General features: G+C 52.4%; 54 protein-coding genes, 3 tRNA genes, 2 pseudogenes and 1 other annotated feature (1 of these 60 running past the window's edge). Of the genes and pseudogenes, 37 read left to right on the plus strand and 22 right to left on the minus strand.

Annotated features, from left to right (window positions below; translation table 11 throughout):
- Both OGX99_RS02800 and OGX99_RS02805 read right to left on the minus strand, forming a co-directional pair.
- Positions 1-215 carry the start of a threonine/serine exporter gene (locus tag OGX99_RS02800; RefSeq protein WP_151216661.1) on the minus strand. 259 nt of this gene lie to the left of the window's left edge, so the window shows 215 of its 474 coding nt (coding positions 1-215); it begins with the start codon at positions 213-215; the stop codon falls past the left edge of the window.
- Positions 206-982, minus strand: coding sequence for a threonine/serine exporter family protein (locus OGX99_RS02805; protein ID WP_187253686.1), 777 nt, complete (start codon positions 980-982; stop codon positions 206-208). Before OGX99_RS02805 ends, OGX99_RS02800 begins: the two co-directional genes overlap by 10 nt.
- Before the next feature lie 464 nt (positions 983-1,446).
- Here OGX99_RS02805 and OGX99_RS02810 point away from each other — a divergent pair, with 464 nt between their 5' ends.
- A complete protein-coding gene (locus OGX99_RS02810; RefSeq protein ID WP_187253687.1) occupies positions 1,447-2,172 on the plus strand; it encodes a response regulator transcription factor in 726 nt (241 codons plus the stop codon).
- A pseudogene (bglJ, locus tag OGX99_RS02815) lies at positions 2,133-2,810 on the plus strand (DNA-binding transcriptional activator BglJ). Before OGX99_RS02810 ends, bglJ begins: the two are co-directional and overlap by 40 nt.
- 44 nt (positions 2,811-2,854) lie before the next feature.
- On the opposite strand, the gene OGX99_RS02820 reads toward bglJ, so the two are convergent.
- A complete protein-coding gene (locus OGX99_RS02820) occupies positions 2,855-3,313 on the minus strand; it encodes a YbaK/EbsC family protein (RefSeq protein ID WP_151216664.1) in 459 nt (152 codons plus the stop codon).
- Between the two features lie 365 nt (positions 3,314-3,678).
- On the opposite strand from OGX99_RS02820, the gene OGX99_RS02825 reads away from it, so the two are divergent.
- Complete coding sequence (locus OGX99_RS02825) at positions 3,679-5,022, plus strand: PTS sugar transporter subunit IIC (protein WP_151216665.1); 1,344 nt, start codon at positions 3,679-3,681, stop codon at positions 5,020-5,022.
- 29 nt (positions 5,023-5,051) lie between these two features.
- Here OGX99_RS02825 and fhuF read toward each other — a convergent pair whose 3' ends face one another.
- On the minus strand, positions 5,052-5,840 hold the full coding sequence (fhuF, locus tag OGX99_RS02830; protein ID WP_151224521.1) for a siderophore-iron reductase FhuF: 789 nt from the start codon (positions 5,838-5,840) through the stop codon (positions 5,052-5,054).
- 108 nt (positions 5,841-5,948) lie between these two features.
- Positions 5,949-7,025 carry a GGDEF domain-containing protein gene (locus OGX99_RS02835; RefSeq protein WP_151216667.1) on the minus strand — a complete coding sequence of 359 codons (1,077 nt, stop codon included), beginning with the start codon at positions 7,023-7,025 and terminating at the stop codon, positions 5,949-5,951.
- 216 nt (positions 7,026-7,241) lie between these two features.
- Between OGX99_RS02835 and OGX99_RS02840 the strand changes: the two genes are divergently transcribed.
- Positions 7,242-7,517 (plus strand): DUF1435 domain-containing protein, encoded by a 276-nt coding sequence (locus tag OGX99_RS02840; protein WP_286542622.1) that lies wholly within the window; start codon positions 7,242-7,244, stop codon positions 7,515-7,517.
- A 39-nt stretch (positions 7,518-7,556) separates the two neighbouring features.
- On the opposite strand, the gene OGX99_RS02845 is transcribed toward OGX99_RS02840, so the two are convergent.
- The 4 genes from OGX99_RS02845 to rsmC form a co-directional block, all read right to left on the minus strand.
- A tRNA-Leu gene (locus OGX99_RS02845) sits at positions 7,557-7,642 on the minus strand.
- A gap of 31 nt (positions 7,643-7,673) precedes the next feature.
- Positions 7,674-7,759: transfer RNA gene (locus OGX99_RS02850), tRNA-Leu, on the minus strand.
- Positions 7,760-7,787: 28 nt separating this feature from the next.
- Positions 7,788-7,874, minus strand: a tRNA-Leu gene (locus tag OGX99_RS02855).
- 139 nt (positions 7,875-8,013) lie between these two features.
- Entirely contained in the window at positions 8,014-9,045 is a 1,032-nt protein-coding gene (gene rsmC, locus OGX99_RS02860; protein ID WP_187259134.1) for a 16S rRNA (guanine(1207)-N(2))-methyltransferase RsmC, read from the minus strand.
- A gap of 102 nt (positions 9,046-9,147) precedes the next feature.
- On the opposite strand from rsmC, the gene holD reads away from it, so the two are divergent.
- The 8 genes from holD (at position 9,148) to OGX99_RS02900 (ending at position 15,547) form a co-directional block, all read left to right on the plus strand.
- Positions 9,148-9,561, plus strand: a complete 414-nt coding sequence (gene holD, locus OGX99_RS02865; RefSeq protein WP_005123886.1) for a DNA polymerase III subunit psi — start codon at positions 9,148-9,150, stop codon at positions 9,559-9,561.
- A complete protein-coding gene (gene rimI, locus OGX99_RS02870) occupies positions 9,530-9,976 on the plus strand; it encodes a ribosomal protein S18-alanine N-acetyltransferase (RefSeq protein ID WP_151216670.1) in 447 nt (148 codons plus the stop codon). Before holD ends, rimI begins: the two co-directional genes overlap by 32 nt.
- A 14-nt stretch (positions 9,977-9,990) precedes the next feature.
- Positions 9,991-10,671 carry a pyrimidine 5'-nucleotidase gene (gene yjjG, locus OGX99_RS02875; protein ID WP_061067189.1) on the plus strand — a complete coding sequence of 227 codons (681 nt, stop codon included), beginning with the start codon at positions 9,991-9,993 and terminating at the stop codon, positions 10,669-10,671.
- A gap of 92 nt (positions 10,672-10,763) precedes the next feature.
- Positions 10,764-12,353: a peptide chain release factor 3 gene (prfC, locus tag OGX99_RS02880; RefSeq protein WP_187253692.1), complete on the plus strand. Its 1,590-nt coding sequence runs from the start codon at positions 10,764-10,766 to the stop codon at positions 12,351-12,353.
- Between the two features lie 307 nt (positions 12,354-12,660).
- A complete protein-coding gene (gene osmY, locus OGX99_RS02885) occupies positions 12,661-13,278 on the plus strand; it encodes a molecular chaperone OsmY (RefSeq protein WP_151216671.1) in 618 nt (205 codons plus the stop codon).
- Positions 13,279-13,405: 127 nt separating this feature from the next.
- Positions 13,406-13,567, plus strand: a complete 162-nt coding sequence (locus tag OGX99_RS02890; protein ID WP_003019081.1) for a DUF1328 domain-containing protein — start codon at positions 13,406-13,408, stop codon at positions 13,565-13,567.
- Between the two features lie 133 nt (positions 13,568-13,700).
- On the plus strand, positions 13,701-14,774 hold the full coding sequence (locus OGX99_RS02895) for a patatin-like phospholipase family protein (RefSeq protein WP_286542625.1): 1,074 nt from the start codon (positions 13,701-13,703) through the stop codon (positions 14,772-14,774).
- Positions 14,771-15,547, plus strand: coding sequence for a metal-dependent hydrolase (locus OGX99_RS02900; protein WP_151216673.1), 777 nt, complete (start codon positions 14,771-14,773; stop codon positions 15,545-15,547). The genes OGX99_RS02895 and OGX99_RS02900 overlap by 4 nt, the downstream gene beginning before the upstream one ends.
- Positions 15,548-15,584: 37 nt before the next feature.
- Here the strand turns inward: OGX99_RS02900 and OGX99_RS02905 are convergent, their stop codons facing one another.
- Positions 15,585-16,448: a YjjW family glycine radical enzyme activase gene (locus OGX99_RS02905; protein ID WP_151224524.1), complete on the minus strand. Its 864-nt coding sequence runs from the start codon at positions 16,446-16,448 to the stop codon at positions 15,585-15,587.
- Positions 16,420-17,970 (minus strand): YjjI family glycine radical enzyme, encoded by a 1,551-nt coding sequence (locus OGX99_RS02910; RefSeq protein ID WP_286542627.1) that lies wholly within the window; start codon positions 17,968-17,970, stop codon positions 16,420-16,422. The genes OGX99_RS02905 and OGX99_RS02910 overlap by 29 nt, the downstream gene beginning before the upstream one ends.
- Before the next feature lie 261 nt (positions 17,971-18,231).
- Between OGX99_RS02910 and deoC the strand changes: the two genes are divergently transcribed.
- From deoC to deoD, 4 genes are all read left to right on the plus strand, one after another.
- Entirely contained in the window at positions 18,232-19,011 is a 780-nt protein-coding gene (gene deoC / locus OGX99_RS02915) for a deoxyribose-phosphate aldolase (protein WP_137376109.1), read from the plus strand.
- Positions 19,012-19,118: 107 nt separating this feature from the next.
- On the plus strand, positions 19,119-20,441 hold the full coding sequence (gene deoA / locus OGX99_RS02920) for a thymidine phosphorylase (RefSeq protein ID WP_187253697.1): 1,323 nt from the start codon (positions 19,119-19,121) through the stop codon (positions 20,439-20,441).
- 51 nt (positions 20,442-20,492) lie between these two features.
- On the plus strand, positions 20,493-21,716 hold the full coding sequence (gene deoB, locus OGX99_RS02925; protein WP_003019037.1) for a phosphopentomutase: 1,224 nt from the start codon (positions 20,493-20,495) through the stop codon (positions 21,714-21,716).
- A gap of 153 nt (positions 21,717-21,869) precedes the next feature.
- Positions 21,870-22,589: a purine-nucleoside phosphorylase gene (gene deoD, locus OGX99_RS02930; protein WP_000224864.1), complete on the plus strand. Its 720-nt coding sequence runs from the start codon at positions 21,870-21,872 to the stop codon at positions 22,587-22,589.
- 98 nt (positions 22,590-22,687) lie between these two features.
- Here the strand turns inward: deoD and lplA are convergent, their stop codons facing one another.
- Positions 22,688-23,704, minus strand: a complete 1,017-nt coding sequence (gene lplA, locus OGX99_RS02935) for a lipoate--protein ligase (RefSeq protein WP_210904415.1) — start codon at positions 23,702-23,704, stop codon at positions 22,688-22,690.
- Between the two features lie 18 nt (positions 23,705-23,722).
- Positions 23,723-24,355 (minus strand): YtjB family periplasmic protein, encoded by a 633-nt coding sequence (locus tag OGX99_RS02940; RefSeq protein WP_151216676.1) that lies wholly within the window; start codon positions 24,353-24,355, stop codon positions 23,723-23,725.
- Between the two features lie 115 nt (positions 24,356-24,470).
- Between OGX99_RS02940 and serB the strand changes: the two genes are divergently transcribed.
- From serB to nadR, 3 genes are all read left to right on the plus strand, one after another.
- Entirely contained in the window at positions 24,471-25,439 is a 969-nt protein-coding gene (serB, locus tag OGX99_RS02945) for a phosphoserine phosphatase (protein ID WP_003019027.1), read from the plus strand.
- Between the two features lie 11 nt (positions 25,440-25,450).
- Positions 25,451-26,833: a DNA repair protein RadA gene (gene radA, locus OGX99_RS02950; protein ID WP_001728171.1), complete on the plus strand. Its 1,383-nt coding sequence runs from the start codon at positions 25,451-25,453 to the stop codon at positions 26,831-26,833.
- Positions 26,834-26,898: 65 nt separating this feature from the next.
- The gene (gene nadR / locus OGX99_RS02955; protein WP_126319332.1) at positions 26,899-28,128 is read left to right on the plus strand and encodes a multifunctional transcriptional regulator/nicotinamide-nucleotide adenylyltransferase/ribosylnicotinamide kinase NadR; all 1,230 of its coding nucleotides are present in this window, start codon (positions 26,899-26,901) and stop codon (positions 28,126-28,128) included.
- 99 nt (positions 28,129-28,227) lie between these two features.
- On the opposite strand, the gene ettA is transcribed toward nadR, so the two are convergent.
- Positions 28,228-29,895, minus strand: coding sequence for an energy-dependent translational throttle protein EttA (gene ettA, locus OGX99_RS02960; protein ID WP_003019019.1), 1,668 nt, complete (start codon positions 29,893-29,895; stop codon positions 28,228-28,230).
- Positions 29,896-30,226: 331 nt separating this feature from the next.
- Between ettA and sltY the strand changes: the two genes are divergently transcribed.
- The gene (sltY, locus tag OGX99_RS02965; RefSeq protein ID WP_286542631.1) at positions 30,227-32,164 is read left to right on the plus strand and encodes a murein transglycosylase; all 1,938 of its coding nucleotides are present in this window, start codon (positions 30,227-30,229) and stop codon (positions 32,162-32,164) included.
- Positions 32,165-32,253: 89 nt separating this feature from the next.
- Complete coding sequence (gene trpR, locus OGX99_RS02970) at positions 32,254-32,580, plus strand: trp operon repressor (RefSeq protein WP_005123945.1); 327 nt, start codon at positions 32,254-32,256, stop codon at positions 32,578-32,580.
- 55 nt (positions 32,581-32,635) lie between these two features.
- Here trpR and yjjX read toward each other — a convergent pair whose 3' ends face one another.
- Positions 32,636-33,151: an inosine/xanthosine triphosphatase gene (yjjX, locus tag OGX99_RS02975; RefSeq protein ID WP_038637026.1), complete on the minus strand. Its 516-nt coding sequence runs from the start codon at positions 33,149-33,151 to the stop codon at positions 32,636-32,638.
- 174 nt (positions 33,152-33,325) lie between these two features.
- On the opposite strand from yjjX, the gene gpmB reads away from it, so the two are divergent.
- Positions 33,326-33,973: a 2,3-diphosphoglycerate-dependent phosphoglycerate mutase GpmB gene (gene gpmB, locus OGX99_RS02980; protein ID WP_151216678.1), complete on the plus strand. Its 648-nt coding sequence runs from the start codon at positions 33,326-33,328 to the stop codon at positions 33,971-33,973.
- On the opposite strand, the gene robA is transcribed toward gpmB, so the two are convergent.
- On the minus strand, positions 33,970-34,839 hold the full coding sequence (robA, locus tag OGX99_RS02985; RefSeq protein ID WP_151216679.1) for an MDR efflux pump AcrAB transcriptional activator RobA: 870 nt from the start codon (positions 34,837-34,839) through the stop codon (positions 33,970-33,972). The genes gpmB and robA overlap by 4 nt on opposite strands.
- 211 nt (positions 34,840-35,050) lie before the next feature.
- Between robA and creA the strand changes: the two genes are divergently transcribed.
- The 4 genes from creA to creD are packed head-to-tail and all read left to right on the plus strand — an operon-like array spanning position 35,051 to position 39,072.
- Entirely contained in the window at positions 35,051-35,524 is a 474-nt protein-coding gene (creA, locus tag OGX99_RS02990; RefSeq protein WP_151216680.1) for a protein CreA, read from the plus strand.
- 12 nt (positions 35,525-35,536) lie between these two features.
- Complete coding sequence (gene creB / locus OGX99_RS02995) at positions 35,537-36,226, plus strand: two-component system response regulator CreB (RefSeq protein ID WP_151216681.1); 690 nt, start codon at positions 35,537-35,539, stop codon at positions 36,224-36,226.
- Positions 36,226-37,650 (plus strand): two-component system sensor histidine kinase CreC, encoded by a 1,425-nt coding sequence (creC, locus tag OGX99_RS03000; RefSeq protein ID WP_286542633.1) that lies wholly within the window; start codon positions 36,226-36,228, stop codon positions 37,648-37,650. The genes creB and creC overlap by 1 nt, the downstream gene beginning before the upstream one ends.
- 57 nt (positions 37,651-37,707) lie before the next feature.
- On the plus strand, positions 37,708-39,072 hold the full coding sequence (creD, locus tag OGX99_RS03005) for a cell envelope integrity protein CreD (RefSeq protein WP_286542635.1): 1,365 nt from the start codon (positions 37,708-37,710) through the stop codon (positions 39,070-39,072).
- 67 nt (positions 39,073-39,139) lie between these two features.
- Here the strand turns inward: creD and arcA are convergent, their stop codons facing one another.
- Positions 39,140-39,856, minus strand: coding sequence for a two-component system response regulator ArcA (arcA, locus tag OGX99_RS03010; protein WP_001194359.1), 717 nt, complete (start codon positions 39,854-39,856; stop codon positions 39,140-39,142).
- A 95-nt stretch (positions 39,857-39,951) separates the two neighbouring features.
- Here arcA and yjjY point away from each other — a divergent pair, with 95 nt between their 5' ends.
- The 6 genes from yjjY to thrC all read left to right on the plus strand — a co-directional run bounded on the left by yjjY (position 39,952) and on the right by thrC (position 46,217).
- Positions 39,952-40,092, plus strand: coding sequence for a YjjY family protein (gene yjjY, locus OGX99_RS03015; protein WP_042998021.1), 141 nt, complete (start codon positions 39,952-39,954; stop codon positions 40,090-40,092).
- A 398-nt stretch (positions 40,093-40,490) separates the two neighbouring features.
- A complete protein-coding gene (locus OGX99_RS03020) occupies positions 40,491-41,177 on the plus strand; it encodes a tRNA/rRNA methyltransferase (protein WP_151224530.1) in 687 nt (228 codons plus the stop codon).
- Positions 41,178-41,383: 206 nt separating this feature from the next.
- Positions 41,384-41,510 (plus strand) — a sequence feature (Thr leader region).
- Positions 41,389-41,454, plus strand: a complete 66-nt coding sequence (gene thrL, locus OGX99_RS03025; protein ID WP_032337689.1) for a thr operon leader peptide — start codon at positions 41,389-41,391, stop codon at positions 41,452-41,454. Its footprint overlaps the feature before it by 66 nt.
- 23 nt (positions 41,511-41,533) lie before the next feature.
- The gene (gene thrA / locus OGX99_RS03030) at positions 41,534-43,996 is read left to right on the plus strand and encodes a bifunctional aspartate kinase/homoserine dehydrogenase I (RefSeq protein ID WP_187253701.1); all 2,463 of its coding nucleotides are present in this window, start codon (positions 41,534-41,536) and stop codon (positions 43,994-43,996) included.
- A 1-nt stretch (position 43,997) separates the two neighbouring features.
- A complete protein-coding gene (gene thrB / locus OGX99_RS03035; RefSeq protein ID WP_286542639.1) occupies positions 43,998-44,927 on the plus strand; it encodes a homoserine kinase in 930 nt (309 codons plus the stop codon).
- Between the two features lie 3 nt (positions 44,928-44,930).
- Entirely contained in the window at positions 44,931-46,217 is a 1,287-nt protein-coding gene (thrC, locus tag OGX99_RS03040) for a threonine synthase (protein ID WP_187259124.1), read from the plus strand.
- A gap of 43 nt (positions 46,218-46,260) precedes the next feature.
- On the opposite strand, the gene yaaA is transcribed toward thrC, so the two are convergent.
- Together yaaA and OGX99_RS03050 are read right to left on the minus strand one after the other, a co-directional pair.
- On the minus strand, positions 46,261-47,034 hold the full coding sequence (gene yaaA, locus OGX99_RS03045) for a peroxide stress protein YaaA (RefSeq protein ID WP_286542641.1): 774 nt from the start codon (positions 47,032-47,034) through the stop codon (positions 46,261-46,263).
- Positions 47,035-47,111: 77 nt separating this feature from the next.
- Positions 47,112-48,542, minus strand: coding sequence for an alanine/glycine:cation symporter family protein (locus tag OGX99_RS03050; protein WP_286542644.1), 1,431 nt, complete (start codon positions 48,540-48,542; stop codon positions 47,112-47,114).
- Between the two features lie 274 nt (positions 48,543-48,816).
- Here OGX99_RS03050 and tal point away from each other — a divergent pair, with 274 nt between their 5' ends.
- The 3 genes from tal (at position 48,817) to OGX99_RS03065 (ending at position 51,900) form a co-directional block, all read left to right on the plus strand.
- Entirely contained in the window at positions 48,817-49,770 is a 954-nt protein-coding gene (gene tal / locus OGX99_RS03055) for a transaldolase (RefSeq protein WP_151216687.1), read from the plus strand.
- Between the two features lie 110 nt (positions 49,771-49,880).
- Complete coding sequence (gene mog / locus OGX99_RS03060; RefSeq protein ID WP_151216688.1) at positions 49,881-50,468, plus strand: molybdopterin adenylyltransferase; 588 nt, start codon at positions 49,881-49,883, stop codon at positions 50,466-50,468.
- Positions 50,469-50,592: 124 nt separating this feature from the next.
- Positions 50,593-51,900, plus strand: a complete 1,308-nt coding sequence (locus OGX99_RS03065; RefSeq protein ID WP_151216689.1) for an MFS transporter — start codon at positions 50,593-50,595, stop codon at positions 51,898-51,900.
- Positions 51,901-51,934: 34 nt separating this feature from the next.
- On the opposite strand, the gene satP is transcribed toward OGX99_RS03065, so the two are convergent.
- The 3 genes and pseudogenes from satP to OGX99_RS03080 all read right to left on the minus strand — a co-directional run bounded on the left by satP (position 51,935) and on the right by OGX99_RS03080 (position 53,313).
- Positions 51,935-52,501: an acetate uptake transporter gene (satP, locus tag OGX99_RS03070; RefSeq protein WP_151216690.1), complete on the minus strand. Its 567-nt coding sequence runs from the start codon at positions 52,499-52,501 to the stop codon at positions 51,935-51,937.
- Positions 52,502-52,649: 148 nt separating this feature from the next.
- Positions 52,650-52,836 (minus strand): annotated as a pseudogene (locus OGX99_RS03075) (hypothetical protein); the annotation flags it as partial.
- 72 nt (positions 52,837-52,908) lie between these two features.
- The gene (locus tag OGX99_RS03080; protein ID WP_286542645.1) at positions 52,909-53,313 is read right to left on the minus strand and encodes a DUF2541 family protein; all 405 of its coding nucleotides are present in this window, start codon (positions 53,311-53,313) and stop codon (positions 52,909-52,911) included.
- A 383-nt stretch (positions 53,314-53,696) separates the two neighbouring features.
- Between OGX99_RS03080 and dnaK the strand changes: the two genes are divergently transcribed.
- A complete protein-coding gene (gene dnaK / locus OGX99_RS03085) occupies positions 53,697-55,619 on the plus strand; it encodes a molecular chaperone DnaK (RefSeq protein ID WP_151216692.1) in 1,923 nt (640 codons plus the stop codon).
- An 87-nt stretch (positions 55,620-55,706) separates the two neighbouring features.
- Positions 55,707-56,840, plus strand: coding sequence for a molecular chaperone DnaJ (dnaJ, locus tag OGX99_RS03090; RefSeq protein WP_008786151.1), 1,134 nt, complete (start codon positions 55,707-55,709; stop codon positions 56,838-56,840).
- The last annotated feature ends 95 nt before the right edge of the window (positions 56,841-56,935 follow it).

Below are 56,935 nucleotides of genomic sequence, written 5' to 3' on the forward strand. Positions count from 1 at the left end.
CAGCCGACCAGTAGCGAGGCCATAAAGGTCGACCATTCAATATTAAGTCCTGCGCTCATCATCACCATGCGTGAACCATGTCCGAGTGCGCCGAGTAACGCGCACCAGGGTAGCGCCCGATGCGGTACGTTAAAGACCATAGCAAAGCCAAGCGCCGGGATCGCCGCCAGGATCATGTCTTGCATCAGCGCCAAAATGAAATCGATCACGCCCATCCGCGTAGCCCCCATAAGGTCATCGACATGACCACGCCAATGCAGGTTGCCAGTGTCAGTAGGCTGGCAATAGCCCAGCGGGCGAGTCCAGTATTAATGTGTCCTTTAAACATATCCGCGACGGAGTTGATCAACGGAAACCCCGGAACCAGCAGCAGCACGCTGGCGGCCATGGCGATGTTTGGGGTGTGGTTAAACGTCGGCAACGTCAGTAGCAGACCTGAAATCGTTGTCGCCACAAAAGCCGTGATGCAGAAGTTAATTTGTGGGTGTAAATGCCGGGACGCCAGAATCTGGCGGATATACATCGCCACCATACTGGCGAAAAAGGTGATCACCGCGCCATCCCATCCGCCGTTATTGAGTTTACAAAAGCAGGCGCAGGATAAACCGACCATCAAGGCGACCAACCATCTTGGATAGCGCAGCGGCTTAATTTGGCTAAAGCGCTTCTCTACGCCTTTAACATCCAGCAGTTTGTGTTCCGCCAAAATTACGATGTGCTGCACTTCCGTGACGACGTGCATGTTAATCCCGCGATCCTGATTTTTTCGCGTTGATGTCAGACACTGCCCGTCTTGAATGGTAGTCAGGACGATAGCGTTAGAAGAGATGGCGCTTTCTACACTGTCCATGCCAAGTGCCAGTCCAAGGCGGGTGGATAGCTCGTCAACCAGCGCGCTTTCTGCCCCATGCTGAAGTAAAAAAAGACCGCATTGAATACACAACCGTGTAACTGTTCGCTGTGACGACTGCTCTGTTTGCATGGCTCGCTCTGGCTGAAAAGGATCTCATGGAGTGATGAATGTTTACTTTTATCATGAAGCATGAGCTTGTTGGCTCTGCTAAGATCAATTTTTGTGTTGAAAAAAGACGCAGGCCGCGTGCCTGAGCCATTTGAACATCTCATCAGCTTATCAATAAAGAAGTCTCTCACCGAAATGTAACGTTATTCATCCAGATAGCAAATACATAAGCCAAGCTAACGATCTATTGTAGTACTTTTAATTGTACAGATAATATTTTTATAGGTAATTGTGTAATAATGGTTCGATAGATTGACGCTATTTGGATTATAGCGCCAAAGTGTCTGTTTAATTAAATCATAAAGCCAAGGATAAACAATTCACCCCGTTTATTGTTCGGAGTATTTTCCTGTGGATTAATTTTATTAATTCATCAAGGAATTTTGAATAAGTGCGATTACGGACTGGTGAGTGGTGGAGGGGATATGTTGCCAGGACGCTGCAAAAACGCAATTATTATTAGTCAATTACCTATTATACAAACTGGGTTAAAAGGTGTAATGCAGGCACAGTTTGCCGATTACGAGCTGACCTACTGCCGCTCCGTCGAAGAACTGACTTTGCTGCAGCTGCGTTGTGCCAATCTGGTTATTGCTGATTTAACCGGAGACTGTAATCATCCTCGTTCAGTCTGCGAACAATATTATTCTTTATTATCCCAATACCGTGATATCCACTGGGTATTTCTTGTATCTCGTCATTTTTATCCTCTGGCCATTGAACTGCTAATGTGCCCTGTTAGTTCGCTGTTATCTGACGCCGAACCGATTGAAAGTTTAGTAAATGTCATCCACGCGGGGAATACCCGTGCGGAGAGAATCAGCAAGGCGTTGCTCTCTCCGCCAGCTATACCGCAATTAATGGATAACAACGTGCGGTCAATTGTTCTCACCCTTTCTGAAAGGAAAGTGTTGCGGCTCTTAGGGAAAGGATGGGGAATTAACCAGATTGCGACGTTGCTAAAGAAAAGCAATAAAACAATCAGCGCTCAAAAGAACAGTGCTATGCGTCGTTTGTCGATTCATAGTAACGCAGAAATGTACGCCTGGATAAACAGTTCTCAAGGATCGCGAGAACTGAATTTACCTTCAGTCTATGGAGAAACCACGGAATGGAAAGCAGAAACATCAAAAGAAACGTCGCGCTGGTAGAGAAGTGCGCAATGAGCAGTGTCGGTATTAAGAGTTTGTTTAATACCATGTCGGATGACTAATACAAACTTCATATCTTTTCGAGCCAACCTGCATTTAGTCAGGCAATGTTAAAAACGTCGTTTTCGGCGGTTATTTTTTCCCTCTCTGCAATCAGAACTGACCGCAGGGCCGGTTTAGCTTATATGATGGAACTGGCGGAAAAATTTCCGCGTATTCGCCGGGTGGTAATTGTTGATGATGACGTAGAGGCGCGATTAATCGGCTCTTTGTCGCCCTTGCCGTTAGATGGGGTTGTGAGCAAATCGTCTTCGTTAACGGTGCTGCAGGATGCGCTATTCACGGCATTGAATGCTCCCTGTCGGGGATCCGAAGGTGCAAAAAACCATTGGTATATCAATCAAAGCCGTATGCTCAGTCCAACAGAACGAGAAATACTGCGCTTTATGTCGAATGGTTATTCAATGCCGCAGATTGCCGTTCAGTTGGAACGAAATATTAAAACCATCCGGGCACATAAATTTAATGTGATGTCCAAACTGGGTGTGAGCTCAGATGCCGGACTGCTCGATGCTGCAGATATTCTGTTGTATCTGCGCGCAGGTGAGTCTGCACCATTTCTACAGACGGCTTCTTAACTCGTTACGTGCTGGGGTGAACAACCGGCACGGGCCGTATAACTTTACTGACAGACATCCACCCAGGTGGCTGAAGTTAGTTGAGCCATTCTTTCAGGCGTGATGCGAACCGCGCTGTGGATGGCCCCTGCAGCGGGCAGCACTTCTGCATAGTGTTTCAGGGAGACATCGCAGTATACCGAAATCGGCGTTTCCAGCCCGAAAGGACATACGCCGCCAACGGGATGACCTGTCGCATTCACTACTTCATCGCTACTCAGCATACGGGCTTTGGCGCCAAAGGTACTTTTAAGCTTTTTGTTATCCAGTCGGGCATCACCTTTGGCGACTACCAGAATAATGTCGTTCTTCACCTTTAGTGAAAGTGTTTTCGCAATCTGGCCTGGTTCGACGTTATGGGCTTTTGCTGCCAACTCGACGGTGGCTGTGCTCTGATCTAATTCGATAATCTCAATATCTGGCGCATGTTGCGCTAAAAATTGGCGTACTGATTGCAAACTCATTCTACTCTCCAAATAGCCTACAGGCAGCTCCGTACAGCAAAAAACCGCATGGCGTAATTTGTCATAGGGTAAACCTCGCTGTAAATATTTAAATGTAACAATACGGCAACATTGGTAGTTTTTCGATCGTCTTCACAATCAAAGAAACCGGTTACAGTAACCGGTTGCAGAATGCTGAAATGGCGATTAATACTGATGTTGTCACTTCCTCTGTATCACATAATAAGAGCCATCTATGAAACTTAACTCAAAAAGCGGTAAGGCTGGTTTTTCTCCTGGCACGGTTGCGAATAGTAGGAATGGGTTTTACGTGGTGGTGTTGAAACCAGCACGGTTGCAGGGGTTAGCACAACGGGAGAACGGCTATGTCTACTAACCATGCGGTATTTAATGCGATTTTCCGCTTTGTTGAAAATTACGTCAGCCCCGTCGCGGGGCGTATTTCTTCACAGCGTCATGTCATGGCAATTCGTGACGGTTTTATCTCGGCGATGCCTTTTATGATTGTAGGCTCGTTTCTGTTGGTTTTCGCCTACCCGCCTTTTTCTCCGGATACCACCTGGGGATTTGCCCGTGCATGGCTGGATTTGGCTAAACAGTTTGAAGGGCAGATACTTACACCGTTTGATATGACGATGGGGATTATGTCGGTCTACATATGTGCTGCTATTGCCTATAACCTGGGCAAGCACTATGTGAAGTCACATCAGTTAGATCCGTTTATGTGCGCGATGTTGTCGATCATGGCATTTCTGTTGATTGCTGCGCCAAAAACTAAAGGCACGATGCCAGTTGATAGCCTGGGCGGTACGGGGATTTTCACCGCCATCCTGGTGGCTATTTACTGCGTTGAAATGATGCGTTTTCTGAAGGCGCATAACATCGGCATTCGTTTGCCCGATCAAGTGCCGCCGATGATCAAAAACTCCTTCGATCTGCTGATCCCGGTGCTGGTGGTGGTGCTGACGCTATACCCGCTGAGCCTGGTCATACAGTCACAGTTTGACATGTTGATCCCGCAGGCCATCATGGCCATCTTTAAACCACTGGTATCCGCCGCCGATTCTCTGCCGGCGATACTGCTGGCAGTACTGATCGGCCATCTGCTGTGGTTTGCCGGTATTCACGGCGCCGCGATTGTGTCGGGAATGCTGCAAATGTTCTGGCTCACCAATCTCGGGATGAACCAGTCGGCGCTGGCTCAGGGTACACCTTTACCACATATCTTTATGGAAGCGTTCTGGACGTTCTTTATCGTGGTTGGCGGTTCCGGCGCGACGATGGGGCTGGTAATTTGCTATCTGCGCAGTCGTTCGGCCCATCTACGCTCGATTGGGCGGTTGAGTGTGGTCCCCAGCATTTTTAATATTAATGAACCGGTGATTTTCGGTACGCCGATTGTCATGAATCCAGTGTTCTTTATTCCCTTCCTTCTGGCCCCAATGGTGAACGCCGTGCTGGCCTGGGCGGCGATGAAACTGGATTTAATTGGGCGGGTGATTTCAGTGGTTCCCTGGACCGCACCGGCACCCGTTGGCGCGGCATGGGCGTTAGGTTGGGATTATCGTGCGGCGCTCCTGGTTGTCCTGCTGGCGCTGGTGTCGGCTGTTATCTACTTCCCGTTCTTTAAGGTTTACGAAAAGCAGCTATTAGCGCAAGAAAATGAAGAAGCACAGCGTATAGAAGAGGAAAATCAGCAGGTTGCATAAAGTGTAGGTGGGGGGCTACGGCTCCTCGCTTACTTCAGCGTGCAGTCGCCGCATTGCTGAACATCGGGCAGACGATAGCGCTGGCAGCAGGTTCTGCGTACTAACAGTCCCTCGCGTAGAACAACGGTACGCCATAAAGGGTTATCCTGGCCGCAGGGGAGTTGTTTCTCAAAAAAGCAGGTCTGACGCAGCGTGTTCAGCAATTCTTCACCTAACAACGGCTTCATTTCCGTTAAGTACCAGTGAATTAAGTACCCCGTGTTGCTCCAGATAAGCTTTGCGTTGATCTCGCCTGTCGCTTCCAGTGCCTGCACAACCGGCGTTAGCGCTGAGAGAATCAGCGTTTCCATACGCTGTTGGGGAGACTGAGCCGTGGCCTGATGATCCTGATGCACGTCGATCCAGAAACAGGCTGCACGACCCGATTCGTGAAACTCTACGTGCATATGTTCTGGCGAGACGTCGATAGCCTCTTTTTGCGTCAGCAGGGCCACCATCAGTGGAGGCATCATCAGACCGATATACCACTGCGCCCAGAGAGAAATCAGCGGCTTATTTTCGCGGGGCAGCATGGGCTGATTGCGATAAATATGGTCTGAATAAACCGCGAGCAATGAACTTAGCGTCGTTGGTTGCGTCCATTCATGCAGCGTCATTGCTCCTGGCACTGGCGTTTCGTCCAGACGAATGAAATCCAGCAGGTGTTCTCGGGTTTTGGCTATCGTTGCGCGGACGGCAGCAGCCAGCGAGGGCATCTTTGCAGGGAGATGACTACGCCAGATGACATCTTCAACGATCGGAGCGGAACGATAAGCCATGTTGATATAAGGATGTTAATCTAAATGATAATGATTTCTAATCCTATAATTGACACTGAACGATGGCAAGATCTTTGTCGCCATCCGGAGCGGTATCGCACAGATCGCTCAGGCAGAAGGGCAGTTTACCCTTAGCTCATCGCTGACCAGCGTGCTGTTGCGTCCAAGGTGCTTGGCTTCATAAAGCGCTTTATCCGCTTGAGCAATCGCGGCTTCAATATCCTGCTCAACCAGAGGCGCAATGCCGATACTGATAGTTACGTTGGTTGCCACGCTCTCATTAAACATGTGGGGAATTTTAAGGTCGTACACTTTCTGGCGAATGCGCTCGGCGGCAGCCTGAGCCTGTTGGGGATCGACCGCGGTCAGCAAAACCATAAACTCTTCGCCGCCAAAGCGCGCCACCACGTCCCGGGAACGCACGGAGTCACGAATCGCGGCCGAGACGCGGATTAGCGCCTGATCGCCCATCATATGACCGTAATGGTCGTTATAGGCTTTGAAATGGTCGATATCCAGCAGCAGGACGTAGTGCTTCGAGTTGCTCAGGGCCAATAGTGTATCGAGTCTGTGTTGCAGCCCCCGGCGATTGTACAAACCGGTTAGCGGGTCGAGCATGCTGAGACCGTTCAGGGTTTCCCGTTCTTCCAGTAGTTTGTGCATCAGTTGCTGGGCGAAGCCGTCGTAGCGCTTTTGTATCACATGCTGGATGGCGATCCCGGCCATGGGCAACGCCATAAAATAGAAAATTCGCAAACCATGCTCGCTGCCGTTCAGCCATAAACAGACGGCGACGGAAGGCAATGAGTGAAGCGTAAACGCGATGATATTATTGGCAAAAGCGATAGATCCAATAAACAAAACGCTGAGAAGCGCGATTAACAGAAAATAATAATCATTATGGCCTAGCGCGTTATATTTCAGGAAAATATGTAATGCCCACAGCAAGCCAAAAACGATTGAAATAAAAGGAAGATTAATTCTTTTATCCGCATATTTGCCATGCCATGCCAGTAACAATGTACTCATCACAAGTATCAGCAAAGCCGGTGCTGACAAAGCTTTGACGGCAAACAGGGGGAAAAAAAGCGTAAACAGCGCGGAGACTGCATTGAGTAACAGGAACAGTCGTAAAGAAAGTTGGTATTTTTTGGTGCGCAGAGTTCGCCAGGATTGTACTGTCATAGGTAAATATTGTTAGTTATCTGCAATGTACGAAGGTGAGTTGGTAAATAAAACAAATAACGAACGGGGTTTCATTCGCAGAGGTTTTTATTGTTTTTAGTTGAAAAGCTAACCGGCGAGCAATTTATCACCTTAAATTATTGATGTCATCAATCGTTAAGTAAAACTCATATAATTGATAGTGCCACATAGCTGACAAATGAGAAAATTTATCATATGATATTGGTTATCATTATCGGTATGATAGGTGGTACCATGTTGCAACGTACGCTGGGCAGTGGTTGGGGTGTTCTGCTGCCGGGAATGCTTATTGCCGGGATGGCATTTAGTGACCTGTCGGTCTACGTATGGAAGGCGATGATTGTATTAGGATTACTACTGACTTCACTCATGTTATACCATGAGCGTTTACGGCACTTTGTTTTATTACCGTCATGCGCAGCACTGATCGGCGGCATTGTTCTGGTAATGATGAACTGGAATCAGGGATGAACAAAACAGGGAAGAAAATTGAGAGGGAAATAAGATAATTGGTGCGAGGGGGGGGACTCGAACCCCCACATCCTAAGGACACTAACACCTGAAGCTAGCGCGTCTACCAATTCCGCCACCTTCGCACAGTCATCTTATTTTTTGATATCGCCTCGTTGGTGCGAGGGGGGGGACTCGAACCCCCACATCCTAAGGACACTAACACCTGAAGCTAGCGCGTCTACCAATTCCGCCACCTTCGCCCAGTGCGAGCAATATCAACGTGGATTATGGTGCGAGGGGGGGGACTTGAACCCCCACGTCCGAAAGGACACTAACACCTGAAGCTAGCGCGTCTACCAATTCCGCCACCTTCGCATACCATCGACACTCAAAAAGTATCGTTACCACGGAGGCGCATTCTAGTTGTTTTCAACTTTTCGTCAATAGTTAATTGTACAGGCTGGGCCGATTGATGCAAAAACGGCCACGTGAATGACCGTTCGCTGCGAGACAATTACGCTTTTTTCGCCTGACGCGTCATGACGGTGCGATAGACCTTAAAGCGCCCGGTCTGCGCGATAACTTCGTGGAAGCCAAACACTTCATCCAGTACTTTCGGATAAGGCAGGAAGGCGTTGGCTACAATACGCAGTTCGCCACCGCTGTTGAGGTGACGCACCGCGCCTCGAATCAGCGTTTGCGCGGCATCCAGGCTGGTCTGCATGCCGTCGTGGAACGGCGGGTTGGAGATGATCATATCAAAGCGACCCGTCACGTCAGAAAAGACGTTACTGGCGATAACGTCACCTTCAATACCGTTGGCGGCAAGCGTTGCGCGGCTGGCTTCAACAGCGGCTGCGCTAACATCGCACAGGGTTAAGCGCACTTTTGGCGAGTGGCTGGCAAGTGCGACGGAGAGAACACCCGCGCCACAACCGACATCCAAAACTTTGCCTTTAGTGTGCGGCGTCAGCGTAGAGAGCAGCAGTTGGCTGCCAACATCCAGGCCGTCACGGCTGAATACGCCCGGCAGCGTTTTAATGGTCAGGTTGTCGGTCTGGTATTCGTCCCAGTATTTTTCAGCATCAAAGACCGGTTGCTTTTCCAGACGACCGTGGTACAGGCCACAGCGACGTGCGCTGTCGACTTTGTTTAGCGGTGCGTATTCGGCCAACATCTGCTCGGCGCTACGCACGCCGCTGCGGTTTTCACCAACAACAAAAATATCGCTGCCCACCGGTAACAGCGACAGAAGGTTCATCAACTGGAACTGAGCCTCAGGTTTATTCTTCGGCCAGTAGTAGATCAGCGTATCGCTATCGCCGACGTCATCGGCTTGAGCGACGAGGCTGAAGCGGACGTTGTCGCCCATCTGGCGGTGAAGCACCTGCCAGTGGTGAAGCTGCTGAGTGTGCGCACGGCTGGCGGCGCTTTCAAAATGAGCAGGCAGGTCATCCTGCAAATCACCGGCAAACAGAATACGGCTTTGTTCGAAATCATCACTGTGGCGCAGCAAGACTTCACTTGCCGGGGTAAAAGCAGACATGGAGTGCTCCTTAAATTGTACAGCGGGGGATTATAGTTGTTTGATGGCACGGATTCGACAAATTTGCTATATTTGCGCCCCTGATTACAGGAGCGTTTCGCTATGACATCCCGACGAGACTGGCAGTTACAGCAACTGGGCATTACGCAGTGGTCGTTGCGTCGTCCTGGCGCACTGCAGGGCGAAATCGCGATTTCCATTCCTGCGCATGTCCGTTTGGTGATGGTTGCTGCACAGTTACCCGCGCTAACCGAACCATTGATGAGCGATATTTTACGCGCATTAACCGTCAGCCCGGATCAGGTTTTACAACTGACGCCTGACCGTGTCGCCATGCTGCCGCAAGGCAGTCGCTGTAATAGCTGGCGGCTGGGAACCGAAGAGCCGCTGCTGCTAGAGGGCGCTCAGGTCGCGAGTCCTGCGTTTAATGAATTACGGGAAAACCCCGCGGCCCGCGCCGCGTTATGGCAACAAATCTGCGCATATGAACACGATTTCTTCCCTCGAACCGACTGATTTACCTACAGCATTTCAGATTGAAAAACGCGCCCACGCTTTTCCGTGGAGTGAAAAAACATTTGCCAGCAACCAGGGCGATCGTTACCTCAATTTTCAGTTGAGGGTTGATGACGTGATGGCGGCCTTTGCGATTACGCAGGTCGTGCTGGATGAAGCTACGCTGTTCAATATTGCCGTCGATCCTGACTTTCAGCGCAGGGGGCTGGGGCGTGAGCTGCTGGAGCATCTGATCGATGAGCTGGAAAAGCGTGGCATTTTGACGCTGTGGCTTGAAGTGCGCGCCTCAAACGCAGCCGCTATCGCGCTGTATGAAAACCTGGGCTTTAACGAGGCGACGATCCGGCGCAATTACTATCCGACGGCCGATGGTCATGAAGACGCCATTATCATGGCATTGCCAATCAGCATGTAAGACAAGGTGTAATGATGAAGAAGTGGGACTGGATTTTCTTTGATGCCGACGAAACGCTGTTTACGTTTGACTCGTTTACCGGCTTACAGCGGATGTTTCTCGACTATAGCATTACCTTTACCGCTGAAGATTTTCAGGACTACCAGGCCGTGAATAAACCGCTGTGGGTGGATTATCAAAACGGCGCGATTACCTCATTACAGCTGCAGCACGCCCGTTTCCAGAGCTGGGCTGAACGCCTGAAGGTTGAACCTGGCCAGCTTAATGACGCATTTATCAATGCGATGGCGGAGATCTGCTCGCCGTTGCCAGGGGCAGTTTCACTGCTTAATGCAATTCGTGATAAAACGAAAATCGGCATTATTACCAACGGCTTCACGGCGTTGCAGCAAATCCGCCTTGAACGGACGGGACTGCGCGATTATTTCGATCTGCTGGTGATTTCTGAGCAGGTTGGCGTGGCGAAACCCGATCCCCGTATTTTTGACCATGCGCTGGAGCAGGCGGGCAATCCTGACCGTTCCCGCGTGCTGATGGTGGGCGACACCGCAGAGTCCGATATCCTTGGCGGCATTAATGCTGGGCTCTCCACCTGCTGGCTCAATACGCATCATCGCGAGCAGCCAGCGGGCATTCAGCCGACCTGGACGGTGACGTCATTAAGCGAACTGGAGCAGCTCCTGTGTAAACACTGATTGCCTCCCCCCCGTTGATGGGTAAAATAGCCGCAATTTTTCGTATTCAACTTGCACGGCCCGTTGCCGTGCTTACCTAAGAAGATTTGACTATGACGTTGTCTCCTTATTTGCAAGAGGTGGCCAAACGCCGCACTTTTGCCATTATTTCTCACCCGGATGCCGGTAAAACGACCATTACTGAAAAGGTTCTGTTATTCGGACAGGCGATTCAGACCGCCGGTACGGTAAAAGGCCGTGGCTCCAGCCAGCATGCGAAGTCTGACTGGATGGAAATGGAAAAGCAGCGTGGGATCTCCATTACCACCTCCGTGATGCAGTTCCCGTATCATGACTGCCTGGTGAACCTGCTGGATACCCCGGGGCACGAAGACTTCTCCGAAGATACCTATCGTACCCTGACGGCGGTGGACTGCTGTCTGATGGTTATTGACGCCGCGAAAGGCGTCGAGGATCGTACCCGCAAGCTGATGGAAGTTACCCGTCTGCGCGATACGCCGATCCTGACCTTTATGAACAAACTCGACCGTGACATCCGTGACCCGATGGAGCTGCTGGATGAAGTCGAGAACGAACTGAAAATCGGCTGCGCGCCGATCACCTGGCCGATTGGCTGTGGGAAGTTGTTCAAGGGTGTCTATCACCTTTATAAAGACGAAACTTATCTGTATCAGACAGGTAAAGGTCACACCATTCAGGAAGTGCGCATTGTTAAAGGTCTGAACAACCCGGAGCTCGATGCTGCCGTGGGTGATGACCTGGCGCAGCAGCTGCGCGACGAGCTGGAACTGGTGCAGGGTGCGTCCAACGAGTTCGATCATGAGCTGTTCCTCGCGGGCGAAATCACCCCGGTCTTCTTCGGTACCGCGTTGGGTAACTTCGGCGTCGATCATATGCTGGATGGCTTAGTGGAGTGGGCGCCTGCGCCGATGCCGCGTAAAACCGATACCCGCGTCGTTGAAGCCTCTGAAGAGAAGTTCACTGGCTTCGTGTTTAAAATTCAGGCCAACATGGATCCGAAACACCGTGACCGCGTGGCGTTCATGCGCGTGGTGTCCGGCAAGTACGAGAAAGGCATGAAAATGCGCCAGGTGCGCATTGGTAAAGACGTGGTGATCTCCGATGCGCTGACCTTTATGGCCGGTGACCGTTCTCACGTCGAAGAAGCGTATCCGGGCGATATTCTTGGCCTGCACAACCACGGCACAATCCAGATTGGCGATACCTTTACCCAGGGCGAAATGATGAAGTTCACCGGTATTCCGAACTTCGCACCGGAGCTGTTCCGTCGTATTCGCCTCAAGGATCCGTTGAAGCAGAAACAGCTGCTGAAAGGACTGGTTCAGCTTTCAGAAGAAGGCGCCGTGCAGGTATTCCGTCCGATCGCCAATAACGACCTGATCGTGGGGGCTGTCGGTGTGCTGCAGTTCGACGTGGTGGTTTCTCGTCTGAAGAGCGAATACAACGTTGAAGCGATTTATGAATCGGTCAACGTGGCGACTGCGCGTTGGGTAGAGTGTTCTGACGTGAAGAAATTTGAAGAATTTAAGCGTAAAAACGAAATTCAGCTGGCGCTGGATGGCGGCGATAATCTTACTTATATTGCACCAACCATGGTTAACCTGAATCTCACCCAGGAACGTTACCCTGACGTTAAGTTCCGCAAAACGCGCGAACACTAATCGACCTTTCCGGGCACGGTATTCGTCGTGCCCGGCAACTTTTCCTGTCTTTTAAATCCCTTACGGAATGTTCTTAAATCCTCTCATTTTTTCTTTGTTTGTCTGTTTTTTAGCCGATTCGGGCTGCGATCACGAAATCGTGAACTATATTTAACAATGTGATGACATGAATGTCGGTTTTTAATGCTTCTTAAGCTGCCTGTTGCAGCCTCTATAACTGACATTCATCTCACTTACAAAATTTGTCTCTGGTTCAGGCCGTTTAATGCCAGAGCATCGCTTAAGAAAAACATACAGGAATACATCGATGACAATGACAGGACTTAAGATTTCTAAAACGCTGCTGGCCGTGATGCTGACCTCCGCTGTTGCAACGGGTTCTGCTTATGCAGAAAACGCCACGACGGATAAAGCGCAATCCGGCGTCGAAAGTGCGGGGCAGAAAGTCGATAGCTCTATGAACAAAGTCGGTAATTTCATGGATGACAGCACCATCACCGCGAAAGTGAAAGCCGCGCTGGTGGACCACGATAGCATTAAGAGCACCGATATTTCCGTCAAAACAGATCAAAAAGTAGTGACGTTAAGCGGGTTTGTTGAAAGCCAGGCACAGGCCGAAGAGGCGGTGAAAGTGGCGAAAGGCGTTGAGGGTGTGACCTCCGTTAGCGACAAACTGCACGTGCGTGATAGCAAAGACTCTTCCGTAAAAGGCTATGCAGGCGATACGGCAATCACCAGTGAGGTAAAAGCCAAGCTGCTGGCCGATGATATTGTCCCATCCCGCAAAGTGAAAGTTGAAACCACCGATGGTGTGGTACAGCTTTCAGGAACCGTTGAATCGCAGGCTCAAAGCGATCGCGCTGAGAGCATCGCCAAAGCGATTGATGGCGTGAAAAGCGTTAAAAACGATCTCAAAACTCACTAATTAGACTTAATTCGTCCTCCTGGCGTTTGTCGGGAGGCGTATTGTGCACCACACTGAAAATATCGCCGATGGGCAGCCTGAGTGCTCATATCAAGCGGTGACATTAACTATGGTAAAGGAGAAGCATATGTTTCGATGGGGCATCATATTTCTGGTTATCGCGTTAATTGCCGCTGCACTGGGTTTTGGTGGACTGGCGGGGACCGCTGCAGGCGCAGCGAAAATTGTATTTGTAGTGGGGATCATTCTGTTTTTGGTCAGCCTGTTTACCGGTCGTAAACGACCCTAGCATGTAACTGCAAAGAAAAACCGTAAAGATAACTTGCTACTCAGCCAGTCCACCGGACTGGCTTTTACGGTTTTAGCGCCAGGCAATTTGCGTTACTTTGTTGTTCTATTACAAAAACAACAGGAAGGCAGAGGTGGGGCAGAGAATACCCGTCACGCTCGGCAATATTGCGCCGTTATCGTTACGTCCGTTTCAACCAGGCAGTATGGCGCTGGTGTGTGAGGGCGGCGGACAAAGAGGCATCTTCACCGCTGGCGTGCTGGATGAGTTCATGCGCGCCCAGTTTAATCCTTTTGATCTCTTCTACGGAACGTCTGCGGGCGCGCAAAACCTATCAGCCTATCTCTGTAACCAGCCTGGTTACGGGCGAAAAGTCATCATGCGTTACACCACCCGACGTGAGTTTTTTGACCCGGTACGCTTTGTGCGAGGGGGAAACTTAATCGACCTCGACTGGCTGGTAGATTCGACCTCGTCCCAAATGCCGCTGGCAATGGATAACGCCGAGCGCCTGTTTGCCGCAGGAAAATCGTTTTATATGTGCGCCTGTCGGGGTGATGACTACACACCGGGCTATTTTTCACCGAACCGGCAAAACTGGCTCGATCTTATTCGTGCCTCCAGTGCGATTCCCGGGTTCTACCGCACAGGGGTTGCGCTGGATGGGGTTAATTACCTGGATGGGGGCGTCAGCGACGCCATTCCCGTGCAGGAAGCGGCGAAGCAGGGGGCAAAAACGCTGGTGGTTATTCGTACCGTGCCTTCGCAAATGTACTACACCCCGCAGTGGTTCAAGCGTATGGAACGTTGGCTGGGCGAAAGCAGCCTACAACCGCTGTTGAATCTGGTGCAGCACCATGAAGCCACCTATCACGCGATTCAGAGCTTTATTGAGAAACCGCCGGGCAAGCTGCGTATCTTTGAGATCTACCCGCCCAAACCGCTCCATAGTATGGCACTGGGAAGTCGTATTTCGGCGCTGCGAGAAGACTATAAAACCGGACGCCTGTGCGGTCGTTACTTCCTGGCTACCGTCGGCAAACTGCTGGGGAAAAACGTCCCCTTGCCTCGTCAGACGCAGAAGATTTTGGTGCCGGGACCGGTGGTGGTTCCTCCCGCGCCGGTGGCCAACGACGCCCACGCACCCGTGGTGACCAATGTGCCTCAGGCTAATGACACCACGTTTGATAATGAGAATTTGGCGTGAGTTTTCGCTTTATCGATACGCATTGTCACTTTGATTTTCCGCCGTTTACTGGCGACGAGTCCGCCAGCCTGCAGCGCGCCTGTGAAGCCGGTGTGGACAGTATTATTGTCCCGGCCACCCAGGCGGCGAATTTTTCCCGCGTGCTGGCGTTGGCGGATAATCACCCCCCGCTGTTTGCCGCGCTGGGCCTGCATCCCATTGTGATTGAACACCACAGCGACGACTGCCTGGACCAACTGCAGCAGGCGCTGGATAAGCGTCCGCAAAAGCTGGTGGCAGTAGGTGAGATTGGATTGGATCTGTATCGGGACGATCCGCAATTTGACAAGCAAGAGTGGATTCTGGAGGCGCAGCTTAAGCTGGCGAAGCGTTACGAACTGCCAGTGATCCTGCATTCACGACGCACGCATGACAAGCTGGCGATGCACCTGAAATACCATGCTTTACCGCGAACCGGCGTGGTGCATGGATTTTCCGGGAGTTTTCAGCAGGCTGAACGCTTTGTACAACTGGGCTACAAAATTGGCGTGGGTGGCACCATTACCTATCCACGCGCCAGCAAAACCCGCGAGGTAATGGCGCGATTGCCGCTGGAGTCACTGCTGCTGGAAACCGACGCGCCAGATATGCCGCTCAGCGGGTTTCAGGGACAGCCCAATCGCCCGGAGCAGGTAGTCAGAGTGTTTGACGTCTTATGCGAGCTGCGCCCGGAACCTGCGGACGTGATTGCTGACGCGCTGTATCGCAATACGACGACGTTGTTTGATTTTTGATTTCCGGATGTGACGCTTTTGCATCGCATCCGGCATTTCACAGATACAAAGCCGGGAAAATCAAATTTTCCACCCCGCGCTCGCGCAATTTTTGCGCGAGGATCTCCACATCCTCCGGCGTGGCGCTCGGCCAGTCTTTTGCTTCGCCGTATACTCCGTGCGCATGAAAGGCATTCAGTCGCACCGGCACGTCACCTGAACGTATGATAAACGCCGCCAGCGCATCGATATGCTGGAGATAATCCACCTGACCAGGAATAATCAGCAGGCGCAGTTCCGCAAGTTTTCCTTGCCCGGATAGAAAGGTAATGCTTTGTTTAATCAGCGTGTTATCGCGACCAGTCAACTGACGATGACATGCGCTATCCCAGGCTTTTAAATCGAGCATCACGCCGTCGCACACCGGCAGCAATCTTTGCCAGCCGGTTTCGCTCAGCATGCCGTTGCTGTCTACCATGCAGGTCAGGTGTTGCAACTGCGGATCGGTTTTGATCGCGCTAAACAGCGCCACAATAAACGGTAGCTGGGTCGTCGCTTCGCCGCCGCTGACCGTAATTCCCTCAATAAACAGTGCTGCCTTGCGAATAGACTGCAGCACCTCATCAATGCTCATGGTCTGCGCCATCGGCGTAGCCTGCTGTGGGCACATGTGCAGGCAGGTGTCACACTGCTGGCATACGTCGGACTGCCACCACACTTTTCCTGCACTCAGGCTGAGTGCCTCATGCGGGCAATGCAGGACACACTCCCCGCAGTCATTGCAGCGTCCCATCGTCCACGGATTGTGGCAATTTTTACAGCGCAGATTGCACCCCTGCAGAAACAGAGCCAGGCGACTGCCCGGCCCGTCGACGCAGGAGAAAGGGATAATCTTACTTACCGAAGCGCATCTGCTGTTCATGGCTAATCACGCGAGGTTGTCGTTCCAGAATGCGCGTATTGCGCGCGGCTTCTTCGCCCAGCCAGGTTGTGTTGGTGCGAGAACCTGCGGCGCGATATTTTTCCAGATCCGACAGGCGCACCATATAACCGGTGACGCGAACCAGATCGTTACCGCTCACGTTAGCGGTAAATTCACGCATCCCGGCTTTAAACGCGCCGAGGCATAATTGCACTAACGCCTGGGGATTACGCTTGATGGTTTCATCCAGCGTGAGAATGTCGCTGATACCGGCGTGATAATACGCGTGATGCGGCGCAACGGTCTGCAGGTGAGTGATCGGGTCCGGTTCATCGCCGTAGGGCAGACGTGCGCCCGGCGTGGTACCGATGTCAGAACTGATCCCCGACTGTGCATGCAGCATCGCGCGCTGATTCCAGCCATATTTCACTGGCGTGCTTTCTACAAATTCCGCCAGTTGGGCGCTAATGCGATAGCCAAGCTGATTGGCAAACTCATCTTTCCCGTAACGCGCGCATTGCCCTGCTTTTTCACACAGCAGATTTACCGCCTCCGCCAGGCCATACATACCGAACATAGGCACAAAACGTTTGGGATCAATCAACCCTTCCTGCACCAGGAAGCTATTCTCAAAGAAATGTGATTTTTCATAGAGGAATTCACATCGTGCATCAATGATGGCGATTTGCTGCTGGCAGTAGTGCGGTAGGGTGCACGTAAAGAAGTCATCGACAGAGGTGCTGCGCTCTGCGATGGCTTTCAGATTGAGCCTGACCAGCGTACTTCCGCCGCCAGCCAGCGGCAGTGAGTTGTAACAACTGACGACGCCGTAGTGGCCTTTTGTGAAAATTTTATCATTTTCAGGGCCGTTGGAAATGTGTGGTTTACTGCATTCACAGATATTTTTCGCCACGTTAAGCAGCAGATCGTCAGGGGTGATTTGCGGATCATAAATAAAAGTAAGATTAGGTGAAACCTGCTTTAACTCTGCATCTGCGCGTAAAATTGCGCGTGTAATCGGCGTGTCGGCTGGACCAATGTTGGCATGCATAAAAGCATCTGGAAGGGTGCGGTCGAGATAACGCCAAAAACGTTTTATTCGAATATCGATCTCATCTTGTGTTAGAATTCTAACATATGGTTGCAGTAGAGCATCGAGCTGACCGAGATAGACCGGCATCGACGTTACTGACGGAACGTGATGGTACAGGATGGTGAGTAAGGATAACGCGTCATCAAGATCCTTTGCTCCTTCCAGCTCCAGCCATGATGAACCGTTGGCCAGAAAACGCGCGTAGTCGGGTAAAACATAACGCGGTTTGAACGGGGCATGGCCTTCGTACATATCGCAGATCACCCCGTCATCCAGCGCCTGGCGTGCTTCAGCAGGCAGTTGCGGGTAAGGCAGTGCGTTTTCAGCCTCCAGCGCCAGAAAGTGGCGTTTCTGCTCAGGGCTGAGCACCGGACTGGTCACGATTTGTTGGCAACGCTGTTGCAGCGCGAGTTCGCTTGAAGTGGGCATCGTTGATTCCTTTTTATCCCGAAGGTGTAACGCCATTGTAGAAAGCAACGTCGCTACAACCTTTGATCCGGATGCGCTTGATGCCACCGCATTCCCTCTGGAAAGGTGATTTATTTGAAGTGGATCTCATTAGAGTAATGCAAATCTGTATGTGGTTTTCATTAACTGTGATGTATATCGAAGTGTAATCGCGAGCGGATGTTAGAATACTAACAAACTCGCAAGGTGAAATTTTATACGGCGACGCCGTTGGAGAATGTTATGACCGATTTAACAGCAAGCAGCCTGCGCGCACTGAAACTGATGGACCTGACCACCCTGAATGACGACGACACCAATGAAAAAGTGATTGCGCTGTGTCATCAGGCGAAGACCCCGGTTGGCAACACTGCCGCAATCTGCATCTATCCGCGTTTCATCCCGATTGCGCGTAAGACTCTGAAAGAGCAGGGTACGCCGGACATCCGTATTGCCACCGTCACCAACTTCCCGCACGGCAACGACGACATCGAGATTGCGCTGGCTGAAACCCGCGCGGCGATTGCCTACGGCGCGGATGAAGTTGACGTGGTGTTCCCGTACCGTGCGCTGATCGCCGGTAATGAGCAAGTTGGTTTCGATCTGGTTAAAGCGTGTAAAGACGCGTGTGCGGCGGCAAATGTGCTGCTGAAAGTGATCATCGAAACCGGTGAGCTGAAAGAAGAAGCCCTTATCCGTAAAGCGTCTGAAATTTCCATCAAAGCCGGTGCTGATTTCATCAAAACGTCTACCGGTAAAGTACCGGTCAATGCGACGCCGGAAAGCGCACGCATCATGATGGAAGTGATCCGTGATATGGGCGTTTCTAAAACCGTTGGTTTCAAACCCGCTGGCGGCGTGCGTACTGCAGAAGATGCACAGCAGTTCCTGGCGATTGCTGACGAACTGTTTGGCGCTGACTGGGCAGATTCCCGCCATTACCGCTTTGGCGCATCCAGCCTGCTGGCGAGCCTGCTCAAAGCGCTGGGTCACGGCGACGGTAAGAGCGCAAGCAGCTACTAAGTTTGAATTGCCCATCGTAGGCCGGATAAGGCGTAAGCCGCCATCCGGCATCAATACGACTAGCCGGGGAGCGCACTGCTTACCCGGCCCATAATCGGGAGGTTACCGTGTTTCTCGCACAAGAAATTATTCGTAAAAAACGTGATGGTCATGCGCTGAGCGATGAAGAGATTCGTTTCTTTATCAATGGGATCCGTGACAACACCATCTCTGAGGGGCAAATCGCCGCCCTGGCGATGACCATTTTCTTCCACGATATGACAATGCCTGAGCGTGTTTCGCTGACTATGGCAATGCGTGATTCAGGAACCGTGCTGGACTGGAAAAGCCTGCAACTGAACGGCCCGATTGTGGATAAACACTCTACCGGCGGCGTGGGTGACGTAACGTCACTGATGTTAGGCCCAATGGTCGCTGCATGCGGCGGTTATATTCCGATGATCTCCGGGCGTGGCCTGGGACATACCGGTGGCACGCTCGATAAACTGGAAGCCATTCCAGGATTTGACATTTTTCCGGACGACGCCCGTTTCCGTGAAATTATTAAAGACGTGGGTGTGGCGATTATTGGGCAAACCAGCTCGCTCGCACCGGCGGATAAACGTTTTTATGCTACTCGCGATATTACTGCGACGGTGGATTCCATCCCGCTGATTACTGGCTCCATCCTGGCGAAAAAGCTGGCGGAAGGGCTGGATGCGCTGGTGATGGATGTGAAAGTAGGCAGCGGCGCCTTTATGCCGACCTACGAGCTCTCTGAAGCCCTTGCCGAAGCGATTGTCGGCGTGGCGAATGGCGCGGGTGTACGTACCACCGCGCTGTTAACCGATATGAATCAGGTGCTGGCTTCCAGCGCGGGTAATGCGGTAGAAGTTCGCGAAGCGGTGCAGTTCCTGACAGGTGAATACCGCAATCCACGTCTGTTAGACGTCACCATGGCGCTGTGCGTGGAAATGCTGATCTCCGGCAAGCTGGCGAAAGACGATGCCGAAGCTCGCGCGAAATTACAGGCGGTGCTGGATAACGGTAAAGCGGCAGAGATTTTTGGTCGCATGGTTGCAGCGCAGAAAGGCCCGACCGATTTCGTCGAGAATTATTCGAAGTACCTGCCAACGGCAATGCTCAGCAAAGCGGTATATGCTGATACCGAAGGTTTTGTCAGCGCGATGGATACCCGTGCGCTGGGTATGGCGGTCGTTTCCATGGGCGGCGGTCGTCGTCAGGCCTCGGACACCATTGATTACAGCGTTGGCTTCAGCGACATGGCGCGTCTGGGCGACAGCGTAGACGGACAGCGCCCGCTGGCGGTGATCCACGCCAAAGATGAAGCCAGCTGGCAGGAAGCGGCGAAAGCGGTCAAAGCGGCAATTAGCCTTGACGATAAAGCGCCAGAAATTACGCCGACAGTCTATCGTCGTATTACCGAATAACTGTATACTGATCTGATCGCTTTTTTGCGGCGCAGATGTATGGAGAACAAGATGAAACGTGCATTTATTATGGTGCTGGACTCCTTTGGTATTGGTGCGACTGAAGATGCGGATCGCTTTGGCGACGTAGGCTCAGACACTATGGGACACATTGCAGAAGCCTGTGCGAAAGGTGAAGCTGACAATGGTCGCAAAGGTCCACTGAATCTGCCTAACCTGACCCGTCTGGGCCTGGTGAAAGCTCACGAAGGCTCTACAGGTAAAATTGCTGCCGGCATGGACGGTAATGCGGAAGTGATTGGTGCTTACGCCTGGGCGCATGAACTCTCTTCCGGAAAAGACACGCCGTCCGGCCACTGGGAAATCGCCGGTGTACCGGTTCTGTTTGACTGGGGTTACTTCTCCGATCATGAAAACAGCTTCCCGCAGGAACTGCTGGATAAGCTGGTAAAACGTGCCAACCTGCCGGGCTACCTCGGTAACTGCCACTCTTCCGGTACCGTGATTCTGGATCAGCTGGGTGAAGAGCATATGAAAACCGGCAAGCCGATTTTCTATACCTCCGCTGACTCAGTGTTCCAGATTGCCTGTCACGAAGAGACTTTTGGCCTGGATAAACTCTACGAACTGTGCGAAATCGCCCGTGAAGAGCTGACCGAAGGTGGTTACAACATCGGTCGTGTTATTGCGCGTCCGTTTATTGGTGATAAAGCCGGTAATTTCCAGCGTACCGGTAACCGTCACGACCTGGCCGTTGAGCCGCCAGCACCGACCGTGCTGCAGAAACTGGTCGACGAGAAAGACGGCCACGTGGTTTCCGTTGGTAAAATCGCGGATATCTATGCGAACTGCGGCATCACCAAAAAAGTGAAAGCTACCGGTCTGGACGCGCTGTTCGACGCCACCATCAAAGAGATGAAAGAAGCGGGTGATAAGACCATCGTCTTTACTAACTTCGTTGATTTCGATTCTTCCTGGGGCCACCGTCGCGATATCGCCGGTTATGCCGCAGGTCTGGAACTGTTCGACCGCCGTCTGCCTGAGCTGATGGAGCTGGTGGGTGAAGATGACATTCTGATCCTGACTGCTGACCATGGCTGCGACCCGAGCTGGACCGGAACAGACCACACCCGTGAACACATTCCGGTACTGGTTTACGGCCCGAAAGTGAAACCCGGTTCTTTAGGTCACCGTGAAACCTTCGCGGATATCGGCCAGACGCTGGCGAGCTACTTTGGTACGTCGCCGATGGACTACGGTAAAAACATGCTGTGATACCCGTTGTCTTTCGCGCTGTAGATGCGTTGACTTTGTTCGCTCACCCCGGTCACATAGTTAATCTATGCTTCCGGGGATTCACGAATTCGTCGCTTTCCTACAACGCGAAATCCTTTGGGTATTCTTCTCAATTTTAATAAGGATAAATTGATGGCAACTCCACATATTAATGCAGAAATGGGTGATTTCGCTGACGTCGTATTGATGCCGGGCGACCCGCTGCGTGCGAAGCATATTGCTGAAACTTTCCTCGAAGATGTCCGTGAAGTGAACAACGTTCGCGGCATGTTAGGTTTCACCGGTACCTACAAAGGCCGTAAGATCTCCGTAATGGGCCACGGTATGGGTATCCCATCCTGCTCCATCTACACCAAAGAGCTGATCACCGATTTCGGCGTGAAGAAAATCATTCGCGTAGGCTCCTGTGGCGCCGTGCGTATGGACGTCAAACTGCGTGACGTGGTTATCGGTATGGGTGCCTGCACCGATTCCAAAGTTAACCGTATCCGCTTTAAAGATCATGATTTCGCTGCTATCGCTGACTTCGACATGGTGCGTAACGCTGTTGATGCAGCAAAAGCGCTGGGCGTAGACGCGCGCGTAGGTAACCTGTTCTCCGCTGACCTGTTCTACTCTCCGGACGGCGAAATGTTCGACGTCATGGAAAAATACGGCGTGCTGGGCGTGGAAATGGAAGCGGCGGGCATTTATGGCGTTGCGGCTGAATTTGGTGCGAAAGCGCTGACTATCTGCACCGTGTCCGACCATATCCGTACTCACGAGCAGACCACTGCCGCTGAACGTCAGACGACCTTCAATGACATGATCAAAATCGCGCTGGAATCCGTTCTGCTGGGCGATAAAGAGTAATGTTGTTTGTGCCCGGTGGCGCTGCGCTGACCGGGCTTAACATTGTTCTCGCAGGCCGGATAAGGCGTCGCCGCCATCCGGCATTTTCAGGCCTGCGCTTAACGCACCGCGCCGGCAATCCATGCCGACAGCTCGCGTAACTCTTTTTCTTGCTCCGGGAAATCAACCAGCAGCGCCTCGCACTCCTGTTGCAGCATATCCGCACGGTACAAGCATCCTTGCAGACGACCCGCCAGCGCTTCTAACGGCGCGGGATTGAGACTGTCGGTAAACACCTGCGTACGCGTGATATGCCCTTTTTCAACGTCGAAATGCAGTTCAACGCCGCCCCAGGTGAAACGCTCGTCCAACAGGTGCGAGAAGGCTGGCGCCTGACCAAAGTTCCACTCCCAACTGCTCTGGCGGGCAAAGGTTTCGGCAAAGTTCGGCAGATCCGGCGCTTTGTCCGGGGAGATAATCTCGGCTTCTACGCGTTTGTCGTAGTGGGCGAAAAAGGCCTCCGTGATGGCCTGACAAACCTGTTGATGAGTGATGCCCGGTAATAGCTCGGTCAAATTTGCCACGCGCGAGCGAACTGAAGTGATGCCTTTGGCGGCAAGTTTCTTTTTATCGGGATTGAGATAGTTTGCCAGGCGACTGAGATCGGCATTCAGCAATAGCGTGCCGTGGTGGAATCCACGGTCTTTCGTTTCACGATAAGCAGAACCAGAGACTTTACGATCGCCGTCCGGCGTTTTCACCACCAGATCGTTACGCCCGGAGGCTTCAGCTTCTACGCCCAGCATATTCAGCGCATTGAGGACTATCGCGGTGGAGATAGTTTTGTCGTATTCCGGTTTCCCGGCCATAAAGGTAAAGCAGGTATTACCTAAGTCATGGAACACCGCGCCGCCGCCGCTGCTGCGACGGGCGAGTCGCACGTTATCTTCCTCCATCCGGCGGGTGTTGCACTCTTTCCACGGGTTTTGCGCCCGGCCAATCACCACCGTATCGGCGTTCCGCCATAAGAACAGGACGCGCTGCGTGGCGGGCATCTGGCGAAAAATGCACTCTTCAACCGCAAGGTTAAACCATGGATCGTAAGAATCGGAGATAAGCAGGCGTAGTGTGGACATAGCGATTTCCTTTTCTGATTAATCTTTATCTTCGTCCTGCACCGGTTTGTTAGCGGTCAGCAGGAAAGGGGATTGCTGCCAGCGAGTACGCTTGCCTTGCAATAAAGTACGGGTGAGCACCACGCCAATTGCCAGTGACAGAAGCAGCATCAGGCGCAAGATGTTGGTGGTGTTATCTACCTGCTTGGCTTCAGTGGCAAGCGTATGGGTATCCAGCGTCAGGCGCAGATAGCCCAGTGGTCCATTTTTTCCCTGAATGGGTTCGACAATTTGCTGGTTAAAATAGCCCCCGGCTTTTTTACCGTCGAGCGCCAGTCGGTCACGAACGTTGACACTCTCACCGGTGCGCGTGATCAGGTCTCCCTGCTCATCGTACACGCCCGCATCCAGAATACGGCTACTCTCCGTCAACTGGGTGAGCACCGTTTTAATGCGCTTTTCATCCGGCGTTTCGGTACGCATCAGCGGGGCGACGTTTAACGCGACCTGGCGAGCCAGCGTGCGGGCCAGCTCTTCAAGCTGCGGATTACGCTGCTGCTGGTGGCTTTGACTGAACCAGGATGCGCCTTGCATCAGCGCGACGAGCAGCGCAAGGCAGGACAATACAATCACTGCACGATGAAGTCGGAATTTCAGTTTTGTGCGAGCCATATTCCACCTGCTGAAAATTTGAGACTTAATGTTGCCAGAAGCGCTGGTTACAGGGTAGCCTCATGCGTTATTTTCCCCTGATGATTCCGACCCGAACGATTTTACAGGAGCTTTAATGCCTAACATTACCTGGTGCGATCTACCTGAAGATGTCTCTCTGTGGCCAGGTCTGCCTCTCTCTTTAAGCGGTGATGAAGTCATGCCGCTGGATTACCACGCAGGCCGCAGTGGCTGGCTGCTGTACGGTCGTGGGCTGGATAAACAGCGTTTAACGCAATACCAGAGCAAACTGGGCGCGGCGATGGTGATCGTAGCGGCGTGGTGCGTTGAGGATTATCAGGTGATTCGTCTGGCGGGCTCGTTAACGCCGCGTGCGGCAAAACTGGCGCATGATGCCAAACTGGATGTTGCCCCGCTGGGCAAAATTCCGCATTTGCGCACGCCGGGTTTGCTGGTGATGGACATGGATTCAACGGCTATCCAGATCGAATGCATTGATGAAATTGCCAAACTGGCCGGGACCGGTGAAATGGTTGCCGAAGTCACCGAACGCGCGATGCGCGGCGAGCTTGATTTCACCGCCAGCCTGCGCAGCCGCGTGGCGACGCTGAAGGGGGCTGATGCCAACATTTTGCACCAGGTGCGAGAAACATTGCCGCTGATGCCTGGCCTGACTCAGCTGGTGTTAAAACTGGAAACGCTTGGCTGGAAAGTGGCTATTGCTTCCGGCGGGTTTACTTTCTTTGCCGATTATCTGCGTAACAAGCTGCGCCTGACGGCAGCTGTGGCGAATGAGCTGGAGATCATGGACGGTAAATTCACTGGCAACGTGATCGGCGATATCGTCGATGCGCAGTATAAAGCCAGTACGCTGACCCGCCTGGCGCAAGAATATGAGATCCCGATGGCGCAGACGGTGGCGATCGGCGACGGTGCCAACGATCTGCCGATGATCAAAACGGCCGGGCTGGGCATTGCGTATCATGCGAAACCCAAAGTGAATGAAAAGACGGAGATTACTATCCGTCACGCTGACCTGATGGGCGTGTTCTGCATTCTCTCTGGCAGCATGAATCAGAAATAATGAGGTAAAACGTGGCAAAAGCTCCTAAACGCGCCTTTGTTTGTAATGAATGCGGGGCCGATTACCCGCGTTGGCAGGGGCAATGCAGCGCCTGTCAGGCCTGGAACACCATAACCGAGGTGCGTCTTGCCGCGTCGCCAACGGTGGCGCGCAACGAGCGACTCAGCGGCTATGCCGGAAATGCAGGCGTCGCAAAAGTGCAGAAGCTCTCTGACATCAGCCTTGAGGAACTGCCGCGTTTTTCTACCGGATTCAAAGAGTTCGACCGCGTACTCGGCGGTGGTGTGGTGCCCGGCAGCGCCATACTGATTGGCGGTAACCCCGGCGCGGGCAAATCAACGCTGCTGCTGCAAACGCTGTGCAGGCTTGCCGAGCAGATGAAAACCCTGTACGTCACCGGCGAAGAGTCGCTGCAACAGGTGGCGATGCGCGCGCATCGACTTGGCCTGCCGACAGCGAACCTGAACATGCTGTCGGAAACCAGTATCGAACAAATTTGCCTGATCGCTGAAGAAGAACAGCCGAAGCTGATGGTGATCGACTCCATTCAGGTGATGCATATGGCGGACATTCAGTCTTCGCCGGGCAGCGTGGCGCAGGTGCGTGAAACCGCAGCTTACCTGACGCGCTTCGCCAAAACGCGCGGCGTGGCGATTGTGATGGTCGGCCACGTCACCAAAGACGGTTCTCTGGCCGGGCCGAAGGTGCTGGAGCACTGTATTGACTGCTCAGTATTGCTCGACGGTGACGCCGATTCGCGTTTCCGCACTCTGCGTAGCCATAAAAACCGTTTTGGCGCGGTGAATGAGCTGGGCGTCTTTGCCATGACCGAACAGGGGCTGCGCGAAGTTAGCAATCCCTCTGCAATCTTTTTAAGCCGTGGCGATGAAGTCACTTCCGGTAGTTCGGTGATGGTGGTCTGGGAAGGCACGCGCCCGCTGCTGGTAGAGATTCAGGCGCTGGTCGATCACTCAATGATGGCAAACCCGCGCCGCGTGGCGGTTGGTCTGGAACAAAACCGTCTGGCGATTTTGCTGGCGGTGTTGCATCGTCATGGCGGCTTGCAGATGGCGGATCAGGACGTGTTTGTCAACGTGGTCGGCGGCGTAAAGGTTACGGAAACCAGCGCCGACCTGGCACTGCTGTTGGCAATGGTGTCCAGCCTGCGCGACAGGCCGTTGCCGCAGGATCTGGTGGTCTTTGGTGAAGTGGGTCTGGCGGGAGAAATCCGCCCTGTGCCCAGCGGTCAGGAGCGTATTTCAGAAGCGGCGAAGCACGGCTTTCGTCGGGCGATTGTTCCCGCCGCCAACGTACCGAAAAAAGTGCCGGAAGGGATGCAGGTCTTTGGCGTTAAGAAGCTTGCAGATGCGTTAAGCGTGTTTGACGACCTATAATAAAATACCCGCCGTCTTTCCGGCGGCATTGGGTATAACGTTTATTTTTTCAGCAGGAGGCTCTTGTGTCATTTGATTATCTGAAAACCGCCATTAAGCAAAAGGGCTGTACCCTGCAACAGGTGGCGGATGCCAGTGGCATGACCAAGGGATATCTAAGCCAACTGTTGAATGCCAAAATTAAAAGCCCCAGCGCGCAAAAGCTGGAGGCGTTGCACCGTTTTCTCGGGCTGGAGTTTCCACGCCAGCAGAAAAATATCGGTGTGGTATTCGGAAAGTTTTATCCGCTGCATACCGGCCATATCTATCTTATCCAGCGCGCCTGCAGTCAGGTTGATGAACTGCATATCATCATGGGCTATGACGACACGCGCGATAGAAGCTTGTTTGAAGACAGCGCCATGTCGCAACAGCCCACGGTGCCTGATCGTCTACGCTGGCTGCTACAAACCTTTAAGTATCAGAAAAATATCCGAATTCATGCCTTCAACGAAGAGGGCATGGAGCCGTATCCACACGGGTGGGATGTGTGGAGCAACGGGATAAAAACGTTTATGCAGGAGAAAGGGATCCAGCCAAACTGGATCTACACCTCTGAAGAGTCAGATGCTCCGCAGTACCTCGAACATTTGGGGATCGAAACCGTGCTGGTGGATCCCAAGCGGACGTTTATGAGCATCAGCGGCGGGCAAATCCGTGAGAACCCGTTTCGCTACTGGGAGTATATTCCCACCGAAGTGAAGCCGTTTTTCGTGCGCACCGTGGCGATCCTCGGCGGGGAGTCGAGCGGAAAATCGACGCTGGTAAACAAGCTTGCCAACATTTTTAACACCACCAGTGCGTGGGAATATGGGCGTGATTACGTTTTCTCCCATTTGGGCGGCGATGAGATGGCGTTGCAGTATTCCGACTACGATAAAATCGCTCTGGGACAAGCGCAATACATTGATTTTGCTGTTAAGTATGCCAATAAAGTGGCTTTCATCGACACCGATTTCGTGACTACTCAGGCCTTCTGCAAAAAGTACGAAGGGCGTGAACACCCGTTTGTGCAGGCGCTGATTGACGAGTATCGCTTTGACCTGGTGATCCTGCTGGAAAACAACACCCCATGGGTGGCAGATGGTTTGCGCAGCCTTGGCAGCTCGGTTGACAGAAAAGCGTTTCAGACGCTGTTGGTCGAGATGCTGCAGGAGAACAATATCAATTTTGTGCACGTTCAGGAGCCGGACTACGATGGTCGCTTCCTGCGCTGCGTGGAGTTGGTGAAAGAGTTGATGGGCGAGCAGAGATAGTTTAAATGCCGGATGGGGCCGCGCTTATCCAGCCTACAAGTCGCACTAACCTCGTAGGCCTGATAAGGCATCACGCCGCCATCCGGCGCTTAACGGTAATTACTTCGAAATACGTTTGTACTTAATACGCTTCGGCTCCAGCGCATCCGCGCCCAGCGTGCGTTTCTTGTACTCTTCGTATTCGGTAAAGTTGCCTTCGAAGAATTCCACCTTACCTTCATCCTGATAATCCAGGATATGGGTCGCGATACGGTCAAGGAACCAACGGTCGTGCGAGATAACCATTGCACAGCCCGGGAACTCCAGCAGGGCGTTTTCCAGCGCGCGCAGGGTTTCGATATCCAGGTCGTTAGTTGGTTCATCGAGCAGCAGCATGTTGCCGCCAACCTGCAGCAGCTTCGCCAGGTGCAGACGACCACGCTCACCGCCGGACAATTCGCCGACGCGTTTACCCTGATCCACACCTTTGAAGTTGAAGCGGCCCACATAGGCACGGCTTGGCATTTCGGTGTTGCCGATCTTCATGATATCCAGCCCGCCGGACACTTCTTCCCACACGGTTTTACTGTTGTCCATGGCGTCACGGAACTGGTCAACGGAGGCCAGCTTAACGGTTTCACCCAGCGTGATGGTGCCGCTGTCAGGCTGTTCCTGACCGGACATCATACGGAACAGGGTTGATTTACCTGCGCCGTTCGGACCGATGATGCCGACGATAGCGCCTTTCGGTACCGAGAAGCTCAGGTCGTCAATCAACACACGATCGCCGTAGGATTTACGCAGATTGGTGACTTCAACGACTTTATCGCCCAGACGTGCTCCAGGTGGGATAAACAGCTCGTTGGTTTCGTTACGTTTCTGGTATTCAGTGTTGTTCAGCTCTTCAAAGCGTGCCAGACGGGCTTTGCCCTTAGACTGACGGCCTTTCGCGCCCTGACGAACCCACTCCAGTTCTTTCTCAATGGATTTACGGCGAGCCGCTTCCTGAGAGGCTTCCTGGGCCAGACGCTGATCTTTCTGCTCCAGCCAGGAGGAGTAGTTGCCTTCCCATGGAATACCTTCACCGCGGTCAAGTTCCAGAATCCAACCAGCTACGTTGTCGAGGAAGTAACGGTCGTGGGTAATGGCCACCACGGTGCCTTCGAAGTCGTGCAGGAAGCGTTCCAGCCACGCGACGGATTCGGCGTCCAGGTGGTTAGTCGGTTCGTCGAGCAGCAGCATGTCTGGTTTTTCCAGCAGCAGGCGGCACAGCGCGACGCGGCGGCGTTCACCACCGGAAAGATTTTCAATTTTGGCATCCCAGTCCGGCAGACGCAGAGCGTCAGCGGCACGCTCAAGCTGCACGTTCAGGTTATGACCGTCGTGCGCCTGAATAATCTCTTCAAACTTGCCCTGTTGCGCGGCCAGCTTATCGAAGTCAGCGTCCGGTTCGGCGTACTTCGCGTACACTTCATCCAGGCCTTTCAGCGCGTTAACCACTTCAGCAACCGCTTCTTCAACGGATTCGCGAACGGTATGTTCCGGGTTCAGTTTCGGTTCCTGCGGCAGGTAACCGATTTTAATGCCTGGCTGTGGGCGAGCTTCCCCTTCTATATCGGTATCAATGCCGGCCATGATGCGCAGCAGAGTAGATTTACCTGCGCCGTTCAGACCGAGTACACCGATTTTGGCGCCAGGGAAGAAGCTCAGTGAGATGTTTTTAAGAATATGACGTTTCGGCGGAACGACTTTGCCGACACGATGCATGGTATAAACGAATTGGGCCACGTTGGACTCGCCTCTATGTTTATCCCGTCATACTTCAAGCCGCAGATACGTTGGCTGTGTCGTTCACCCCAGTCACGTACTTTTGTACGCTCAGGGGATTCACTTGCTCGCCGCCTTGCTGCAACTTGAATTATTTAGGGCTAATTATTGGTAAATAGTTATCAAAGGCGAAGTGTAGCCTTTTTCATTGTCCAATCCCAGCCAGCAGATCTCACTCGCAACAAAAGTAAAAAAGTGTCCGTGACGTGGCGCATTCTGCAATGTCTGGTTAGCATGAATGAATTAAGCGGCATGATGCTGCACAGACGTAACATGAGAAGAGGAAGAGCTTGTGGACAAAGCCAAACAATTTACCTGGCGCCTGCTGGCTGCCAGCGTATGTCTGCTGACGGTCAGTCAAGTAGCGCGAGCGGATTCCCTGGATGAGCAGCGCAATCGCTATGCGCAAATTAAGCAGGCCTGGGATAACCGACAGATGGATGTCGTAGAACAGATGATGCCTGGCCTGAAGAACTATCCTCTGTATCCGTATCTGGAATATCGCCAGATCACTGACGATCTGATGAATCAGCCCACCATTACCGTCACCAATTTTGTGCGCGCCAACCCGACACTGCCGCCCGCGCGTACTCTGCAATCGCGTTTCGTGAATGAACTGGCGCGCCGCGAAGACTGGCGTGGGTTGCTGGCGTTCAGCCCAGAAAAACCGGGCACCACCGAAGCGCAATGTAACTATTACTTCGCGAAATGGAGTACCGGACAAACTGAAGAAGCCTGGCAGGGGGCGAAAGAACTGTGGCTGAGCGGAAAAAGTCAGCCGAATGCCTGTGACAAATTATTCGGCGTATGGCGTGCCTCAGGCACCCAGGATCCGCTGGCGTATCTGGAGCGTATTCGTCTGGCGATGAAAGCCGGGAATACCGGACTGGTCACGGCGTTGGCCGGACAGATGCCCGCAGAATATCAAACCATCGCTTCAGCGATCATCGCGCTGGCCAACGATCCGAATTCGGTAATGACTTTTGCTCGCACCACTGGAGCCACTGATTTTACCCGCCAGATGGCGGCGGTTGCCTTTGCAAGCGTGGCGCGTCAGGATGCGGAAAATGCCCGCCTGATGATCCCCTCGCTGGTGCAGGCGCAGCAGTTGAATGACGAGCAAACCCAGGAGCTGCGCGATATTGTTGCCTGGCGGCTGATGGGCAATGACGTTACCGACGAGCAGGCAAAATGGCGCGATGATGCCATTATGCGCTCGAATTCCACGACGCTTGTGGAGCGCCGCGTGCGCATGGCGCTGGGAACCGGCGATCGCCGTGGCCTGAATACCTGGCTGGCGCGCCTGCCAATGGAAGCCAAAGAAAAAGATGAATGGCGCTACTGGCAGGCGGATCTGTTGCTGGAGCGCGGACGTGAAGCGGAAGCCAAAGAGATCCTGCACCAGCTCATGCAGCAGCGCGGTTTCTATCCAATGGTTGCGGCACAGCGTCTGGGCGAAGAGTACGCGCTGAAAGTGGATAAAGCGCCAGACAACGTTGACTCTGCGCTAACTCAGGGACCGGAAATGGCGCGCGTACGCGAGCTGATGTACTGGAACATGGATAATACTGCACGCAGTGAATGGGCGAATCTGGTCACCAGCCGCACGAAGTCCGAGCAGGCTCAACTGGCGCGCTACGCGTTCAACAATCACTGGTGGGATCTAAGCGTACAGGCCACGATCGCCGGAAAGTTGTGGGATCATCTGGAAGAGCGTTTCCCATTGGCCTACAAGGATCTGTTTACCCGCTATACCAGCGGCAAGGATATTACGCCAAGCTATGCGATGGCGATAGCGCGTCAGGAGAGCGCCTGGAACCCGAAAGTGAAATCGCCGGTTGGCGCCAGCGGGTTGATGCAGATTATGCCGGGCACGGCGACGCATACGGTGAAAATGTTCTCGATTCCGGGTTACAGCAGCCCGAGCCAGCTACTGGATCCTGATACCAACATCAACATTGGTACCAGCTATTTACAGTATGTGTATCAGCAATTCGGTAATAACCGCATTTTTGCGTCGGCGGCTTATAACGCCGGTCCGGGGCGCGTTCGTACCTGGCTTGGCAATAGCGCGGGCCGTATCGATGCGGTCGCGTTTGTCGAGAGCATTCCATTCTCAGAAACGCGGGGCTACGTGAAGAACGTACTGGCTTATGATGCGTACTATCGCTATTTCCTCGGCGATAAACCGGAGTTGATGAGCGACGCAGAATGGCAACATCGTTACTGATCGCGTAGGTTGTGTTATGCTATTGTACTCGTTAAAGAGTACAAAGGGGGAGGCAAGCTCGCTTCCCCCCGCAACGATGGCGATAACTTATGACTCAGCAATCACCCTATTCAGCAGAGATGGCAGAACAGCGTCACCAGGAGTGGTTACGTTTTGTCGATCTGCTTAAACACGCCTATGAACAAGACTTACATCTGCCGCTGCTCAACTTGATGTTAACGCCGGATGAGCGCGAAGCGTTGGGCACGCGCGTGCGGATCATAGAAGAGTTGCTGCGCGGTGAGATGAGCCAGCGCGAGTTGAAAAATGAGCTTGGGGCGGGGATTGCCACCATTACGCGGGGTTCGAATAGCCTCAAATCCGCACCGGTGGATCTGCGTCATTGGCTGGAGCAGGTATTGCTCGGTAAAAATTGATCCGCCGGATGCAGCTTTGCTTTACCCGGCCTACGATTGAACATCCGGCACAATGCTATAAATACACCGCGTTATGAAACGGACTGAGCGCCAGAATCACCGCCTGGTGGTAGACGCTTGAGCGCGTCAGCTTGCCGGCGGTAAAGACGCCGATTGCACCCTCTTTACGGCCAATCTCGTCAATGCCCGTGTACTGCGACATTACCGGGCCGAGCGCTTCACCCTGGCGTACTCTGTCGAGAATGACAGCAGGCAATGGCAACGTGGCTGAACGGGCTTCGCCGCGCTGGACGCCGTTATCAATCACCACCCAACTGAAGGTGGCGTCATCGTCGATTCCCGCTTCAATAGCGACCCAGAAATCAGCCTGCGGGTGCAGGCGACGCGCGTTATCAACGCGATTTCGTGCGCCAGTGCGCGTTTCCTGGCTTCCGAAAGGCTGTTCCGGTACGCCACTCTCGACGGCGACGGGTTCAATATGGCAGGATCCTTCCCCGAAAATCTCTTCAAATGCCCGCAGAATTGCCTGAATTTTGGCAGGATTGGTGGTCGCAGAGATAACCTTGTGCATAATTAAGCTCAGTTTGAAAATTCATCGCAGAGTCTACTCTAAATAATTTGAGTAACAGAAAGGCGGTAAGCAAAGGAATCCTCAGGAACATAGATAACTATGTGACTGGGGTGAGTGAGCGCAACCAACGCATCTGTTACTCAAAGTATGACGAGTATATAACGGAAAAAAAGCATGTTACAGGTATACCTTGTTCGCCATGGCGAAACGCAGTGGAACGCCGAGCGACGTATTCAAGGCCAGTCAGACAGCCCACTGACCGCTAAAGGTGAGCAGCAAGCCATGCAGGTGGGTGAACGCGCCCGCTCGTTTGGTATTACGCATGTCATCAGTAGCGATTTAGGTCGTACACGACGCACCGCAGAAATCATCGCCCAGGCCTGCGGCTGTGATATCGCCTATGACTCCCGCCTGCGCGAACTGAATATGGGCGTGCTGGAGCAACGTCATATCGATACGCTGACGCCGGAGGAAGAGGGTTGGCGTCGCCAGTTGGTGAACGGTACTGTTGATGGTCGTATTCCGGAGGGGGAATCGATGCAGGAACTGAGCGATCGCGTTAACGCGGCGCTGGCATCCTGTCTGGAACTGCCGCCGGGGAGTCGTCCGTTGCTGGTCAGTCACGGTATCGCGCTGGGTTGCCTGGTGAGTACGATTCTGGGATTACCGGCATGGGCTGAACGTCGCCTGCGTCTGCGCAACTGTTCTATTTCTCGTGTCGATTACCAGGAAAGTTTGTGGCTGGCGCCGGGATGGGTAGTTGAAACGGCAGGGGACATCTCTCATCTTGACGCCCCTGCTTTGGATGAACTGCAGCGTTAGCGGCGAATTGGAATCAGGAATTCGCAGCGCAGGTTGATCGGGCGATCTCCCGCTTTGGCATCTTCTGCCGGGTAGTATCGCTCGATATCCTGCCCTTTACGGCGCGTCAGGTTCAGCATCGGCATGCATGTGCCATACACCGTCAGGATAAACTCCTGCACGCCGGTCCCCAGCCCTTCATAGGTGAACATCACATACTCGCCGCCCTGTAACAGAATAGGCTGCGCCGATGGCACATAGCCATTGGCCTGTTCCGGCGTTAGCGCAGTGGTGTAAAACACTTCCTGCTCGTCATCTTTTTCAATGCTCGGACGCGTTTCGTTTAGCCCGTACAGCACCGGAGGGATCGCAGGAGCCTGACTGAGGAAATCGCGCCAGAACTGAATACGCATTTCATGACGGAAATCCGAAATCTGTTCCAGCGAGCAGGAATAGCTTTGTGTGGTGCCAAGCAGTTGCGTATCTTCCAGCGTGACAAACTCATGCGCCGGCATAGCAAATTCACCCAGTCGCATTGGCGGGCGAATACCGAACGCGCTCCAGTCCGGCGAGCGACGATACAGCGCAGGCGTCTGGGAAAACTGTTTCTTGAACGCGCGGGTAAAGGTTTGTTGAGAGTCGAAGCGATATTGCAGGGCAATATCCAGAATCGGACGCGCAGTCAGGCGTAGCGCCACTGCGGATTTCGATAAACGACGGGCGCGGATATAGGCGCCAATAGCATGGCCCGTCACGTCCTTAAACATTCTCTGCAGGTGCCACTTGGAATAGCCTGCTTTTGCCGCCACATTGTCAAGCGACAAAGGCTGATCCAGATGACCTTCCAGCCAGATTAACAGGTCGCGAATAATGCCAGCCTGATCCATATAATATCCTCATCCTTTCAACAACGAGTACCTGACGTCAGGTATGTGGATAATAGCATTTTTTGTTGTTTTAGCATTCAGTGTTTTTTTTGCTCATAAATGCTTTTTTCGGACATACGAAAACGTAATTATTGTAATCCTGTGATCTGTATACGTTTTATCTTAGAATGTCGAATTATTACACAGTGCAACATTTAAGAATGGTAACAATATGAAATATAAGAGCTTAATCATTTCCTCAATTCTGCTGATGTTGACGCAGGCCGCCCATGCGGAGCAGATTGGATCGGTTGATACGGTATTCAAAATGTTTGGCCCGGATCATAAAATTGTGGTCGAAGCGTTTGACGATCCGGATGTGACCAATGTGACCTGCTATGTGAGTCGTGCGAAGACCGGCGGCATCAAAGGTGGATTGGGGCTGGCGGAAGATACCTCTGATGCCGCGATCTCCTGTCAGCAGGTGGGGCCGGTAGAACTGAGCGACAGAATCAAGAACGGCAAAGCGCAGGGCGAAGTGGTATTTAAAAAACGGACATCGCTGGTGTTTAAATCTTTACAGGTTGTGCGTTTTTACGACGCAAAACGTAATGCGCTGGCCTATCTGGCCTATTCAGATAAAGTGGTCGATGGATCGCCCAAAAATGCCATCAGCGCGGTACCGATTATGCCGTGGCGGCAATAACAAGGAAGCAAAATGCAACAGCCGTTGATCTGGTTGGTGGAGGATGAGCAGGGCATCGCCGATACGCTTATCTACATGCTGCAACAGGAAGGCTTTAGCGTCGAAGCGTTTGAGCGCGGGTTACCCGTGCTGGAAAAATCTCGCCAGCGATGCCCTGATGCGATCGTTCTGGATGTCGGACTGCCGGATATCAGCGGTTTTGAACTGTGCCGACGCCTGTTGGAACGCCATCCGGCGCTACCGATTCTCTTTTTGACTGCGCGCAGTGATGAAGTTGATCGCCTGCTGGGGCTGGAAATTGGTGCGGATGACTATGTTGCCAAGCCTTTTTCGCCGCGCGAAGTGTGCGCACGTGTGCGTACGCTGCTGCGGAGGGTGCAAAAATTCTCCGTGCCTTCATCGACGACGCGCTGTGGGGATTTTGAACTTAATGAGCTGGCCGCGCAGATCAGTTGGTTCGGTATGCCGTTAAACCTGACGCGCTATGAATTTCTGTTGCTAAAAACCTTGCTGATGTCGCCAGGTCGCATCTACTCTCGCCAGCAGTTGATGGATTTAGTCTGGGCCGATGCGCAGGATACCTTTGACAGAACGGTTGATACCCACATCAAAACGCTGCGCGCCAAGCTGCGGGCCATCAACCCCGAGCTTTCCCCCATCAATACGCATCGCGGTATGGGATACAGCCTGAGGAGCGTCTGATGCGCATTGGTATGCGTTTGCTGCTCGGCTATTTTCTGATTGTCGCCGTCGCCGCCTGGTTCGTTTTGTCGATCTTTGTACAGGAAATTAAGCCAGGCGTTCGCCGGGCGACCGAAGGCACTTTAATTGATACCGCCACGCTGCTGGCCGCGCTGGCACGTGATGACTTACTCTCTGACTCACCTACCAACGGCAAGCTGGCGCAGGCCTTTTCACAGCTGCATAACCGCCCATTCCGCGCCAATATCAGCGGCATTAACAAAGTACGTAATGAATACCATGTCTACATGACGGACGCGCAGGGCAAGGTGGTGTTTGATTCAGCTAACCAGGCCGTCGGTCAGGACTATTCCCGCTGGAACGACGTGTGGTTAACGCTACGCGGGCAATACGGCGCTCGTAGCACGCCGCAAAATCCGGACGATCCGGAAAGCTCGGTGATGTACGTTGCCGCACCGATCGTGGACGGCGGGCGTATTATCGGGGTGCTGAGCGTAGGTAAGCCGAATGCGGCAATGGCACCGGTGATTAAACGCAGTGAACGGCGGATGCTGTGGGCCAGCGCCGTATTGCTGGGCATTGCCTTAGTGATTGGCTTTGGGATGGTGTGGTGGATAAACCGCTCCATTGCCCGACTGGCGCGCTATGCCGACTCTGTCACCGAAAATCGCCCCGTCCCGCTGCCAGATTTAGGTAGTAGTGAGCTACGTAAACTGGCGCAGGCGTTGGAAAGTATGCGTTTGAAGCTGGAGGGCAAGAATTATATTGAGCAATATGTGTATGCGTTGACGCATGAACTGAAAAGCCCGCTGGCGGCCATTCGCGGTGCGGCTGAGATTTTGCGCGAAGGCCCGCCGCCAAACGTGGTTGCGCGCTTTACTGATAATATTCTGACGCAAAATGCGCGCATGCAGGCGCTGGTTGAAACCTTGCTACGGCAGGCGCGACTGGAGAATCGACAGGACACTACGTTGACGCCAGTGGCAGTAGATGCGCTTTTTACCCAGCTTAAAGAGGCGCGCAGCGTGCAGCTGGCGGCAAAAAACATCACGTTAACCATTATGCCTTCATCTCTTAGCGTCGCTGCCGATCTTGCGTTGCTGGAGCAGGCTCTGGGGAATTTGCTCGACAACGCTATCGACTTCACGCCACAGGATGGGGTAATTACGCTGAGCGCGCATCAGCAGGAGGATCAGGTCACGTTGCGGGTCATCGACAGCGGCAGCGGCATCCCTGACTTTGCGTTACCGCGTATTTTTGAGCGCTTCTACTCGTTGCCCCGTGAGAATGGGCACAAGAGCAGCGGGTTGGGACTGGCGTTTGTCAGCGAAGTTGCGCGACTGCATGCAGGTACGGTGACATTATGCAACCGACCTGAAGGTGGCGCACAGGCCTCGTTTACACTTCACCGTCACTTCACATAACTTCAAATTCTGCGCACATAGCTGTTCTACCTTGCTGAAATTGCAAAGGAGAACGCTATGTTTAAATCACCCCTGTTTTGGAAAATTGTCACCTTAGGTGGCGCAATATTGCTGCTGTTAATTCCACTCACGATGGTCAGGCAGATAATCGTTGAGCGATCCGATTATCGTGATGACGTTGAAGATGCAATCCGCCAGAGCACCAGCGGACCGCAAAAGATGGTCGGCCCGTTGATAGCCATTCCGGTCACAGAGCTTTATACCTCGCTGGAGGATGGCAAAGAGATCCAGCGTAAGCGAAGCTATATCCATTTCTGGCTGCCGGAGTCGTTGGTGGTTGAGGGGAATCAGAACGTTGCAGCGCGTAAAATCGGTATTTATGAGGGGCAGGTCTGGCACAATGACCTCTCGGTGAAGGCCGAGTTTAACGCCGAACGGTTGAGTGATTTAAACCATCCCAATGTCAGCGTCGGCAAACCGTTTATTGTGGTTAGCGTGGGTGACGCGCGCGGGATTGGTGTGGTAAATACGCCGCAGGTCAATGGAACGCCGCTGGCGGTTGAACCGGGGACGGGGCTGGATGGACGTGCGCAAGGGATCCACATTCCGTTACCCGACGTGAGCTGGGCGGAGAAAAATCTGAGCATGACGCTGTCGCTCAATTTGAGCGGAACAGGAAATTTCTCGGTCGTTCCGGTGGGGCGTAATAGTGAAATGACCTTAACCAGCAACTGGCCGCATCCCAGTTTTCTTGGTGACTTTCTCCCGGCTAAGCGTGAAATCAGCGAATCCGGATTCAAGGCCCAGTGGCAAAGCAGTTGGTTCGCGAATAACCTCGGTGAGCGCTTTGACGACGAAAAGATTGGCTGGCTGGGCATGCCGGCGTTTAGCGTCGCCGTCGCCACGCCTGCAGATCAGTATCAGTTAACGGACAGGGCAACAAAATATGCCATTTTACTGATTGTGCTGACCTTCATGTTTTTCTTCTTGCTTGAAAGTATGACCAGCCTGCGTTTGCACCCTATGCAGTATCTGCTGGTGGGGCTGTCGCTGGTGATGTTTTATCTGCTGCTGCTGGCGCTGTCGGAACACATTGGTTTTACCGCCGCGTGGATCACTGCAAGCCTGGTGGGGGCGTTGATGAACGGCGTGTACCTTCAGGCGATACTGGGATGGCGTAACAGTATGTTGTTCACCGTGGCGTTGCTGGCGCTGGATGGTGTGATGTGGGTGCTGCTCCGTTCACAGGACAGCTCTTTACTGCTGGGAACAGGCGTGTTGTTGCTCGCGCTGTGCGGAGTGATGTTTCTGACGCGTCATCTTGACTGGCACTCGTTGGCGCAGCCAAAACCTAGGGCAAAGTCTACAGAACTTCCGGAGCCTCAGCCTGCGAAGAGCGACGAGTTTCGCTTGTGGAAATAGGGCGCAGGGGAAACGAAAAATGAAAAACGGCGCATAAAGCGCCGTTTTTTTACCTGTGAGGATTGAATTAATCCTGCAGGTCGCCGCAGAAACGGTAGCCTTCACCGTGAATAGTGGCGATGATTTCTGGCGTATCCGGCGTTGATTCGAAATGTTTACGAATGCGGCGGATAGTCACGTCAACGGTACGGTCATGCGGCTTCAGTTCGCGACCGGTCATTTTTTTCAGCAGCTCTGCGCGAGACTGGATCTTGCCCGGATTCTCACAGAAGTGAAGCATGGCACGGAATTCGCTGCGTGGCAGTTTATACTGCTCGCCGTCAGGACCAATCAGAGAGCGGCTGTTGATGTCCAGCTCCCAGCCATTGAACTTGTAGCTTTCGACGCTACGGCGTTCTTCGCTGACAGTACCCAGGTTCATGGTACGGGACAGCAGGTTACGAGCACGGATAGTCAGCTCGCGCGGGTTAAACGGCTTAGTGATGTAATCGTCTGCGCCGATTTCGAGGCCGAGAATTTTATCGACTTCGTTATCACGGCCCGTCAGGAACATCAGCGCAACGTTAGCTTGTTCGCGGAGTTCGCGCGCTAACAGCAGGCCATTTTTCCCAGGCAGATTGATATCCATAATCACAAGGTTGATGTCATATTCAGAGAGAATCTGATGCATTTCCGCGCCATCTGTCGCTTCGAATACATCATAGCCTTCTGCTTCGAAAATGCTTTTCAACGTGTTGCGTGTTACTAACTCGTCTTCAACGATAAGAATGTGCGGGGTCTGCATGTTTGCTACCTAAATTGCCAACTAAATCGAAACAGGAAGTACAAAAGTCCCTGACCTGCCTGATGCATGCCGTAAATTAACATGATCGGCGTAACATGACTAAAGTACGTAATTGCGTTCTTGATGCACTTTCCATCAACGTCAACAACATCATTAGCTTGGTCGTGGGTAGTTTCCCTCTGGACCCGACAGTGTCAAAAACGGCTGTCATCCTAACCATTTTAACAGCAACATAACAGGCTAAGACATGCCGGACACCCAATAAAACTACGCTTCGTTGACATATATCAAGTTCAATTGTAGCACGTTAACAGTTTGATGAAATCAACGTATCCAAATGTTTGCTTTCATCACAAAATTTCAATATTACAACTAGTTGCACGCGCTAATTAATAAATGTAATGAATCCAACCAATGCGAACCATTTTAAATTAAATTATCATGGATAAACAGAAGGATATGCAACTTTTGTTAACATATAAGGCAATAGTGCAGCCTGGAAATAGTTTAGCATTTTTTACTGAACGCGAAATGCTTTTTCAGTGACTTCTGTTAAAAATATGTAAATTCGCGCTGCGTAATATGTTGATGTGCGTCACATTATTACCTGTACACAGGCCAAAAGAGTATCGAAATGCGTTTAACAATTATTCTGGTTGCACCCGCCAGAGCGGAAAATATTGGTGCGGCTGCCCGTGCAATGAAGACCATGGGATTCACCCAGATGCGGATCGTTGACAGTGAGGCCCATCTGGAACCCGCCACGCGATGGGTTGCGCATGGTTCTGGCGATATTATTGATAATATTAATGTTTTTCCAACGTTAGCGGAGGCGCTTCACGACGTTGATTTTACCGTTGCGACCACGGCGCGTAGCCGGGCGAAGTTTCATTATTACGCCACACCGGTCGAACTGGTTCCCCTGTTGCAGGAAAAATCAACGTGGATGGATCATGCCGCACTGGTTTTTGGCCGTGAAGATTCGGGGCTGACCAACGAAGAATTGGCTCTGGCGGATGTACTCACCGGGGTACCTATGGTAGCTGACTACCCTTCACTCAATTTGGGGCAGGCGGTGATGGTGTATTGCTATCAATTAGCAGGTTTAATACAACAACCGGCCAGAAACATTGAGGTAACGGATGAGCATCAGCTACAGGCATTGCGCGAACGAGTTTTGCGTTTATTAGCCACGCTGAACGTTTCTGACGACATTAAGTTGACGGACTGGCTGCAACAGCGAATGGGTCTGTTAGAGCAGCGAGACACCGCAATGTTGCACCGTTTTTTACATGATATAGAAAAAAATCTTACAAAATAAAGTTCTGTAAATATTTTTATTTCTGGTTTTTTATTCTGGATTCAAGTAGGCGAGACATTCTGTATTGGTTGAAAGTAAAAGGGCAAGCAGTCGCTCGTGAACAAGTTTCGGAATGTGATCAATTTAAAAATTTATTGACTTAGGTCAGCAGATACTTTAACCCTAAAAGAATACAGGACAGATAATAAATAATTACAGAGCACACAACATCATGAAACGCATCAGCATCACTATTACCACAACCATCACCATTACCACAGGTAACGGTGCGGGCTGACGCGTACAGGAAACACAAGAAAAAGCCCGCACCTAAACAGTGCGGGCTTTTTTTTCGACCAAAGGCAATGAGGTAAACCATGCGAGTGTTGAAGTTCGGCGGTACATCAGTGGCAAATGCAGAGCGCTTTCTGCGGGTTGCCGATATTCTGGAAAGCAATGCCAGACAGGGGCAGGTTGCGACCGTGCTCTCTGCCCCCGCAAAAATTACCAACCATCTGGTGGCGATGATTGAGAAGACCATCGGTGGTCAGGATGCTTTAGCCAATATCAGCGACGCCGAACGTATTTTCTCTGAGCTGTTGGTGGGGTTGGCCGCAGCACAACCGGGCTTCCCGCTGGCTCCGCTTAAAGCCTTTGTTGAACAAGAATTTGCTCAGATTAAGCACGTCCTGCATGGCATCAGCCTGTTGGGACAGTGCCCGGACAGCATCAATGCCGCGATTATCTGCCGTGGCGAAAAAATGTCGATCGCCATCATGGCAGGCCTGTTGGAAGCGCGTGGGCACAACGTGACGGTCATCGACCCGGTCGAGAAATTACTGGCGGTAGGCCATTACCTTGAATCTACCGTTGATATTGCTGAATCTACGCGTCGTATTGCCGCCAGCCGTATTCCTGCGGACCACATGATTCTGATGGCCGGATTTACCGCCGGGAATGAGAAAGGTGAGTTAGTGGTGCTGGGACGTAATGGCTCCGACTACTCTGCCGCCGTACTGGCCGCCTGTTTGCGTGCTGATTGTTGTGAAATCTGGACCGATGTTGATGGCGTATATACCTGCGATCCGCGCCAGGTTCCCGACGCCCGATTGCTGAAATCGATGTCTTATCAGGAAGCGATGGAGCTTTCTTACTTCGGCGCCAAAGTTCTGCACCCACGCACCATTACCCCTATTGCCCAGTTTCAGATCCCCTGTCTGATAAAAAATACCGGCAATCCGCAAGCGCCGGGTACGCTGATCGGCGCCAGCAGTGATGAAGACGATTTGCCGGTCAAAGGTATTTCTAACCTCAATAACATGGCGATGTTTAGCGTCTCCGGCCCAGGAATGAAAGGCATGGTAGGCATGGCGGCGCGCGTTTTTGCCGCGATGTCGCGTGCGGGCATCTCAGTGGTGCTGATCACGCAATCCTCTTCTGAATACAGTATTAGCTTCTGCGTCCCGCAGGGCGACTGCGCGCGTGCGCAACGCGCAATGCAGGATGAATTCTATCTCGAACTGAAAGAAGGCCTGCTGGAGCCGCTGGCGGTGACTGAGCGTCTGGCGATCATCTCAGTTGTGGGCGATGGTATGCGCACGTTGCGTGGCATCTCAGCGAAATTCTTTGCCGCGCTGGCTCGCGCTAACATCAATATCGTGGCTATCGCCCAGGGCTCGTCTGAGCGTTCTATTTCGGTGGTGGTGAATAACGACGATGCCACCACTGGTGTGCGCGTAACCCATCAGATGCTGTTCAACACCGACCAGGTGATTGAAGTGTTTGTGATTGGCGTAGGCGGGGTGGGTGGTGCATTGCTGGAGCAGCTTAAACGCCAGCAAACCTGGCTTAAAAAGAAGCATATCGATCTGCGCGTGTGCGGCGTGGCAAATTCGAAGGCCCTGCTGACCAACGTCCACGGTTTGAATCTGGAAAACTGGCAGGCTGAGCTGGAAAACGCGAAAGAGCCATTCAACCTTGGGCGCTTAATTCGTCTGGTGAAAGAATATCATCTGCTCAATCCGGTGATTGTCGACTGTACATCAAGCCAGGCGGTGGCGGATCAGTACGCTGATTTTCTGCGTGAAGGCTTCCATGTGGTTACGCCGAACAAAAAGGCTAACACCTCGTCGATGGATTACTACCATCAGCTGCGTTTTGCTGCGGCGAAGTCCCGGCGTAAATTCCTTTACGACACCAACGTGGGCGCGGGCTTACCAGTTATTGAAAACTTGCAAAATCTGCTTAGCGCAGGTGATGAATTGCAGCGTTTCTCCGGCATTCTTTCCGGCTCGCTGTCATTTATTTTCGGCAAGCTGGATGAGGGGATGAGCTTTTCCAGGGCCACCACTCTGGCGCGGGAACTGGGCTACACCGAGCCCGACCCACGTGACGATCTTTCCGGTACGGACGTGGCGCGTAAGCTGCTGATCCTCGCCCGTGAAACCGGTCGTGAGCTGGAGCTTTCAGACATTGTTATTGAGCCTGTCCTGCCAAAAGAGTTTGATGATTCCGGTGATGTTTCCGCATTTATGGCGAAATTACCGCAGCTGGATGACGCCTTTGCCGCGCGCGTGGCGAAAGCCCGTGATGAGGGGAAAGTATTGCGCTATGTTGGCAATATTGAAGAAGACGGCGTCTGCCGCGTGAAAATAGAGGCAGTAGACGGCAACGATCCGCTGTTCAAAGTGAAAAACGGTGAAAACGCGTTGGCGTTTTACAGCCACTATTATCAGCCGTTACCGTTAGTTCTGCGCGGATACGGTGCGGGTAACGACGTGACGGCGGCGGGCGTATTCGCCGACCTGCTACGTACCCTTTCATGGAAGTTAGGAGTCTGACATGGTGAGAGTTTATGCCCCGGCTTCCAGTGCCAATATGAGCGTCGGGTTTGATGTGCTCGGGGCGGCGGTTACCCCGATAGATGGCTCGTTGTTGGGCGATGTGGTGTCCGTTGAGGCGGCCGACCATTTCAGCCTGAACAACCTCGGGCGCTTTGCTAATAAGCTGCCGTCTGAGCCGCGAGAAAATATCGTCTACCAGTGCTGGGAGCGTTTCTGCCAGGAACTGGATAAAAGCGTTCCGGTGGCGATGACGCTGGAAAAAAATATGCCGATTGGCTCTGGGTTAGGCTCCAGCGCCTGTTCCGTTGTGGCAGCGCTGGTCGCGATGAATGAACACTGCGGTAAGCCGCTCAACGATACGCGCCTGTTGGCAATAATGGGCGAGCTGGAAGGGCGTATCTCCGGCAGTATTCATTACGATAACGTTGCCCCGTGCTTTTTGGGCGGCATGCAGTTAATGATTGAAGAAAACGGCATTATCAGCCAGCAGGTGCCAGGCTTTGATGAGTGGCTATGGGTGCTGGCATATCCGGGGATTAAAGTATCGACGGCAGAAGCGCGGGCGATTTTACCTGCGCAGTATCGCCGACAAGACTGTATTGCCCACGGGCGGCATTTGGCTGGGTTTATCCATGCCTGCTATTCCCGTCAGCCAGCGCTTGCCGCGAAGCTGATGAAAGATGTCATTGCTGAGCCGTACCGCACCCGTTTGCTGCCAGGCTTTAGCCAGGCACGTCAGGCGGTAGCGGAAATCGGCGCGCTGGCCAGTGGTATCTCCGGGTCAGGACCGACGCTGTTCGCGTTATGCGACAAGCCGGATACGGCGCAGCGTGTCGCAGACTGGCTGGATAAAAATTACCTGCAAAATCAGGAAGGCTTTGTTCATATTTGCCGGCTGGACACGGCGGGCGCACGGGTACTGGGATAATCAATGAAACTGTATAATCTGAAAGATCACAACGAGCAGGTCAGCTTTGCGCAGGCCGTCACGCAAGGGCTTGGCAAGAATCAGGGATTGTTTTTTCCGCACGATTTGCCGGAATTCAATCTGACAGAAATCGATGAGATGCTGAACCAGGATTTCGTTAGCCGCAGCGCTAAGATCCTTTCCGCATTTATTGGTGATGAGATCCCACAGGAAGTCCTTGCAGATCGCGTACGTGCGGCGTTTGCCTTCCCTGCGCCGGTGGCTCAGGTTGCCGCGGATGTCGGCTGTCTTGAACTATTCCATGGTCCTACGCTGGCATTTAAAGATTTTGGCGGACGCTTTATGGCGCAGATGCTGACGCATATTAGCGGCGATAAACCGGTCACGATTCTGACTGCCACCTCTGGGGATACCGGTGCGGCGGTTGCACATGCCTTTTATGGCCTGAAAAACGTGCGAGTGGTGATCCTTTATCCGAATGGCAAGATCAGCCCATTACAGGAAAAATTGTTCTGTACGCTGGGCGGCAATATTGAAACTGTCGCCATCGACGGTGATTTTGATGCCTGTCAGGCGCTGGTTAAACAGGCGTTTGATGATGAAGAGCTGAAGGTGGCTTTGGGGCTGAATTCGGCTAACTCAATCAACATCAGCCGTCTGCTGGCGCAAATTTGTTACTACTTTGAGGCCGTGGCGCAACTGCCGCAAGAGGCGCGAAATCAGCTGGTTATTTCTGTTCCCAGCGGTAACTTTGGCGATTTGACCGCCGGGCTGCTGGCGAAATCACTGGGCCTGCCGGTGAAGCGTTTTATCGCCGCGACCAACGTCAACGATACGGTTCCACGCTTCCTTGCACAAGGCGAGTGGGCACCGAAAGCAACCCAGGCGACGTTGTCGAATGCGATGGATGTCAGTCAGCCGAACAACTGGCCGCGCGTGGAAGAACTGTTCCGCCGTAAAATCTGGCGTCTGAATGAGCTGGGTTACGCCGCCGTTGACGATGTCACGACACAGGAAACGATGCGCGAGCTGCATGAGTTAGGCTACACCTCTGAACCGCATGCGGCGGTGGCTTACCGTGCGCTGCGTGATCAGCTAAACCCTGGCGAGTATGGCCTGTTCCTCGGTACTGCGCATCCGGCGAAGTTTAAAGAAAGCGTTGAGGAGATTCTTGATCTGAAGCTGGCTCTGCCAAAAGAGCTGGCGGAACGCGCAGACTTGCCGCTGCTTTCGCATCATCTGCCAGCTGATTTTGCGCAACTGCGTAAGCTGATGATGACCCGCGGGTAATTCTTGTGCCGGATGAGGCGTTAGCCGTCATCCGGCATGTACACTACTGCTCGTGACGCTTGAACACCAGTTCACCTTTCCCTGACGATTCTTCATCAAAGAAATAGCCTTCGCTGTTAAAAGCGGTCAACTGTTCTGGCTGCGTTAAGCGGTTTTCAATGATGTAGCGGCTCATCAGGCCGCGCGCTTTTTTGGCATAGAAGCTGATGACTTTGAACTTGCCGTTCTTCTCGTCAAGGAAGACCGGTTTGATCAGTTCTGCATTAAGCTTTTTCGGCTTCACCGATTTAAAATACTCATCCGAAGCGAGGTTAATCACCACGCTGTCGCCTTGCGCTTCAAGTGCTTCGTTAAGTTTATCGGTGATGGTATCTCCCCAGAACTGGTAGAGATCTTTACCTTTCGCATTGGCCAGACGAATGCCCATCTCCAGACGGTAAGGTTGCATCAAATCCAGCGGACGTAGCACACCGTAAAGTCCGGACAACATCCGTAAATGCTGCTGAGCGAAGTCGAAATCCGCCTCGCTGAAGGTTTCAGCCTGCAGTCCGGTATACACGTCGCCCTTAAACGCCAGAATGGCCTGGCGCGCATTTTCCAGGGTGAAGTCAGGCTGCCAGTCATGGAAACGCGTGGCATTCAAATCCGCCAGTTTGTCGCTAATCCCCATCAGCTTGCCAATCTGCGGCGCAGAAAGCTGGCGCGCCACGTGGATAAGTTGCTGGGAGTGATCCAGCAGTTCGGGTAGCGTATGGCGTGTCGTTGCCAGCGGACTTTGGTAGTCGAGCGTTTTTGCAGGTGAAATCAGAATCAGCATATCCAGTCCTTGCAGGAGATTTATTGCGACTTTAGCAAAAAAAACGACAGAATTGATCGATGGTTGTGATTGCCGCGCTATCCGCGCGGCGTTTCATCCCAGCTTTCGGGGGCAAGTTGTTGTCTGATATCAGGATAACGGTGCGGATCAAATTCCGGTCGTACGCCAAGTTTACGCTGGCGCAGATAGTCGCTGGCGATGGTATGCACAACCGGAGAAAGCAGCAGAATCGCCGTCAGGTTTGTGATGGCCATACAAGCCATAATAATATCGGCCAACTGCCAGACCAGCGGAAAGCTGACAAACGTTCCGCCGATAACGGTGCAAACGGTGGCGATGCGCAATAGCCAGATGACGCGGATATTGTCCAGTTTCAGGAAGACGAGATTGTTTTCCGCATAAATGTAGTTGGCGACGATCGAGCTAAAGGCAAACAGAATCACAATAAAAGCCACATATCCTGCTCCCCACTCCCCCGCGAGCGTTACCATTGCTTTCTGGAGTAACTGGATGCCTTCCATAGGGACATAGCTGGTGCTATTGCCTGCCAACAGAATAATCATCGCGCTGGCCGTACAGACAACGAGAGTGTCGCCTAATACCCCAATCATTTGCACAATGCCTTGTGCCGCAGGATGCGGTGGCCAGGATGCGGCCGATGCGGCTGCATTCGGCGTAGATCCCATTCCGGCTTCGTTAGAAAACATGCCGCGCTGAAAACCGTTGGCAATAGCCTGGCTTAGCGTATATCCGGCCGCACCCGCTGCGGCTTCCTGCCAGCCAAAGGCGCTTTTTATAATGGTGATGATAATGTCGGGAAGCTGCTCGATATGCCACAGACAGATGATGATGCTACCTCCGACCCACAGCAGTGCCATCATCGGAACGAACCATTGCATCAGGCGAGCTACGCCTTTGATGCCACCGACGATGACAATTAATGACGTGATTGCCAGTGCGAAACCGGAGACGAGGGGAGGAATATCAAAAGCAAAAGTCAGCGCACGCGAAACGGAATTTGCCTGAACGCTGTTAAAAATCAATCCATAGGCAATAAGTAAAAAAATAGCAAAAAGGACGCCCATCCAGCGCATGCCCAGCCCACGTGCCATATACCATGCAGGGCCACCGCGAAACTGTCCATTGCTATCGCGTTCTTTATACAGTTGGGCAAGTGAGCACTCGGCGAATGACGTTGCCATACCAATGACCGCTGAAACCCACATCCAGAAAACGGCTCCAGGGCCGCCAGCGGCGATCGCCAACGCTACGCCGGCCAGGTTCCCGCTACCGATACGCGCGGCAAGACTGGTGCACAGAGCCTGGAAGGAAGTTAAACCGCCCGACTGCGGGCTAATGCTGTTTTTAAGACTTGTGCCAAATTGGCGAAGGTAGCGGAACTGCACGAACCCTGTACGCCAGGTGAACCAACATCCTGCGCCAAGCAGGAGGTAGATCATCACCGATCCCCAGAGTATTTCATTAATAAATGAGAAAAAATCAGGCATTAACATCCCTCTTGTTGATGCCGGTAAGCGCGAAGATTTCCGTGTAAGCGCTACCAATAATCGACCAGTATATACCTTGTCATGAGAGTGATTGCGGGAGTTTATCATAACAATCGTTATATCCCGCAATTGCGCATCACAGGCTTTGAGATGCGTAATCAGGACTGAGCGGCTGGTCGGACAATCCAGGCGGTTGCGCTGAGAGTGCGTCGTGCTATCATCAGGGAAGATCGGTTACATCCCCCTAACAAGCTGTTTAAAGAGAATCGCTATCATGACGGACAAATTGACCTCCCTTCGTCAGTTCACCACAGTAGTGGCCGACACCGGAGACATCGCGGCAATGAAGCTGTATCAGCCTCAGGATGCCACAACCAACCCTTCTCTCATTCTTAACGCAGCGCAGATCCCGGAATACCGCAAGCTGATTGATGACGCTGTAGCCTGGGCTAAGCAGCAGAGTAACGACCGCGCACAACAGGTCGTCGACGCGACCGACAAACTGGCAGTCAATATCGGTCTGGAGATCCTGAAACTGGTCCCGGGTCGTATCTCCACTGAAGTCGATGCTCGTCTGTCCTACGACACCGAAGCATCCATCGCGAAAGCAAAACGTCTGATCAAAATGTACAACGACGCTGGCATCAGCAACGATCGCATTCTGATTAAACTGGCTTCAACCTGGCAGGGCATCCGTGCCGCTGAGCAGCTGGAAAAAGAAGGCATCAACTGTAACCTGACTCTGCTGTTCTCCTTCGCGCAGGCACGTGCATGTGCAGAAGCTGGCGTATACCTGATTTCTCCGTTCGTTGGTCGTATTCTTGACTGGTACAAAGCCAACACCGACAAGAAAGAGTATGCACCGGCGGAAGATCCGGGTGTGGTTTCCGTAACGGAAATCTACGAGTACTACAAACAGCACGGTTACGAAACCGTGGTAATGGGCGCGAGCTTCCGTAACATCGGCGAAATCATTGAGCTGGCAGGCTGCGATCGTCTGACGATTGCTCCGGCACTGCTGAAAGAGCTGGCGGAAAGCGAAGGCGCTATCGAACGTAAACTGTCTTTCTCCGGCGAAGTGAAAGCGCGTCCTGCACGCATCACCGAAGCTGAGTTCCTGTGGCAGCACAACCAGGATCCGATGGCTGTAGACAAACTGGCGGACGGTATCCGTAAGTTTGCTGTAGACCAGGGTAAACTGGAAAAAATGATTGGCGATCTGCTGTAATCATTTAAGCGTGGCCCGGATATGGGTCACGCTACCTCTTCTGAAACCTGTCTGTCCTTCCTTTCGCAGTGTATCATTCTGTTTAACGAGACTGTTTAAACGGAATAATCATGAATACTTTACGCATTGGCCTGGTGTCCATTTCTGACCGTGCTTCCAGCGGTGTTTACCAGGATAAAGGTATCCCGGCCCTGGAAGAGTGGCTGGCGTCTGCCCTTACCACCCCCTTTGAACTGCAAACGCGGTTGATCCCGGATGAACAGGCGATCATCGAACAGACCTTATGCGAGCTGGTTGATGAAATGAGCTGCCATCTGGTGCTGACAACTGGCGGGACGGGTCCGGCACGTCGCGACGTGACGCCTGATGCTACGCTTGCCGTCGCTGACCGTCAGATGCCAGGCTTTGGCGAACAGATGCGCCAGATAAGTCTGCACTTTGTGCCAACGGCGATCCTCTCCCGTCAGGTCGGCGTAATTCGTAAACAGGCGCTGATCCTGAATCTGCCTGGACAGCCGAAATCGATCAAAGAAACGCTGGAAGGCGTGAAAGAGGCTGACGGTAAGGTTGTCGTGCCCGGCATTTTTGCTAGTGTACCGTATTGTATACAGCTATTAGATGGACCGTATGTCGAAACCGCACCGGCTGTTGTAGCATCTTTTCGTCCAAAAAGTGCAATACGCGATACAAACGCCTAAAAGTAGCCCGATCGCGGCATAAGTGCCAATGACAGTGGAGTATTGAATTGTTTACGATATAGTAATTTTTGCTTTACATATATCGACAGACAGATTCAATAACTCCACTGACTGATGGTTTGCTATGTCACAACACAATCGACCGCTGAATCGCCAGGATTATAAAACCCTAACGCTTGCTGCCCTTGGCGGTGCGCTTGAGTTTTATGATTTCATTATCTTTGTCTTCTTTGCCGCTGTTGTTGGCGAACTCTTCTTTCCTGCAGATATTCCTGAATGGCTACGTCAGGTGCAAACCTTCGGCATCTTTGCCGCCGGATATCTGGCGCGTCCGCTGGGTGGCATCATCATGGCGCATTTTGGTGATCTGGTCGGGCGTAAGAAAATGTTCACGCTGAGTATTTTACTGATGGCAATACCAACGCTGGCGATTGGACTGCTGCCTGATTACGCCTCAATTGGGATCCTGGCGCCGCTGCTGTTACTGCTGATGCGCATTTTGCAGGGCGCTGCCATTGGGGGTGAAGTACCAGGTGCGTGGGTATTCGTGGCCGAACATGTACCAGAGCGTCGCATCGGCATCGCCTGCGGAACGCTGACCGCTGGGCTAACGGTGGGAATTCTGCTGGGGTCGGTGGTTGCGACGTTAGTGAACACCAGTTTTACGCAGCAAGCGGTGCATGACTATGGTTGGCGTATCCCTTTCCTGCTGGGGGGCGCGTTTGGGTTGGTGGCAATGTATCTACGCCGTTGGCTGCAGGAGACGCCCATCTTCCTCGAAATGCAGCAGCGTAAAGCGTTGGCGCAAGAGCTACCGGTGAAATCGGTGGTGAGTAAACATAAAAAAGCAGTGGTGGTGTCAATGCTACTAACCTGGCTGCTCTCTGCCGGGATTGTGGTAGTGATCCTGATGTCGCCAGTCTGGTTGCAGAAGCAATATGGCTTTGCGCCGGCGCTGACGTTACAAGCTAACAGCGTCGCCACAATTATGCTGTGCATCGGTTGTTTACTGGCGGGGTTTATTGTCGACCAGGTTGGTGCCAGCAAAACTTTTATTGTCGGTAGCCTGCTGCTGGCCTGTTCGAGCTGGTTTTTCTATCACCTGACCGGCAGTCATCCCGAATACCTGTTTGGGTTGTACGGCCTGGTAGGGTTATGCGTTGGCGTCGTGGGGGCAGTGCCTTACGTGATGGTGCGGGCGTTTCCGGCAGAAGTCCGTTTTACCGGTATTTCCTTTTCCTATAACGTCTCGTATGCCATTTTCGGTGGGCTAACACCCATCGCAGTAACGGTGTTGATGAGCGTGTCGCCAATGGCTCCGGCCTGGTATGTACTGGCGTTATCGCTGGTAGGGCTTGGTTTGGGAATTTGGCTGCGACAGGATATTTATCATCGCGATTCGAACGTACAGGCAGAGTTACAGCAGTTGTAAGAACTATCCCCCCGGAAGGGGGGATAGTATCAGATTAATGTGCTTCACCAATCGGCAGGATGGTGCGGCCAAACTGTTCGTTCAGCACTTCACCCATCGCCAGGTAAATGGCGCTTGCGCCGCACACTAAGCCAACCCATCCAGCAATGTGAATGATTGTTTCGTTACCTGCAATGTTGCCAACGGCCAGCAGGGCGAACAGCACTGTCAGGCTCAGGAACACAAACTGCAGCATGCGCGCGGCTTTCAGCGTACCGAAGAACATGAACAGAGTGAACACACCCCACAGACCCAGGTAAGCGCCCAGGAACTGACCATTGGTTGCATCCGCGAGGCCCATTTTCGGCATCAGCAGGATCGCAACCAACGTCAGCCAGAACGAACCGTAGGAAGTAAAGGCGGTTAAACCGAAGGTGTTGCCTTTTTTATATTCCAGCAGACCGGCAAAAATTTGCGCGATACCGCCGTAGAAAATGCCCATCGCCAGAATAATAACGTCTAAAGCGAAGAAACCCGCATTATGCAGGTTAAGCAGAATGGTGGTCATGCCAAAGCCCATCAGGCCCAGCGGTGCCGGATTAGCCAACTTAGTGTTGCCCATAATTCCTCAAAATCATCATTGATTGAATGGTGAAATAGTTTCCCCGAATAACGATCACTGTCTTCGGGGCGCGGCATAATAATCAGGGGAGAGAGCACTGTCTATGATCTAACGAAGGGAAAACGAATTATTTTCCCTGTGATGGGCATCACGTTTGTGTGTGGTTGAGCATTCTGCGCAGGCAGGCGATGTGGAGTACCGCTGGGATCGTCACGCGATAGGCGCTGCCGCTTACCGCTTTAACCTCGTTTAAGGCCGCCAAGTCCGGCTCCGCGCAGTAATCCGTGCCCGATTACGCCGACGGCGGCGTGGGTTCGCAGAATTTTGGTTAACTCTCTATCAGCTTTTAGCTTCATCAAATAGGTGACATTCATGTTTCTGAGGCATCTGAATAAAAGTATGGCGAATTAGTCGTCGCCGATGATTTTCAGCGTCGCCATATCAGAAGAGTTCACCGTATGACCGGAGAAGGTTATTTTTTTCACGCAGCGCTTATTGTCGTTGTCGCTATTGATGTTGATCCAATTGGTTGTTTGCCCTTCTTTGATGGAGAAAGGCACGTTCAGACTCTGGCTGGACATGTGGGCAGCCTTGAAGTAAACCGATGCACCACTGAGCTGTAAATCACCATGATCGGCCGTCAGTTGAATACGTTTCACCACGCGGCAAACGGGTAGTTTCAGCGTTAGATCGGTGGTTTCATTACGGGGCATGGCGATCACACCGAGGACTTTATGATCGTTAGCGTGTGCGGCGCTGCTCAGCAGCAGGCCCATAAGCAGGCTGGCGGAAAGGGTTAATACGGATTTCATGGAATTTCTCTTTGACGGCTGTAAAAGTGTGTCGTTTCAGACCATCTTACCGCTGTCAGAGTCATGATTCATGCTTGTAATATTTTCTTTTTATTACAATTTTTATGTGAATGGCTGCGCTGAATTTATCTGTTTTATGAATTAGTTTTGATTTGAGACTATTCATTTTTTAATCTTTTAGCCTTTTTTCTGCGATTTTATTGCCACAAGGCTAAAAAAAATTTTCATGCCCCCCTTGATGACGTGGGTTACGACCCCATCTTGTAAGCAACCGCAGTGGTGAGTCTGAAAAAAAACGATTCAGGGTAGTTGAAACCGCACGTTTCGCCCTTATTACAGATTCACAACCACATGATGACCGAATTTTTAGTGGAGACGTTTAGATGGGTAAAATTATTGGTATCGACCTGGGTACTACCAACTCTTGTGTAGCGATTATGGATGGCACTACTGCACGTGTGCTGGAGAACGCCGAGGGCGATCGCACCACGCCTTCTATCATTGCTTATACCCAGGATGGTGAAACTCTGGTTGGTCAGCCGGCTAAACGTCAGGCAGTGACAAACCCGCAAAACACCCTGTTTGCGATTAAACGCCTGATTGGCCGCCGCTTCCAGGACGAAGAAGTACAGCGTGATGAAGCCATCATGCCGTACAAAATCATCGGTGCTGACAACGGTGATGCATGGATTGACGTTAAAGGTCAGAAACTGGCACCGCCGCAGATTTCTGCTGAAGTGCTGAAAAAAATGAAGAAAACGGCTGAAGATTACCTGGGTGAACCAGTAACTGAAGCTGTTATCACCGTACCTGCATACTTTAACGATGCTCAGCGTCAGGCAACCAAAGATGCTGGCCGTATCGCAGGTCTGGAAGTAAAACGTATCATCAACGAACCAACCGCAGCTGCGCTGGCTTACGGTCTGGATAAAGAAGTCGGCAACCGTACTATCGCGGTATATGACCTCGGTGGTGGTACTTTCGATATCTCTATTATCGAAATCGACGAAGTTGACGGCGAAAAAACCTTCGAAGTTCTGGCAACCAACGGTGATACCCACCTGGGTGGTGAAGACTTCGACAGCCGTATGATCAACTACCTGGTTGACGAGTTTAAGAAAGATCAGGGTATCGACCTGCGTAATGACCCGCTGGCGATGCAGCGTCTGAAAGAAGCCGCAGAAAAAGCGAAGATCGAGCTGTCCTCTGCGCAGCAGACCGACGTGAACCTGCCGTACATCACTGCAGACGCGACTGGTCCTAAACACATGAACATCAAAGTGACCCGTGCGAAACTGGAAAGCCTGGTTGAAGACCTGGTTAACCGTTCTATCGAGCCACTGAAAGTTGCTCTGCAGGATGCTGGCCTGTCCGTATCTGATATCAACGACGTTATCCTCGTTGGTGGTCAGACGCGTATGCCGATGGTGCAGAAGAAAGTCGCTGAGTTCTTCGGTAAAGAGCCGCGTAAAGATGTTAACCCGGACGAAGCCGTAGCAATCGGTGCAGCTGTTCAGGGTGGTGTATTGACCGGTGATGTTAAAGACGTGCTGCTGCTGGACGTTACCCCGCTGTCTCTGGGTATCGAAACCATGGGTGGCGTAATGACTCCGCTGATCGCGAAGAACACCACCATCCCGACCAAGCACAGCCAGGTGTTCTCTACCGCTGAAGACAACCAGTCTGCGGTAACCATCCATGTGCTGCAGGGTGAACGTAAACGTGCTGCTGATAACAAAGATCTGGGGCAGTTTAACTTGGATGGTATCAGTCCGGCTCCGCGCGGTATGCCGCAGATCGAAGTTACTTTTGACATCGATGCCGACGGTATTCTGCACGTTTCCGCGAAAGACAAAAACAGCGGTAAAGAGCAGAAGATCACCATCAAGGCTTCTTCTGGTCTGAACGAAGAAGAAATTCAGAAAATGGTTCGCGAAGCAGAAGCGAACGCAGAATCTGACCGTAAGTTTGAAGAGCTGGTTCAGACCCGTAACCAGGCTGATCATCTGCTGCACAGCACTCGCAAGCAGGTTGAAGAAGCAGGCGACAAACTGCCGGCTGACGACAAAACTGCCATCGAGTCTGCACTGACCGCGCTGGAAACTTCTCTGAAAGGCGAAGATAAAGCGGATATCGAAGCGAAGATGCAGGCGCTGGCACAGGTTTCCCAGAAACTGATGGAAATCGCTCAGCAGCAGCACGCCCAGCAGCAGGCTGGTGCAGCAGGCGCTGATGCTTCTGCAAACAACGCGAAAGATGACGACGTTGTCGACGCTGAGTTTGAAGAAGTGAAAGACAAAAAATAATCGCCCTGATGCAGGGTAGTTAATCGGCACGGGCGTAGAGGTTTCCTCTTCGCCCGTGCTCGTATGTTAAGGGGCTTAAAAAAACCAATGGCAAAGCAAGACTATTACGAGATTTTAGGCGTTTCCAAATCAGCGGAAGAGCGTGAAATCAAGAAGGCCTACAAGCGCCTGGCCATGAAATATCACCCGGACCGCAATCAGGGTGATAAAGAGGCCGAAGCCAAGTTTAAAGAGATCAAAGAAGCGTACGAGATCCTGACCGATGCGCAAAAACGTGCGGCTTACGATCAGTACGGCCATGCAGCGTTTGAGCAAGGTGGTATGGGCGGCGGCGGCGGTTTTGGCGGCGGGGCAGACTTCAGCGATATCTTTGGTGACGTGTTTGGCGATATCTTTGGCGGCGGTCGTGGTCGTCAGCGCGCCTCACGTGGGGCTGATTTACGTTACAACATGGATCTCACTCTGGAAGAAGCCGTGCGTGGCGTCACCAAAGAGATCCGCATCCCTACGCTGGAAGAGTGTGACGTCTGCCACGGCAGTGGCGCGAAGGCGGGCACACAACCGCAGACCTGTCCAACCTGTCACGGTTCCGGTCAGGTGCAGATGCGCCAGGGTTTCTTCGCCGTACAGCAGACATGTCCACACTGTCAGGGTCGCGGTACGCTGATCAAAGACCCGTGCAACAAATGCCACGGGCATGGTCGCGTTGAGAAGAGCAAAACGCTGTCTGTTAAGATCCCTGCAGGGGTTGATACCGGCGACCGTATTCGTTTAGCGGGTGAAGGCGAAGCCGGTGAGCATGGCGCGCCAGCGGGTGATTTGTACGTGCAGGTGCAGGTAAAACAGCACCCAATTTTCGAACGTGAAGGCAATAACCTGTACTGCGAAGTGCCGATTAACTTTGCGATGGCAGCCCTGGGCGGTGAGATTGAAGTCCCGACGCTGGACGGTCGCGTGAAGTTAAAAATTCCGGGTGAAACGCAGACCGGTAAACTGTTCCGCATGCGTGGTAAAGGCGTTAAGTCTGTACGCGGCGGCGCACAGGGCGATCTGCTGTGCCGTGTGGTTGTTGAAACCCCGGTTGGCCTCAACGACAAGCAGAAACAGCTGCTGAAAGACCTGCAGGATAGCTTTGGTGGTCCTACCGGCGAGCAAAACAGCCCGCGTTCCAAAAGCTTCTTCGACGGCGTGAAGAAATTCTTTGATGATTTGACGCGTTAATTCGCCGTTTTCTCTCTGACAAAAGCCTGGAGCTGAAAAGTTTCAGGCTTTTTTATTTCTGTTTTACGTCTGGAAAATCTTCACCAACTTCGTTC

The sequence above is a fragment of the Citrobacter sp. Cu096 genome, from assembly GCF_030332285.1.
Classification (GTDB): domain Bacteria; phylum Pseudomonadota; class Gammaproteobacteria; order Enterobacterales; family Enterobacteriaceae; genus Citrobacter; species Citrobacter meridianamericanus.

Excerpts from the sequence above, each read along its gene's own strand:
- serB (WP_003019027.1), top strand. The coding sequence starts at position 24,471 with ATGCCTAACATTACCTGGTGCGATCTACCTGAAGATGTCTCTCTGTGG.
- OGX99_RS02905 (WP_151224524.1), bottom strand. The coding sequence starts at position 16,448 with ATGAACAGCAGATGCGCTTCGGTAAGTAAGATTATCCCTTTCTCCTGC.
- creD (WP_286542635.1), top strand. The coding sequence starts at position 37,708 with ATGTTTAAATCACCCCTGTTTTGGAAAATTGTCACCTTAGGTGGCGCA.
- OGX99_RS03080 (WP_286542645.1), bottom strand. The coding sequence starts at position 53,313 with ATGAAATCCGTATTAACCCTTTCCGCCAGCCTGCTTATGGGCCTGCTG.
- tal (WP_151216687.1), top strand. The coding sequence starts at position 48,817 with ATGACGGACAAATTGACCTCCCTTCGTCAGTTCACCACAGTAGTGGCC.
- OGX99_RS02825 (WP_151216665.1), top strand. The coding sequence starts at position 3,679 with ATGTCTACTAACCATGCGGTATTTAATGCGATTTTCCGCTTTGTTGAA.
- creC (WP_286542633.1), top strand. The coding sequence starts at position 36,226 with ATGCGCATTGGTATGCGTTTGCTGCTCGGCTATTTTCTGATTGTCGCC.
- deoC (WP_137376109.1), top strand. The coding sequence starts at position 18,232 with ATGACCGATTTAACAGCAAGCAGCCTGCGCGCACTGAAACTGATGGAC.
- OGX99_RS02940 (WP_151216676.1), bottom strand. The coding sequence starts at position 24,355 with ATGGCTCGCACAAAACTGAAATTCCGACTTCATCGTGCAGTGATTGTA.
- osmY (WP_151216671.1), top strand. The coding sequence starts at position 12,661 with ATGACAATGACAGGACTTAAGATTTCTAAAACGCTGCTGGCCGTGATG.
- yjjG (WP_061067189.1), top strand. The coding sequence starts at position 9,991 with ATGAAGAAGTGGGACTGGATTTTCTTTGATGCCGACGAAACGCTGTTT.
- thrC (WP_187259124.1), top strand. The coding sequence starts at position 44,931 with ATGAAACTGTATAATCTGAAAGATCACAACGAGCAGGTCAGCTTTGCG.
- yaaA (WP_286542641.1), bottom strand. The coding sequence starts at position 47,034 with ATGCTGATTCTGATTTCACCTGCAAAAACGCTCGACTACCAAAGTCCG.
- OGX99_RS02835 (WP_151216667.1), bottom strand. The coding sequence starts at position 7,025 with ATGACAGTACAATCCTGGCGAACTCTGCGCACCAAAAAATACCAACTT.
- OGX99_RS02810 (WP_187253687.1), top strand. The coding sequence starts at position 1,447 with ATGTTGCCAGGACGCTGCAAAAACGCAATTATTATTAGTCAATTACCT.
- lplA (WP_210904415.1), bottom strand. The coding sequence starts at position 23,704 with ATGTCCACACTACGCCTGCTTATCTCCGATTCTTACGATCCATGGTTT.
- thrB (WP_286542639.1), top strand. The coding sequence starts at position 43,998 with ATGGTGAGAGTTTATGCCCCGGCTTCCAGTGCCAATATGAGCGTCGGG.
- robA (WP_151216679.1), bottom strand. The coding sequence starts at position 34,839 with ATGGATCAGGCTGGCATTATTCGCGACCTGTTAATCTGGCTGGAAGGT.
- OGX99_RS03020 (WP_151224530.1), top strand. The coding sequence starts at position 40,491 with ATGCGTTTAACAATTATTCTGGTTGCACCCGCCAGAGCGGAAAATATT.
- OGX99_RS03065 (WP_151216689.1), top strand. The coding sequence starts at position 50,593 with ATGTCACAACACAATCGACCGCTGAATCGCCAGGATTATAAAACCCTA.
- yjjX (WP_038637026.1), bottom strand. The coding sequence starts at position 33,151 with ATGCACAAGGTTATCTCTGCGACCACCAATCCTGCCAAAATTCAGGCA.
- thrA (WP_187253701.1), top strand. The coding sequence starts at position 41,534 with ATGCGAGTGTTGAAGTTCGGCGGTACATCAGTGGCAAATGCAGAGCGC.
- mog (WP_151216688.1), top strand. The coding sequence starts at position 49,881 with ATGAATACTTTACGCATTGGCCTGGTGTCCATTTCTGACCGTGCTTCC.
- creA (WP_151216680.1), top strand. The coding sequence starts at position 35,051 with ATGAAATATAAGAGCTTAATCATTTCCTCAATTCTGCTGATGTTGACG.
- OGX99_RS02820 (WP_151216664.1), bottom strand. The coding sequence starts at position 3,313 with ATGAGTTTGCAATCAGTACGCCAATTTTTAGCGCAACATGCGCCAGAT.
- dnaJ (WP_008786151.1), top strand. The coding sequence starts at position 55,707 with ATGGCAAAGCAAGACTATTACGAGATTTTAGGCGTTTCCAAATCAGCG.
- OGX99_RS02890 (WP_003019081.1), top strand. The coding sequence starts at position 13,406 with ATGTTTCGATGGGGCATCATATTTCTGGTTATCGCGTTAATTGCCGCT.
- fhuF (WP_151224521.1), bottom strand. The coding sequence starts at position 5,840 with ATGGCTTATCGTTCCGCTCCGATCGTTGAAGATGTCATCTGGCGTAGT.
- trpR (WP_005123945.1), top strand. The coding sequence starts at position 32,254 with ATGACTCAGCAATCACCCTATTCAGCAGAGATGGCAGAACAGCGTCAC.
- rsmC (WP_187259134.1), bottom strand. The coding sequence starts at position 9,045 with ATGTCTGCTTTTACCCCGGCAAGTGAAGTCTTGCTGCGCCACAGTGAT.
- OGX99_RS02805 (WP_187253686.1), bottom strand. The coding sequence starts at position 982 with ATGCAAACAGAGCAGTCGTCACAGCGAACAGTTACACGGTTGTGTATT.
- OGX99_RS03050 (WP_286542644.1), bottom strand. The coding sequence starts at position 48,542 with ATGCCTGATTTTTTCTCATTTATTAATGAAATACTCTGGGGATCGGTG.
- prfC (WP_187253692.1), top strand. The coding sequence starts at position 10,764 with ATGACGTTGTCTCCTTATTTGCAAGAGGTGGCCAAACGCCGCACTTTT.
- OGX99_RS02910 (WP_286542627.1), bottom strand. The coding sequence starts at position 17,970 with ATGCCCACTTCAAGCGAACTCGCGCTGCAACAGCGTTGCCAACAAATC.
- deoB (WP_003019037.1), top strand. The coding sequence starts at position 20,493 with ATGAAACGTGCATTTATTATGGTGCTGGACTCCTTTGGTATTGGTGCG.
- gpmB (WP_151216678.1), top strand. The coding sequence starts at position 33,326 with ATGTTACAGGTATACCTTGTTCGCCATGGCGAAACGCAGTGGAACGCC.
- rimI (WP_151216670.1), top strand. The coding sequence starts at position 9,530 with ATGAACACGATTTCTTCCCTCGAACCGACTGATTTACCTACAGCATTT.
- dnaK (WP_151216692.1), top strand. The coding sequence starts at position 53,697 with ATGGGTAAAATTATTGGTATCGACCTGGGTACTACCAACTCTTGTGTA.
- satP (WP_151216690.1), bottom strand. The coding sequence starts at position 52,501 with ATGGGCAACACTAAGTTGGCTAATCCGGCACCGCTGGGCCTGATGGGC.
- arcA (WP_001194359.1), bottom strand. The coding sequence starts at position 39,856 with ATGCAGACCCCGCACATTCTTATCGTTGAAGACGAGTTAGTAACACGC.
- creB (WP_151216681.1), top strand. The coding sequence starts at position 35,537 with ATGCAACAGCCGTTGATCTGGTTGGTGGAGGATGAGCAGGGCATCGCC.
- deoD (WP_000224864.1), top strand. The coding sequence starts at position 21,870 with ATGGCAACTCCACATATTAATGCAGAAATGGGTGATTTCGCTGACGTC.
- OGX99_RS02840 (WP_286542622.1), top strand. The coding sequence starts at position 7,242 with ATGATATTGGTTATCATTATCGGTATGATAGGTGGTACCATGTTGCAA.
- yjjY (WP_042998021.1), top strand. The coding sequence starts at position 39,952 with ATGACTAAAGTACGTAATTGCGTTCTTGATGCACTTTCCATCAACGTC.
- holD (WP_005123886.1), top strand. The coding sequence starts at position 9,148 with ATGACATCCCGACGAGACTGGCAGTTACAGCAACTGGGCATTACGCAG.